The sequence below is a fragment of the Psychrobacter pulmonis genome (assembly GCF_904846465.1).
Lineage (GTDB): Bacteria > Pseudomonadota > Gammaproteobacteria > Pseudomonadales > Moraxellaceae > Psychrobacter > Psychrobacter faecalis.
Genome location: NZ_CAJHAT010000005.1, coordinates 115,343 through 173,013 on the forward strand (window position 1 = coordinate 115,343; position 57,671 = coordinate 173,013).

General features: G+C 44.1%; 39 protein-coding genes (2 of these 39 running past the window's edge). 11 read left to right on the forward strand and 28 right to left on the reverse strand.

Features of this window, described 5'->3' with window-relative positions; genetic code table 11:
• The 18 genes from JMX70_RS09715 to JMX70_RS09800 form a co-directional block, all read right to left on the reverse strand.
• Positions 1–176, reverse strand: the start of a protein-coding gene (locus JMX70_RS09715; protein WP_201591641.1) for a metallophosphoesterase. The gene continues 622 nt to the left of window position 1, outside the view; only the first 176 of its 798 coding nucleotides appear in the window; it begins with the start codon at positions 174–176; the stop codon falls past the left edge of the window.
• Between the two features lie 164 nt (positions 177–340).
• Positions 341–1,039 (reverse strand): orotidine-5'-phosphate decarboxylase, encoded by a 699-nt coding sequence (pyrF, locus tag JMX70_RS09720; RefSeq protein ID WP_201591642.1) that lies wholly within the window; start codon positions 1,037–1,039, stop codon positions 341–343.
• A 72-nt stretch (positions 1,040–1,111) separates the two neighbouring features.
• On the reverse strand, positions 1,112–1,522 hold the full coding sequence (locus JMX70_RS09725) for a lipopolysaccharide assembly protein LapA domain-containing protein (RefSeq protein WP_201591644.1): 411 nt from the start codon (positions 1,520–1,522) through the stop codon (positions 1,112–1,114).
• A gap of 73 nt (positions 1,523–1,595) precedes the next feature.
• Positions 1,596–1,901 carry an integration host factor subunit beta gene (locus JMX70_RS09730; protein WP_068404507.1) on the reverse strand — a complete coding sequence of 102 codons (306 nt, stop codon included), beginning with the start codon at positions 1,899–1,901 and terminating at the stop codon, positions 1,596–1,598.
• 255 nt (positions 1,902–2,156) lie between these two features.
• Positions 2,157–3,845 carry a 30S ribosomal protein S1 gene (gene rpsA / locus JMX70_RS09735; protein WP_068404509.1) on the reverse strand — a complete coding sequence of 563 codons (1,689 nt, stop codon included), beginning with the start codon at positions 3,843–3,845 and terminating at the stop codon, positions 2,157–2,159.
• Positions 3,846–4,080: 235 nt separating this feature from the next.
• Complete coding sequence (gene cmk, locus JMX70_RS09740) at positions 4,081–4,836, reverse strand: (d)CMP kinase (protein WP_201591646.1); 756 nt, start codon at positions 4,834–4,836, stop codon at positions 4,081–4,083.
• Positions 4,837–5,016: 180 nt separating this feature from the next.
• Positions 5,017–5,568 (reverse strand): tRNA adenosine(34) deaminase TadA, encoded by a 552-nt coding sequence (gene tadA / locus JMX70_RS09745; RefSeq protein WP_201591648.1) that lies wholly within the window; start codon positions 5,566–5,568, stop codon positions 5,017–5,019.
• Positions 5,569–6,306: a uracil-DNA glycosylase gene (locus JMX70_RS09750; RefSeq protein WP_201591650.1), complete on the reverse strand. Its 738-nt coding sequence runs from the start codon at positions 6,304–6,306 to the stop codon at positions 5,569–5,571.
• A gap of 135 nt (positions 6,307–6,441) precedes the next feature.
• Positions 6,442–9,015, reverse strand: a complete 2,574-nt coding sequence (gene clpA / locus JMX70_RS09755; protein WP_201591653.1) for an ATP-dependent Clp protease ATP-binding subunit ClpA — start codon at positions 9,013–9,015, stop codon at positions 6,442–6,444.
• 669 nt (positions 9,016–9,684) lie between these two features.
• A complete protein-coding gene (locus JMX70_RS09760; protein ID WP_068404516.1) occupies positions 9,685–10,092 on the reverse strand; it encodes an ATP-dependent Clp protease adaptor ClpS in 408 nt (135 codons plus the stop codon).
• Between the two features lie 158 nt (positions 10,093–10,250).
• The gene (locus JMX70_RS09765; RefSeq protein WP_201591656.1) at positions 10,251–11,135 is read right to left on the reverse strand and encodes a hypothetical protein; all 885 of its coding nucleotides are present in this window, start codon (positions 11,133–11,135) and stop codon (positions 10,251–10,253) included.
• Positions 11,136–11,238: 103 nt separating this feature from the next.
• Positions 11,239–12,306, reverse strand: coding sequence for an N-acetyl-gamma-glutamyl-phosphate reductase (argC, locus tag JMX70_RS09770; RefSeq protein WP_201591658.1), 1,068 nt, complete (start codon positions 12,304–12,306; stop codon positions 11,239–11,241).
• Positions 12,307–12,404: 98 nt separating this feature from the next.
• The gene (gene hemE, locus JMX70_RS09775) at positions 12,405–13,541 is read right to left on the reverse strand and encodes a uroporphyrinogen decarboxylase (RefSeq protein ID WP_201591660.1); all 1,137 of its coding nucleotides are present in this window, start codon (positions 13,539–13,541) and stop codon (positions 12,405–12,407) included.
• A 209-nt stretch (positions 13,542–13,750) separates the two neighbouring features.
• Positions 13,751–14,923 (reverse strand): glutamate 5-kinase, encoded by a 1,173-nt coding sequence (gene proB / locus JMX70_RS09780; RefSeq protein ID WP_201591662.1) that lies wholly within the window; start codon positions 14,921–14,923, stop codon positions 13,751–13,753.
• 141 nt (positions 14,924–15,064) lie between these two features.
• Positions 15,065–16,267, reverse strand: a complete 1,203-nt coding sequence (gene cgtA, locus JMX70_RS09785; protein ID WP_068404524.1) for an Obg family GTPase CgtA — start codon at positions 16,265–16,267, stop codon at positions 15,065–15,067.
• A gap of 321 nt (positions 16,268–16,588) precedes the next feature.
• Entirely contained in the window at positions 16,589–18,034 is a 1,446-nt protein-coding gene (locus JMX70_RS09790; protein WP_201591664.1) for a glyceraldehyde-3-phosphate dehydrogenase, read from the reverse strand.
• Positions 18,035–18,412: 378 nt separating this feature from the next.
• Positions 18,413–19,696, reverse strand: coding sequence for a lipocalin family protein (locus tag JMX70_RS09795; protein ID WP_201591666.1), 1,284 nt, complete (start codon positions 19,694–19,696; stop codon positions 18,413–18,415).
• Positions 19,697–20,258: 562 nt separating this feature from the next.
• Positions 20,259–21,398, reverse strand: coding sequence for an NUDIX domain-containing protein (locus tag JMX70_RS09800; protein WP_201591668.1), 1,140 nt, complete (start codon positions 21,396–21,398; stop codon positions 20,259–20,261).
• Positions 21,399–21,603: 205 nt separating this feature from the next.
• Between JMX70_RS09800 and hemP the strand changes: the two genes are divergently transcribed.
• Positions 21,604–21,762 (forward strand): hemin uptake protein HemP, encoded by a 159-nt coding sequence (hemP, locus tag JMX70_RS09805; RefSeq protein WP_227672156.1) that lies wholly within the window; start codon positions 21,604–21,606, stop codon positions 21,760–21,762.
• 109 nt (positions 21,763–21,871) lie between these two features.
• Here hemP and JMX70_RS09810 read toward each other — a convergent pair whose 3' ends face one another.
• Both JMX70_RS09810 and JMX70_RS09815 read right to left on the reverse strand, forming a co-directional pair.
• On the reverse strand, positions 21,872–26,893 hold the full coding sequence (locus JMX70_RS09810) for a translocation/assembly module TamB domain-containing protein (RefSeq protein ID WP_201591670.1): 5,022 nt from the start codon (positions 26,891–26,893) through the stop codon (positions 21,872–21,874).
• Between the two features lie 120 nt (positions 26,894–27,013).
• The gene (locus tag JMX70_RS09815) at positions 27,014–30,580 is read right to left on the reverse strand and encodes an autotransporter assembly complex protein TamA (protein ID WP_201591672.1); all 3,567 of its coding nucleotides are present in this window, start codon (positions 30,578–30,580) and stop codon (positions 27,014–27,016) included.
• 324 nt (positions 30,581–30,904) lie between these two features.
• Between JMX70_RS09815 and JMX70_RS09820 the strand changes: the two genes are divergently transcribed.
• From JMX70_RS09820 to cydB, 6 genes are all read left to right on the forward strand, one after another.
• Positions 30,905–32,245: an MFS transporter gene (locus JMX70_RS09820; protein WP_201591675.1), complete on the forward strand. Its 1,341-nt coding sequence runs from the start codon at positions 30,905–30,907 to the stop codon at positions 32,243–32,245.
• Positions 32,246–32,416: 171 nt separating this feature from the next.
• A complete protein-coding gene (coq7, locus tag JMX70_RS09825) occupies positions 32,417–33,061 on the forward strand; it encodes a 2-polyprenyl-3-methyl-6-methoxy-1,4-benzoquinone monooxygenase (RefSeq protein WP_201591678.1) in 645 nt (214 codons plus the stop codon).
• A gap of 247 nt (positions 33,062–33,308) precedes the next feature.
• Positions 33,309–34,544, forward strand: coding sequence for a tetratricopeptide repeat protein (locus JMX70_RS09830; RefSeq protein ID WP_201591681.1), 1,236 nt, complete (start codon positions 33,309–33,311; stop codon positions 34,542–34,544).
• A gap of 336 nt (positions 34,545–34,880) precedes the next feature.
• Complete coding sequence (locus tag JMX70_RS09835; protein WP_201591684.1) at positions 34,881–37,475, forward strand: esterase/lipase family protein; 2,595 nt, start codon at positions 34,881–34,883, stop codon at positions 37,473–37,475.
• 513 nt (positions 37,476–37,988) lie between these two features.
• Positions 37,989–39,494, forward strand: coding sequence for a cytochrome ubiquinol oxidase subunit I (locus JMX70_RS09840; RefSeq protein ID WP_144296531.1), 1,506 nt, complete (start codon positions 37,989–37,991; stop codon positions 39,492–39,494).
• Positions 39,494–40,510: a cytochrome d ubiquinol oxidase subunit II gene (gene cydB, locus JMX70_RS09845; RefSeq protein ID WP_144296532.1), complete on the forward strand. Its 1,017-nt coding sequence runs from the start codon at positions 39,494–39,496 to the stop codon at positions 40,508–40,510. The genes JMX70_RS09840 and cydB overlap by 1 nt, the downstream gene beginning before the upstream one ends.
• 376 nt (positions 40,511–40,886) lie before the next feature.
• Here cydB and murU read toward each other — a convergent pair whose 3' ends face one another.
• On the reverse strand, positions 40,887–41,615 hold the full coding sequence (gene murU / locus JMX70_RS09850) for an N-acetylmuramate alpha-1-phosphate uridylyltransferase MurU (RefSeq protein ID WP_201591687.1): 729 nt from the start codon (positions 41,613–41,615) through the stop codon (positions 40,887–40,889).
• Between the two features lie 108 nt (positions 41,616–41,723).
• Positions 41,724–42,833 (reverse strand): aminoglycoside phosphotransferase family protein, encoded by a 1,110-nt coding sequence (locus tag JMX70_RS09855; RefSeq protein WP_201591690.1) that lies wholly within the window; start codon positions 42,831–42,833, stop codon positions 41,724–41,726.
• A 339-nt stretch (positions 42,834–43,172) separates the two neighbouring features.
• Between JMX70_RS09855 and JMX70_RS09860 the strand changes: the two genes are divergently transcribed.
• A complete protein-coding gene (locus tag JMX70_RS09860) occupies positions 43,173–46,259 on the forward strand; it encodes an LPS-assembly protein LptD (protein ID WP_201591693.1) in 3,087 nt (1,028 codons plus the stop codon).
• Between the two features lie 187 nt (positions 46,260–46,446).
• Positions 46,447–47,856: a peptidylprolyl isomerase gene (locus JMX70_RS09865; protein ID WP_201591696.1), complete on the forward strand. Its 1,410-nt coding sequence runs from the start codon at positions 46,447–46,449 to the stop codon at positions 47,854–47,856.
• A 619-nt stretch (positions 47,857–48,475) separates the two neighbouring features.
• Here JMX70_RS09865 and JMX70_RS09870 read toward each other — a convergent pair.
• Positions 48,476–49,609, reverse strand: coding sequence for an endonuclease/exonuclease/phosphatase family protein (locus tag JMX70_RS09870; RefSeq protein ID WP_201591699.1), 1,134 nt, complete (start codon positions 49,607–49,609; stop codon positions 48,476–48,478).
• 453 nt (positions 49,610–50,062) lie between these two features.
• Here JMX70_RS09870 and asd point away from each other — a divergent pair, with 453 nt between their 5' ends.
• Positions 50,063–51,196, forward strand: a complete 1,134-nt coding sequence (gene asd, locus JMX70_RS09875) for an aspartate-semialdehyde dehydrogenase (protein WP_201591702.1) — start codon at positions 50,063–50,065, stop codon at positions 51,194–51,196.
• An 82-nt stretch (positions 51,197–51,278) separates the two neighbouring features.
• On the opposite strand, the gene JMX70_RS09880 is transcribed toward asd, so the two are convergent.
• Positions 51,279–51,989: an SOUL family heme-binding protein gene (locus tag JMX70_RS09880; RefSeq protein WP_201591705.1), complete on the reverse strand. Its 711-nt coding sequence runs from the start codon at positions 51,987–51,989 to the stop codon at positions 51,279–51,281.
• Between the two features lie 284 nt (positions 51,990–52,273).
• Between JMX70_RS09880 and tgt the strand changes: the two genes are divergently transcribed.
• Complete coding sequence (tgt, locus tag JMX70_RS09885) at positions 52,274–53,425, forward strand: tRNA guanosine(34) transglycosylase Tgt (protein ID WP_102076366.1); 1,152 nt, start codon at positions 52,274–52,276, stop codon at positions 53,423–53,425.
• Positions 53,426–53,587: 162 nt separating this feature from the next.
• Here tgt and JMX70_RS09890 read toward each other — a convergent pair whose 3' ends face one another.
• The 4 genes from JMX70_RS09890 to lpxD all read right to left on the reverse strand — a co-directional run.
• Positions 53,588–54,940, reverse strand: coding sequence for a sodium-dependent transporter (locus tag JMX70_RS09890; RefSeq protein ID WP_201591708.1), 1,353 nt, complete (start codon positions 54,938–54,940; stop codon positions 53,588–53,590).
• Positions 54,941–55,247: 307 nt separating this feature from the next.
• On the reverse strand, positions 55,248–56,027 hold the full coding sequence (lpxA, locus tag JMX70_RS09895) for an acyl-ACP--UDP-N-acetylglucosamine O-acyltransferase (RefSeq protein ID WP_068404561.1): 780 nt from the start codon (positions 56,025–56,027) through the stop codon (positions 55,248–55,250).
• A 257-nt stretch (positions 56,028–56,284) separates the two neighbouring features.
• Complete coding sequence (gene fabZ / locus JMX70_RS09900) at positions 56,285–56,794, reverse strand: 3-hydroxyacyl-ACP dehydratase FabZ (RefSeq protein WP_102076364.1); 510 nt, start codon at positions 56,792–56,794, stop codon at positions 56,285–56,287.
• Between the two features lie 114 nt (positions 56,795–56,908).
• Positions 56,909–57,671, reverse strand: the 3' portion of a protein-coding gene (gene lpxD / locus JMX70_RS09905) for a UDP-3-O-(3-hydroxymyristoyl)glucosamine N-acyltransferase (RefSeq protein ID WP_201591710.1). It continues 254 nt past the right edge of the window; only the last 763 of its 1,017 coding nucleotides appear in the window; the start codon falls outside the window, past its right edge; it ends in the stop codon at positions 56,909–56,911.

Below are 57,671 nucleotides of genomic sequence, written 5' to 3' on the forward strand. Positions count from 1 at the left end.
AAAGGTACTTGCAAATGCGCTGCCTGCTCTTGTAGCCATGGCATACCATCATCGCTATTGGCAGTATCTCCCGCTACCAATACCACGTCTGCGTCCGTTTTAGGGATACTCCCTAGTGGATACGACTGCCGCGCATAACTGTCAATATGTAAGTCACTTAAAATCTGTAATTTCATAGGTTTTACTATTATCCAATCAGACTATTTGCGAACGTTAGCTTTTTCCTCAGCTTACGAGTAGCGTGAATTTAACCAGTGTAGCAGCTTTTCGTTAACGAGCAAAAAGTAAAAAAGACAGCGGATTAGGCTGTCTTTTTTTATTATACCGTCGATCTATAGCGCTAGATACTATTCAATATCAATTGTAATTTGGCCAAAGGATCTACTGCTTGGGTGATTGAGCGACCAATCACCAAATAATCAGAACCATCTGCTAATGCTTGCTTCGGTGTACAGATACGTTTTTGATCATCAGCATTGTCGTCTGGCAAGCGAATGCCCGGAGTGACAAGTTTAAAATCTTGCCCACATAACGCTTTAAGCGTTTTGGCCTCTTGTGCTGAGCATACTACCCCATCAAGACCCGCTTGCTTAGTCAGTTGTGCCAAACGGCTCACTTGGGCATCTAGACCATCAGTGATACCGGTTTGCGTCAGTGCCTGATTGTCCATAGAAGTCAGCACAGTAACAGCTATTAGCAGGGTTTCAAAATTACCGTCTGACAAGCGCTGCTTGGCTAACGACATGGCCTCAAGGCCCGCGCTTGCATGCACATTGACCATCCATACACCAAGCTCGGCTGCTGCGAGTACCGCTTGGGCGGTGGTATTAGGAATGTCGTGAAATTTTAAGTCCAAAAACACGTCAAAATCACGCTGATGTAGCGCTTTAACAATGTCAGGACCACAGCGGGTAAACAGCTCTTTGCCTACTTTTAAGCGACATAACGCTGGGTCTAATTGGTCAGCTAGCGCTAAAGAGGCATTTTTAGTCATATTATCCAGTGCAACGACGACTGGAGAATGGATGATGTTATTCATAGTTGTGCCACGTTATATCAGTTTATTAAATGATTATATAAACGTCTCAATATAAGAATGCTTAGTTAGCACTCAATGCTCACGCTTTTGCTTGGTTAAAGTAGCACCATCGTCTACATCGATAACGCTGTCATCTTGTACATTGGTCGCTGTCGCGCCGTAAACCGCTTCTTGTACTGATGGTGCGTTTGCCTGACGGTCAATGACGATATTAGCCTGCGTCACTTGCTCTTGCAAATTGGCATTTAGCTTTTGTAGCCGTGAGATTTCCCATTTATTTTGTAGCACACGGAAGATAAGCAGCGCGAGTAGCATGCCAATCACAATGCCTAGTATTAAGCACAGAATCAGTAATAAGCCCAAATTCATCGTCGGCGCTTGGGAAAAAAGTAGGTTCACCCCAACTTCGGTATTATTGGCCAATACCAAACCGAGCGAATAAGCGAAGCTTAAAAACAGTAATACCAGCAGTAAAATACGCATCAGAGATATCCTTTTATGTTGAATCGTATGAACCGTTTAACAAAGAACGCGACATTCTGACGGCTCTGCTTACCTAACCGTTTGCTACCTTGGCATTGACAGCTTCACGTAGCGCTTTGCCCGGCTTAAAGTGTGGAATGGCTTTTGCAGGTACGGGTACGCTTTCGCCTGTTTTAGGATTGCGTCCCATACGGGCACGGCGATGATGAAGACAAAAACTACCAAAGCCCCGCACCTCTACTCGACCATCATTGGCTAAGGTATCGGTCATCAAATTTAATATTTCGCGTACTGCATCATCGACGACAGTATCTGTCATGTTGTCACAATTCGCACTCAGATTACTAATAAATTCGGACTTGTTAATTGCTTGCTGCATTATCACATGGACCTTATTGATTAATGGATAAGATAATAATGAAGTAAATTGAACAATTAAAAACTGTTTAATTTTACGTTCATATCTCGTTACTCAATGTTGCAAATGATAGCGGATATTGGCATAAATAGGAATAAGAGTTTCCTTTTTTACCATAAAACCTTACTAACTTGCCCCATACTCAAATTTAATCACAAAAAAAAGCGACCGGAGTCGCTTTCTTTTTATAGTATAACTATATCAACAAACTACCGCTTACTGCATTTGTTCTTTGATTAAGTCACCAATGGTTTTTGGCTGTGCATCAGAACCGGCAGCAGCAGTCGTACCAGTGCTTCCCAATTCTTTAATCGCTTGACGCTCTTCAGCTTCGTCTTTTGCTTTGATTGACAAGTTGATGTTACGAGTTTTGCGATCAACACTGATGATTTTCGCTTCAACATCATCACCAACAGATAGATGCTTGGTTGCATCTTCAACGCGATCACGTTGAATCTCAGAAGCACGTAAATAAGCTTCTACTTCGTCAGCAAGTTCGATAGTCGCACCTTTCGCGTCTACTTCTTTTACTTTACCATTAACGATAGCACCGCGGTCATTGTTGACCAGGTATTCGTTAAATGGATCAGAGCTTAATTGTTTGATGCCTAAGCTGATACGGTTGGCTTCTGAATCTACAGACAATACCATTGCTTCAACGGTGTCGCCTTTGTTGTAGTTACGGATAGCTTCTTCGCCAGTTTCGTTCCAAGAGATATCAGACAGATGAACAAGACCATCGATACCACCGTCTAGACCGATAAATATACCGAAATCAGTGATAGATTTGATCGTACCAGTGATTTTATCACCGCGCTCGTGTTTCTTATCAAACTCATCCCATGGGTTAGCAAGAGTTTGTTTAATACCTAAGCTGATACGGCGACGCTCTTCGTCGATATCAAGGATCATTACTTCAACTTCATCGCCCACTTGAACAACTTTTGATGGGTGGATGTTTTTGTTGGTATGATCCATCTCTGATACGTGTACTAGACCTTCGATACCTTCAGAAATCTCAGCGAAGCAACCATAATCAGTTAGGTTGGTGACGCGTGCTTTAACCACGCTACCTACTGGGTAAGTGCCGCCAACGTTATCCCAAGGATCCGTACCAAGTTGTTTTAGACCCAAGCTTACGCGATTGCGCTCACGGTCAAACTTCAATACTTTAACTTTTAGATCTTGACCAACTTCAACCACCTCAGATGGGTGCTTGATACGGCGCCACGCCATGTCAGTGATGTGTAGTAGACCATCAATACCACCAAGATCAACGAATGCACCGTAATCAGTTAGGTTTTTAACGATACCTTCGATCTCGATACCTTCTTCAAGCTTGTTCAATAGCTCTTCACGCTCAGCTGAGTTTTCAGCTTCCATAACAGCGCGGCGACTTACCACGACGTTGTTACGTTTTTGATCAAGTTTGATAACTTTAAATTCTAGCTCTTTGCCTTCTAGATGCGTGGTATCACGGATCGGACGGACGTCTACCAATGAACCTGGTAGGAACGCGCGAACTGAACCTATATCAACGGTAAAGCCGCCTTTTACTTTGCTAGAAATAATACCTTTAACGATCTCATCGTTATCAGAGATTTTCTCAAGGAAATTCCAAGTCTCAACGCGTTTGGCTTTTTCGCGTGACAGTAAGGTTTGACCCATACCGTTATCAACCGCTTCAACCACGACGTCGACTGTGTCGCCAACTTCAACTTCAAGTTCGCCTTCTTCGCTTAAAAACTCTTCACGAGCGACGATACCTTCAGATTTAAGACCAGTATCTACTGTGATCCAATCGCTATCGATGGCTACAACAGTACCAGTGATAACCGAGCCACGCTCGATATCAAGACCTGTTTCTTCGATGCTCGCTTCAAATAGTTCAGCAAATGATTCCATTATGTCTACCTTTGTATAGCCGTATCCTGTCCAGCACAGTACGGATCAAATGTATGACTGTATAAAACGAGAATACTGGTTTTATATCTTATGCAGTCATATAAAAAAACAGTTGTTGCTAATAAGCGATTTTGCAGCGAACTCACTAGCAACTACTGTCTTACTTATATTTATACAATTTTATACTAAAACGGAAGCCATAGGAAACCTTTTAGTACTTAAAATGTTGTTTTTATTAACGATTAAAACAAACACCCTTATCTTGACAATGTTTTTTTACTAACTCATAAACCGCGTCAGCGTCTAGGTTTGAGCTATCTAAAACCAGTGCATCTTCAGCCGGTTTTGACGGTGCCGTTGCTCGGTTTTCATCACGCTCATCTCGCGCTTTAATCGTTGCCAGAATCGCATCGAAATCAGCCGCCTGCCCAGCTTTTAATAGCTGTGCCACGCGGCGCTCTGCGCGAGCGGTAGCGCTTGCGGTCAGATAGACCTTTACATCGGCATCGGGGAAAACTACCGTACCCATGTCGCGACCATCAGCGACCAATCCTGATTGGGTTGCCATGTCTTGCTGCAATTTAAGCAATGCTTGACGCACCTTTGGATAAACTGCAACTTGTGAAGCATAACCGCCAACGGTTTCATTGCGTACTTGCTCACCAATCTTAGCGCCATTGACAATGATATCCACGCGCCCTGAATCGCTATTAGGCTCAAAAACGATCTGTAAGCTTTGGGTCAACTCTAATAACGCAGTCTCATTAATCGCTTGGCTGGCATCTGCTGTAATCAGACCTGCTTCAAATGCTTTTAGACCAACAATGCGATATAACGCCCCTGAATCAAGCAGCTGATAGCCCAAGGTTTGCGCTAAACGCCACGTAACCGTGCCTTTACCTGCCCCACTTGGACCATCAATACAGATAACCGGATAGCGCAATGACGGCGTCTCACTATTGTCATTAGTATCAGGTATAAAAGCGGACATAACACTCACTTAATCGTCGGCAAAGCTGACATCGTGGTAAACAAAGAATTTCCCTGCGCTATCAAACGCTTGCACGGTAATAGACAGATTCGTAAGCAAATAGGGCGATAGTATAGCAAACAAACTTCTCCATCACTAGCAGTGTGAACAATATCTTGTTAATGGTTTGGGCTGACTTTTTTATCTTTTATTCTGTTTGGACGCTTGCCGGCGCTGCCGAAAAAAATCCTTTAGCATTTGACTACTATGCTCACGGCACAAGCCTTTATGTACTTGAATACGATGATTATAAAAAGACTCGGCAGCCAAGTTCATTTGACTACCAACCATACCAGCCCTCGGCTCGCTTGCTGCATAGATAAGCCTATCGACGCGAGCATGAATCAGCGCGCCAATACACATAGTGCACGGCTCTAAAGTCACATATAACGTTGTCTGAAGCGGCAAGCGATAATTGTTTAAACGCCTGCAGGCATCCCTTAACGCGATAATCTCTGCATGCGCGGTTGCGTCATGGCGTCCAATCGGCTCATTAAAACCCTGACCTATAATCTGCTGATTGTGTACCAGTATTGCTCCTACTGGCACCTCGCCATGCTCAGCACCTTGTTTAGCCAAATTTAATGCTTCATGCATCCATTTAACATCTTCAACTGACCAAAATTCATCTGTAGCAAGTTGGTAGTTAACTGCCTGAAATGGCTGCAAACTTATATTTTGTATATTTTTCATTTACTGCGGTAACTGCCAATCGATGGGCGTTTGTCCATGCTGTACCAGATAATCATTGGTTTTTGAGAAAGGCTTCGAACCGAAAAACCCCCCGCGGTTGGCAGCTAATGGAGATGGATGGACAGCGGTCAAAATCAAATGTTTGTCTGTATTGATATATTTACCTTTTTTCTGCGCTTTACTGCCCCATAAAATAAATACTGTATTCTCAGTTCTCTCATTTACCACATCAATTACGGCATCAGTAAACTGCTCCCAGCCTTGATTTTGATGGCTATTAGGCTCGCTTTCTTTAACCGTCAAAGAACTATTGAGCAATAACACCCCTTGCTGCGCCCAATAAGTCAGATCGCCATGTTTTGAAGGAGCGATTCCGATGTCACTCGCCATCTCTTTTAGCACATTATTTAAAGACGGCGGTTTCGGCATCGCTTTTGGTACTGAAAATGACAAACCCATCGCTTGCCCCGGTCCATGATAAGGGTCTTGACCCAGTATCACCACCTTCACCTGTGATAACGGCGTTAGATTTAACGCATTAAACATCAACGGCGCTGGCGGATAAATACTATCATCTGATTGATAGGCTTCTTTTAAAAAAGCGCGCAAATTATCCATATTATCAGAGGTCAATTCTTCTGCTAAAGCTTGTTTCCAGTCGTCCGGTAAGCGCACATTATCCAAAATGGCTTGCTTTTGGGCATCGCTCTTCGTAGATTTTTCATCAAACAATTCCATGATAGGTCCTTTTTTATTTTTTATAGGAGTATAAGAAATACGGTCATTCAATAAATTATAGCAATAAAAAAACGGCTACCATTGTAACCGTTTTTATAACACCGTAACCGTTGTTATTATATCAATAGTAAAAACTTAGCTAGCTAGTGACTCAGAATCTGGATGGGGCTCATGGGTTTCAACGACCGTTAAGATAATACGACTGTCGGCTGACCCTTTATCCGAAGATTTACCGCCATTTTTATCAAGCTTAACAGTATCACCGTCTTGCTCATTGGCTTCTTTGGGCTCTAAGCTTAAATGTACAATCCCGCCGTTTACCAAGTCGCCAAACAGAATCATACTTGCGAGTGGTTTTTTAATCTCGTCTTGAATAAGGCGCTGCATAGGACGCGCACCCATGAGGCGATCATAGCCTTTTTCCGCCAAGTAATCACGGACTTCATCGTCAATCTCGAGCGTGACTTGCTTGTCATCGAGCTGTACTTGTAGCTCAACCAAGAACTTATCGACCACAGAAACCACAACCGACGTATCTAACGCGTTGAACTGAATAATCGCATCCAAACGGTTACGGAACTCAGGCGTAAAGACACGTTTGAGCGCTTCGGTATTGTCACGGCTGTGGTCTTGTTGGGTAAAGCCCATCGAAGAGCGGCTGATACTTTCAGCGCCGACGTTGGTCGTCATAATGACGATCACTTGCTTAAAGATAGCCACGCGGCCGTTGTTGTCAGTCAACGTACCATGATCCATCACTTGTAATAACAAGTTAAAGACATCAGGGTGTGCTTTTTCGATTTCATCAAGTAATAACACGCAATGCGGATGCTGATTGATTTTTTCAGTCAGCAAACCGCCTTGGTCATAACCAACATAACCAGGAGGCGCACCAATCAGACGTGAAGCAGTATGCGCTTCCATGTACTCTGACATATCAAAGCGAACCAACTCAACACCCAATAAGTTTGCTAATTGACGCGAGACCTCCGTTTTACCAACCCCAGTAGGGCCAGCAAACATAAACGAGCCAATTGGTTTATCCGGCGCTTTTAGACCGGCACGCGACAGTTTAATGGCATCTGCCAAGGTTTCAATCGCTTCATCTTGACCAAATACTAAGTGTTTAAGATCACGATCTAAATGCTCAAGAATGCTCTTATCATCACTGGATACGGATTTGGGCGGAATACGCGCAAGCTTAGCAATGATGGCTTCGATATCAGCAACATCGATTTTTATCGGTGCGCGTTTGCCTTTAGATCTCTTAGACCCATTGGCTTTATCATCGGCTTTTGCCGTATTTGCTTCTTCTTGCATTTCGTTAGCAGTCCTTGTTTCATCAAAGCTGTCATCGTCAGCATCACCCCCAAGACCTTCTTCATCGGCATCGATTTGCGCATCAAAGTCTTGTTCTAAATTGGCAATAAAGCTTTCTTCAGCATCAATATCGTCCAAATCCGCGACGATGCCCAAGCGCTTATAAGCACCCGCTTCATCGATAACATCGATGGCTTTATCTGGTAAAAAGCGCTCATGAATGTGTTTCGCCGATAATTGCACAGCAGTGACCAAGGCTTCGTCGGTATATTCGACGTTATGGAACTCTTCATAACGCGGTTTCAACCCACGTAAAATATCGATACTGTCATCGACACTTGGCTCTTTCACATCAATCTTTTGGAAACGGCGTGACAATGCATGATCTTTTTCAAACACCTGACGATACTCAGTAAAGGTTGTCGAACCAATACAGCGCAGCTCACCATTGGCAAGCGCTGGTTTGATTAAGTTTGAGACGTCCATATTGCTACTCATTGACGAGCCTGCGCCAATAATCATATGAATCTCATCGATAAACAAAATCGCATTGGGCTTTTTCTTTAACGCATCAAGTAGTGATTTCATCCGTTTTTCAAAATCACCGCGGTACTTAGTACCAGCGATTAATGAGCCGATATCTAGGCTATAAATCACGCAGCCATTAAGCGGTTTTGGCGCTTTATCATTGATAATCAACCACGCCAAACCTTCAGCAATTGAAGTCTTACCCACGCCCGGCTCACCCACCAGTAGCGGGTTATTTTTACGACGGCGACATAGCACTTGTGCAGCACGCTCAATCTCAGGGCCACGACCAATTAGTGGGTCGGTTTTACCTTCAGCGGCGCGTTGGTTTAAGTTGGTTGCAAATTCAACCAAAGGATCTTTACTAGTTTTTTCTGACGCACTACGGCGCTCACCTGTCATCGACGCACGTGGCTCAGATGGCTCGTCTTTGTCTTGACCATGTGATAAATACTGGGTCAGCTCAAGGCGGCTGATTCCCTGTTTTTTAAGCAAATAAACGGCATAGGTATCATGCTCTGAGAACATCGATACCAAAATATCAGAACCTTCCACTAAACGCCCGCCACCAATAGACTGCACGTGGAAAATAGCACGCTGTAAAATGCGGTCAAAGCTTTGGGTTGGCTGTGGTGATTGTTCAGAATCTGCGTCCACGGTTGGCGTATGCTTATTAACATAAGCTTCTAGCTCACTACGCAACGTTGAGACATTGGCATTGCAAGCAGTCAACGTATTGGCAGCATTGGTATTTTCCAATAACGCCAATAGCAGATGTTCAACAGTGAGATACTCATGCGATTTTTGGCGCGCAAGTGTCATTGCTAAACGCAAAGAAACTTCAAGATGACGACTTAACATAAGGACTTCCTACGGTTGTACCTATCTTATTATTGATAGCTTTATGAATGAGTTAGTAACTAAATCAGGGCGATAGATGGATTGTTCAAGGGCAATGTTGGGATTATTAACAGACATTACTGCATATTATTGAATGATGTCTTCCATGGCTTGAGTACTATTTGCGTCTTACCTTTATCTCAACATGATACTTAACCATAGTCAATCTTTTAACGCTGACTAAAATGTATCGAAGTGTCCACTAGACCTTAATTGCGCAGTATTTATTGTGCAGTATTAAAGCGAAAAATAGGCGATAAAGTACTTCGAGCGGCTATTTTTAAAATTCACGGTTGAATATAACAGAGATAAAAGGTGCTAAAACGACATAGAAAAATGTGGGGTTTAATCCGATTAAGTGTACAAGGGTATACTTTAATATATGGGTGATATGAAAGAAAAATCAAGCAGGAAATACAAAGCTAGGAAGATTAATAAAAGAGAATTAAAGGAATGACAATAAATTTAAAAAGGCAGGAATCAAGTAGACAAATAGATTAGAGCAAACCATTGGCGAATACAGCAGGTTTGCTCTAGCCTGTTCTTGTAATAAATAAAAAGGTAAGAAATAGAGAAGTGATTAGAATCAACAGCACCTAGAGAAAACTTAAGACACAATAGGCTAAAAAATTATTCGCCCTGATGGGGCTCGATTTGAGTTAATAAAGGATAACCTTCGCGGTGCGCCAAGCTGTTGACTTTTTTGGCTTTGGTTTCAGCAATGTCTTTTGGATAAATACCGGCAATACCCTTGCTACTATTATGAATGGTCAGCATAATTTCAACCGCTGTATCCATACTATGACGAAACTCTGATTGCAGCACATAGACAACAAACTCCATCGGCGTGTAGTTATCGTTATACATGACCACTGCATACATCGGCGGTTTTGCCACTTCTGGCTCAGCGACCAATACATCGGCTTGCGGTGAAGTTTCGCCCTCGGTATCACCATCTTGCGCCAGACGCAGCGGCGTATTTGGGAAATGCCAATCAGCAACGGTTGGCGTTGAATGTAATATCGGTTGTTTTATCATAATTAGCGTACAAATTAATAGCGATGCTGTATCAGCATAAAGAGGATTAAAAAAGAGTAGCAGACCTGTCTAGCTATCACTTAGCATAAGACACGAAAGTATTAATACATTAAAAATCTAAAATTTAATAAAATAAAGTTCAATAAAATATCAAAAACTTAAGGCTCGATAGGGCTTTGATCGACTTCTGGCAAATCTAAAAGTGACAACGGCATGCTATCAACCTTATCACCAAGCTTCCAGTCGTATAATTGCTCCAATTCTTGTCCGCCAGCATTTAAGCTTAGTTTAACCTGCAAAGGTTTAAAGCCTGTTGGCATCATAAAGCGGCCACGAATACGCGTTATCCCATCGATGGTATAACTTGCCGGCTCAAGCGGCACTTCTACAAAGTCATTATCATTCAGTAAGGTTAAAGTAGGTTTTAAGCGCTTAGCTTTGCCGTCGCTGGCCAGCATAGCCACATCAAAGCCGTACTCAAAAGCGTTTTCAGGCAAAGGTTTGATTTTCGCCCCAAATATTTGTAAAGGCATACCGCCATTTTCGCTAACAAGCTCGGCATATACCTCATTAAGCTGGGCTAGTTGTTTATTTTCAACCGTCAATTCCTGTTGGTTTTCACGTAGCTCTTTTAAATTTGCCAAACTTATTTCTAACTCTTGCTTAGCAGTAGCTGCTTCATTGGTCGCAATTTTGCTACTAAGGCGTAAATCTTTTAGTTCTTGCGTGGCTTCTTTACTGGTAATTACCGCTTGCTGAGTTTCTGCCTGCATAGAATAATAGCCGCGCTGATAGCCAAGTTTATGGCCAAATGCGAGTCCAACTCCAGCGGTCACCAATACCGTCACCACGAATAATGCCAATACTAAGGTGGAAGCGCCGCGTTGCTTATTACTAATAAGCGGGCTATTTATCAGCGCATTACTCTGTTGGTAATGAGAATAAGAGAGATGCGCATCGTGCCCCACATCATAGGAAACAGAGTCTTGGCACAATACTCGTGCAGGCTGTTGGCAAAGGCGTGGTGCACTCTTCAAACGCATTTAGACGATATCTCTTAACAATAAAGGCAGGTTATTATAGCGGAATTTATAATCAATACCTAGCACCATAAATATGTGGGATTTGTTAATGGCTAGACATCTGTTAAGGAACGATAGGGGCAAAGTCTAAGCCCATCGATTCATCGAAACCAAACATCACATTCATATTTTGCACGGCCTGCCCAGCAGCACCTTTCACCAAATTGTCTTGCACAACAATCACCGTCAGCTCAGCACGCGCATTGTCTTGGTGAATACCAATACGCAAACGATTACTGGCTCGCACGCTGCGCGTATCGGGATAAAGCCCCTTTGGCATCACATCGACAAACGGCTCTGCCGCATAGCTTCTCTCAAATACTTGCTGCCAATCGATAGCAGTGCCTGCTTCGGTAAGCTCTAAATGAATAGAACTCAGCATGCCGCGTATCATTGGCACCAGATGCGGTAAAAAACGGATACGATGGTCAAACTGGCTCTCTAACAATTGAGCAACGCCCTGCTCAATCTCTGGTAAATGCCGATGACCCTCGACGCTATACGCTTTAAAATTATCGGTGGTTTCCGCATAGTTAAGCGCAAGCTTCGCTTGCCGACCAGCACCGGAAACGCCAGATTTTGCATCGATAACGATACGCGACTCAACCAGCCTTTCGGCTTGCTGATTTTGCGCATCGATAATAGGTTTTAAGCCCAAAATAGCGGTGGTTGGATAGCAGCCAGGGTTACCGACAACTAACGCATTGGCCAATTTTTCTCGATTGATTTCAGGTAAGCCATAAACGGCTGTCTTTAACAATTCAGGACAGGCATGCGCTTGCTGATACCAATGCTCAAAATCTGCTAATGACTGCAAGCGAAAATCCGCCGCCAAATCAATGACCTTGACGCCCGCTGCCGTTAACGCCTCAGCTTGCTTCATTGCCACGCCATGCGGGGTGGCAAAAAATACTACGTCGCATTTTTGTAAGGTAGCAAGTGTTTCATCGCCCAAGTCACTAAAGACGATATCTGAGATACCGCGTAAACTTGGAAATATCTCATCAGCGCGGGTGCCAGCTTCGCTACGCGAGGTTAGCAAATCAATAGACACTTCAGAATGGGCAGACAATAAGCGAATCAGCTCAATACCTGTATAGCCTGTGCCGCCGACAATCGCTGCTGAAATCATAAGATATTCCTTTTTCTTTTAATGCGTAAATATAAGCGCTATTACTAGCGCTTTTAAACGTTCATTTTTTAATAATTAACGATATTAAATTTTATAACTTAAATTTTATAATCATGTACCGCATCGATAAAGACTTTGGCATTATCAGGATTGACCCACTGGGTAATACCGTGACCTAAGTTTGCCACATAGCCGGTTTTTTCGCCACTGGCGTAAGCGCTATCGAGCATCGCGTTGACTTCAGCACGGATGGTTGCAGGCGAACCGTACAAGGTTGCGGGGTCTAAATTACCCTGAATGGCTTTGCTGCTTTGTAGCTTTTTATGTTGCTTGGTCAATTGGCGCTGACTTTCTGTCAATACTTGACGGGCGCGATCAATAGGCATCGTCCAGTCTAGACCTAGCACATCGGCTTCACTATCCGCTTGCACATCAAGCCACAATCCACCGCCTTTGGTAAATAGCACGACTGGGATTTCTGGATGACGTACCTTTAGCTCAGCGACAATACGCTTATTATAGGCATGCGAGAAATTCACAAACTGACGATGACCAAGCGCCCCGCCCCAGCTGTCAAATATCTGCAAAATTTGTGCGCCAGCAACCACTTGCGCATCCAAATAATCAATCACTGACGTTGCCAATTTATCTAATAATTGATGTAAAAACTCCGGATTGCTATATAAGAAACCTTTGGTATAGCGGTAATCTTTTGAGCTGCCGCCTTCAATCATGTAAGTCGCTAGCGTCCAAGGACTACCAGAAAAGCCGAATAACGGCACTTGTCCGTTTAGTGCTTTACGAATGCTCGTCACCGCGCGCATGACATAATCAAGCGAGTCATTCATATCGAGCACAGGTAATCTGTCTAAATCCGCTTGCGTACGAATCGGATGCTTAAACTTCGGACCCTCGCCTGTTTCAAAATATAGTCCTAGCCCCATGGCATCAGGAATGGTCAAAATATCACTGAATAAAATCGCGGCATCTAAGTCATAACGGCGCAGCGGCTGCAAAGTGACTTCGGTCGCACGCGCCGTATCTTTACATAGGCTCATAAAGTCACCGGCTTCAGCGCGAGTGGCTTTATATTCTGGTAAATAACGACCGGCTTGACGCATCATCCATACTGGCGTGGTATCTATGGGCTCAAAGCGGAGTGCTCGTAGCAATCTATCGTTTTTTAAAGGCGCAAAGTTCTGCTCAAGCGCATGGTTACTGTCTGAAGCACTCATGTACAACTCTCCAAAACAGCCCTATATTCAATAAAATAAATAACAGGGCAAGATAAAATAAGTGAAAGAAAAGATTAATAAACGCTTATAACGCATAGATAGCGGCATTTAATTCTAAAAAGCTTCATAATCATTTGATATCAGCTTCTTTATATTAAATGCCATTTACTATTAAGCTTTGACAACACCTACCGATTAAAGGGGTATAACTACACGGTTAACGCTAAATTGTCGCGATGTACCATGACCACGCGCTCTTCTTTGTTACCAAGAATTCTATCGAACTGCTCTGTACGCTCACGAGCCACACGGCAGGCGTCACGCGATGAGAAGTTTACTTGACCAACAGCGATACGCTCGCCCGTGTCTTGATTGACAATCTCAACCACATCACCTTCATCAAAATCACCGCGGACTTCGACGACGCCAACTGGCAATAAGCTCTTGTGATGTTCGACAACCGCTTTTGCAGCCCCAGCGTCTACAATGAGCGTGCCTGACATGCGCAAATGCGCCGCTAACCACTGTTTACGAGCAATGATTTTATCTTCGTCATTAGTGGTCAATAACGTACCAACGGCTTCGCCAGAAACCACGCGCGTGATGACATCGTCGATAGCGCCGCTCACGATAACCGTTGGACAACCACCCATGGCAGCCAAGCGTCCAGCACGAATTTTAGTCAGCATACCGCCACGACCAAGTTTACCGCCATCGCCAGCGATATCAAATAAATAATCGGCCATCGCGCGCTCTTGGCGAATCATCTTGGCATTCGGATTGTTACGCGGATTATCAGTAAAGACGCCTTCTTGATCGGTCAAAATAATATATAAATCGGCATTGACCATCGCCGCTGCCATCGCGCCTAAAGTGTCATTATCGCCGAACTTAATCTCGTCGATGGTGATGGTATCGTTTTCATTAATCACGGGCAGTACGCGCCATTCTAATAACTGCGTCAATGCTCCCGTGGTATTTAAATAGCGGCTACGATTAGACAAATCATCATGAGTTAATAATAGTTGCGAGCTTTGAATACCATGCTGAATTAGTGCCGACCACCAGGTTTCAATCAAGCCCATCTGACCGATGGACGCACAGGCTTGTAGCGCCGCCAGTTTTCTTGGGCGCTCGTCCAGATTCATCCGTACCACGCCTTCAGCGACAGCACCTGATGACACAAGCAATACTTCCACACCTTGCTTATGCAGTTTGGCAATCTGCTTTGCCCATTCGTAAATGGCAGTTCGATCAAGCCCTCGTCCATTATTGGTTAATAGCGATGAGCCAATCTTGACAATAACGCGCCGAATATCAAAGTTGCGAGCTTGCTTAACAAACCTTGCTTCTTCTGTCGTGTTCTGTATGTCAACTGCCATATAAACTCCTGTTGCTAGGGTAAATGAATTACGTGGATAATATTAAAACTGTACGCACACCTATTTAAAAAACGAAACATTAATTTTTGTCAATTTAACCCTAAATATATTTAAAGTCAGATACATTTAAGCGCAGATATATTAAGGAACGTATACCACTTCGACGCCATCATCGAAATCGTCATCGTCGTCTAAATTGGTACCTTCACGCGCTGCTTTACGAGCCGCACGATAGGCTTCACGCTGCGCTTCGGTATTCAAACGAACTTCTGCTTCTAAGCGCTCAAAACGCTCTTTTTGGGCTTCTGCAAAAATAGGATCTTCGAGTTCACGCTCACGCTCGCGCTCGATCTCATTCATCAAATGATACTTAATCGCATCAACGCCTTCACCGGTCAAGGTTGCGGTACGAAATACCATACCTGTCCAACCAAGCTCAGCCACGATATGGGTACAAAGCTCATTTAAGTCTTCTTCGGCAACCTGATCAATTTTATTTAGCACCAAAATCTGTGGCAAATTGGCCAATTCAGGTGAAAAACGCTCAAGCTCATTTAAAATTACGCGCGCGTTTTCTACTGGGTCGCTGCCATCGATCGGTTTTACATCAACCAAGTGTAACAGACGGCGTGTACGAGCGACATGCTTTAAAAAACGAATGCCAAGTCCTGCGCCTTCTGACGCGCCTTCGATTAAACCCGGAATATCTGCCATCACAAATGAGCGGTGACGACCGATATCAACCACGCCTAAGTTTGGCACTAATGTGGTAAAGGGATAATCGGCAACCTTAGGTTTGGCAGCAGATACCTGACGGATAAAGGTTGATTTACCCGCGTTAGGTAAACCAATCAGACCAACGTCAGCGACTACTTTTAGCTCAAACTTCAGCACCTTTAACTCGCCTTCAAAACCTGAAGTGGCTTTGCGCGGTGCTTGGTTGGTCGAGCTTTTAAAATGGGTATTACCCAGACCGCCGTCGCCGCCTTTGGCAATCAGTAGCGTTTGACCAATTTCAATCAAATCGCCTAATACTTCGTCGGTTTCGGTATCAACCACGGTCGTACCAATAGGAACCGGCAAATAAATATCGTCAGAGCCTTTACCCGAACAGTTCTTACTATGACCGTTTTCACCGCGCATGGCGTCATAACGACGGGTATAACGGTAGTCAACTAAGGTGTTGGTATTGTCATCGGCAATGACATAGACATCGCCGCCCTTACCGCCATCACCACCGTCAGGGCCACCACGTGGGACATACTTTTCTCGGCGAAAACTGGCGATTCCGTTACCACCGTCACCTGCTTTTACCGTTACGACGGCTTCATCAATAAATCGCATCTTTCGTTCCTTTATTTACCATCTCGTTTATCAACTTACAGTCAGCGACTGTATTTTAGGTGGTAGCTATATGTTTGGTAGTTATGAATAACTTAAAAAAATATAAAATCTTCTTTAAAACGGCATTTACTAAAATGTCATACCACGCTTAGCATTTAGCATGACAACAACACCCGATAACCATTCGGACTATCGGGTGTTTGAGTACTGCCGTTAATAATTTACACCGATTTATCTAGGATAAAACTTACTTTCGTCGCGCTATTTTGCCTTAGCATTTTATCTAAATACAAACGGCTAAGATAGCATCTGTGCAAATTTTTACGCTGGAATTTGCGCATAGCTGATGCCAGCCATTTGCGTAGCCAAACGTAATACCTGCGTGCTATAGCCAACTTCGTTATCGTACCAAATATAAACGATAGCATGATTGTCTGTCAAAATAGTCGCTTGCGCATCAACGATACCGACATGCGTATCACCGACAAAATCAGTCGATACTGCTTCGGTAGAATCTGTATAAGCAATCTGAGTTTGCCACTGACTGCTATTAGACACTTTACGCATGAACTCATTCAACGCATCGGCACTGGCTGGCGCCGTTTTAAGGTTTAAGTTCAAAATCGCTAAGCTGACGTTTGGCGTTGGTACACGAATCGCATTACCCGTCAATTTACCGCTAAGCTCTGGTAGGGCTTTACCAACTGCTTTTGCCGCGCCAGTACTGGTGATAACCATATTCAATACTGCACTGCGCCCGCGGCGATCGGCTTTATGATAATTATCAATTAAGTTTTGATCGTTGGTGAACGAGTGAATGGTTTCTACGTGTCCATTCTCGATACCGTACTCATCATTTAAAACTTTGAGCGTTGGGGTAATCGCGTTGGTCGTACAGCTCGCTGCACTGACGATAGTGTCATCGCCGACCGTATCGTTATTGACGCCATAAACGACGTTTTTAATCTCACCGCCAGCAGGAGCCGTTAGCAATACTTTTTTCACGCCAGTCGATTGCAAATGCTTGCCAAGACCGTCTTCATCTTTCCAGATGCCAGTATTATCGATGACCAATGCATCGTTGATACCATAAGCCGTATAGTCAATCTCGCTTGGGTCTTTGGCATAAATGACTTGTACAAAGCGGCCATTGATAATCAAACCATTGTTTTCATCATCGACAACGACGCCACCAGCGAAGCTACCATGGATTGAATCACGCTCAAGCAATGAAGCACGCTTAGCCAGATCGCCCGCTGCTGCTGGACGCACCACAATGGCTTTTAGCTGTAAGCCTTTAGCGCTTGACGCTTGTGACAATAAAAGACGCGTTAAGATACGACCAATACGGCCAAAACCGTATAGCACCACATCCGTTGCGCCATTGCTTGCAGCGTTATTGTTGTTAACAGACTCTAATGCCGCTTGTAAATCACTGTCATTAGCAATCAATTGACCAACATCGATACGCGCCGCTTGGATGTCTTTATTCTCTGCAAGCGTTTTAACCATCGCTAAAGTATCCGCGACAGCGATAGGTTTAGCACCTTTATCACGCAGCGCGACTTTTTGATGCAATGCCAGTATTTGACCCACAGAGGTTGTATCTAGCGTATCACCAAACAATGTCACTTGCACATCTTGCTCATTATAAAGCTTATTTAATAAGCCCATAAGCTCGATGGCTTGTTGCTCTTGTTGGTTATAATTGCTCAAATGGTCTTGATGTAATTGGCGTAAGGTATCAGCGTTGCTCACGAGAAACATCCTTTTGGTCAGTAATTAGGTAGCAGAAAAGTAGGAAGAAATATAAATAGATAGGTCATCATTACTTAAATAACGATATTAAAACGGTCATGCTCGACTTTGGCGGTAGTGATTGGCAATAGTAACTATCACTAACTAGCGTCACAGTCTTTATCGTCACCGTCTTTAGATAAGGTAGATTTTAGCCTAAAACGCCCTATTTTGCTAGTGATAACCGAATTTGACGTACTTATCGCGTTTTTCATAGCTTTATAAGTTGCTTGTTAAAAATAAAGGCAGCTTGCACTGCTGCTCTATTGTCAATTAATAATAACCTATGCAAAAATAGGACAATTATAAAATACTTATATGGTTATGCCATGTATGGTGATAAAAAGCTTAAGGAACCAACTTTACTGTCTGATTAGTCTGCGGGGTAAGTTTAAACTCTTTTAAATCGTAGCCCTGCTTTTGGGCAATTTGGCGATATTTTGCATAAGTTTCTTGGCTAACATTTGGCGAACGAGCCAGTAACCATAAATATTCTTTATCTGGCGTGCCAACCAATGCCGTTTTGTAATCTGTATCACGAGCAAGCACCCAATAATCAGCGCGGCCAACAGGCAACCAGCGAATCCACGACGGTAAAAAAGTAACCTTTAATTTACTACCCGAAGCATCAGCAGGTTTAGCTAAACCTTCTGCAGTAATGGCTGAACCATCTTGTGCTTTGCATTGATTAATCACCTTAATGCCTGAACCGTCAGTTTTTTCAATATAAGTCGCCGTCACATCACTGGCACAGTTGCGCTGAAAATACATCGGCAAGCGCCCTATCTCGTACCAAGTACCAGCGTATTTTTTTAGATCAACGCTATCAACTGTGGTTGGTACGCTAGCAGATTTATGGATAATTGCATTTGGCTTAATGGATAACGTCTCTGTGCTGGTTTTATCCGTCGTTGCATTAGCCGTCACATTAGCTTTAGCCGCGCTATTGACGGGTGGCGTCGCCGCATACGCTGAAAACGCCGCCAGCGGTATGATAATTGCTAAAGCAATACCTGTGTGTTTAATAAGTCCATTCATAAATATACGCTCCGGTATTGTTGGTAAACCCATATCTTCATTGACGTCGTCTATATCAACAGTTTCAGCAGTAATTGACTTATTGAAGTTATTACTTTCAATTAAGCTTTTCGCTGAGCTGTTAATTTCACTGTCAATATTGATATCGGAAGTATTGAGGTCAGTAGTTTTTTGTACTTTTTTATAAGCAAGCGCTTTTTTGTATCCGCCGCCATCTTGAAAACTGCGGCTTTGCAAATCTTGAGTGCTTTTAAAACTTGTATTATCTTTATCTTGGCGGTGATTGCTTTTCTGAATCAATGCAGGCGTGGCGGCTATAGGCGCGTTTTGTCCACTCTTTTTATAGCCAAATTCATTATCTGTTGCCAAGGTATTTAGAGCGACATCGTCTACTGACATGTCGTTGGCGCTATCGTTGTGATAGCTGGCGTCGTTGCTGGCATTACTCGATTGTGACGTATTATCTGTCTTGCGATAACCTTTTTTTAAATAGTTTTTATCAAGATAATGCTGACTTGATTTAGTCTGCTGTGATTGAGAACCAGCTGCCTGCGAATCAGGCCATGCTGACTTAGGTAACTTATTGGTTTTCATAGGAGTACCATTTATTAATAGTGTTAGTTAAAATTTTTCATTTATCAAATTTTATAGCGATTAACTCAGTATAAATAATGCTCAACAATCACTTTAAATACAAAAGACAGATGAGTGAAAATTAAATACTGGATTACTTATATTTACTATACCTTCTAGTGGCGCTGCCATGAATAAAATTACGATAGATAAGAAGTGGTTGGATAGCAATTGGTTAAATAGCAAGTGATTGGATAAAAAGTTGCTAGATGAATCGCCCTTAACAAACTGATTCTGCGCCCTTTGGTAATTTTCAGGTTTATAGTAATGGCAAAGGGCTAAGCAAAACAGTGTAGCAATGTAGGAAAACGCAACGGTTTGTAAGTAATTCTGTATTTACGCCATACAAGCAATACATAGTTACCTTGTGTAAAAATAGATTTAAAATCAGTGGCTTGCCCCCCATTAAACCCTACTCTTGTATGGCCTTACATTTGCTTTCAGTTTTTGATTTACCTTTCATATTTTGGTTAATTATTGGCCTAAAATATACTCTCAAATAGTATAAATACCATCTTAAAAATTACCGCAAAAACTGACGAATGCCAGCAATAGCAATACCACCATACTGCTCTGCTTGTGTGCTCATTTTCGGCGATAAACCACCGAGTCCAATCACTGGCATATCGGCTAATTCCGCTAATTTTGACCATGCTTGCCAGCCAAATGGCTCGACATCAGGATGAGTTTGGGTTGCTAAAACTGGCGATAGAAAAATACCGATAACGGGTGGTAATTGTTGCTCTAAACGTCTATGAGCCAACTTATTAGCGGCAGCGATACTTTGGGCGTCGTGGCAGCTAATGATTAATGGATAGTTTAATAAATGGTTTGTAGACAAATCGTCGTGAATTGCATTTTTGCTTTGGTGAACATCGTTATTAATATCGCTTAAGCCGCGTATAAGTTGTATTTGGGTTAACTGCTTTGCGACGATTTGATGGTTTACAGCTTGCTTATGTGCTTGGTCGCTTTCAAATTCAGCTGGTACAATCGCCTGTATATCTGCACGCAAGCGTAATAACTGCGCTATATTATTATCTGCATCCATGGCTTTTGGACGGACATAAACCCAAGCATCATGCGCCAAATGCGCTGCATGAAACTGTAGCCAAGCTGCTGCTGGATCAGCCGCGTCGTTAAAGTGTGCCAATGGATAAGTAATTGCTATCTGTTGTGGTAAGCGCAACCATGCAAGAATGGTTTTATTAGCGGCTGGCAGATGGTAATCTTCTGCCAATAACTTCGATTTATCTACCCAAGTTAATGCTTGACCCTCCAATCCCTGCTGGCAATGTTTATGCTGTTCATACTGCTGCGCACTTAGTGCTACCTTGTAAACCTGCAAACATACCTGCTTATCGCCATAGTCATGATGCAGCCGACCGAGTTTCACTGCAGTATTATTTGCGATATCAATGCCCGTCTCTTCAGCGACTTCGCGTATCAGCGCTTGTTGAGCGGTTTCATTAGTATCTATCTTGCCGCCTACAAACTCATAACGATTACCTTGATGCTGCGATGCATTTCTAAAACCGAGCAAATACTGATGCTGATAATAAATGACCGCCACCGCAACATTGACGATTTTTAGCGGTTTATGGGCACTTGCCTCATTTTTAGCGAACAAATTTTTGCTTGAAGCCTCTACATGACTGCGCATTCTATTGCCCTTTATAATGGTACGATTGTTTTGACTTATAGCGTTTGTAAATGCTGCTTTATATAAGTTTACATAATAACTGTGATTTATTTTATCAAATAGCTTGCAAAAGCTTTCAATGTAAATGATAATTATTATCGTTAATAACTTACTTTACCCACTGCCTTATCTTTAATTATTTTATCAAAAGGAATTTACTATGAGCATGGTCATCTCTCGTTATTTAAACTGCCGTGAAAACCGCTTGCCTACTCTGCAATCACAGCACCTATTTGCGCTAACCAAAGAAGTGCGTATCGAGCACGAAGGCGAAGAATATCGCTTACGCTTAACGCGCAATAACCGCTTAATTTTAACCAAATAAATCAACTGCTCACCGCATAAAAAAACGCCTTTTGATAAAGGCGTTTTTTATTGCATTAAATGAACTACTAACAAGCGACAGTATAGTAAGGCTATTAAAACTTAAGTGCTTAGAACTGCCAACTATAAACCACATCGACCGCGTTTTCCGCCGCTGAAGTTGCTTCGACATAAATGCGGCGCGTTAGCTGATAACGGATAGATAGGCTATTTTGTGCATTAAACACCCCGACTCCGTAGCGAATATACAAATCAGGGGTCACATAACCAGTAACGTTGACGTTGGTGTCATCGCTACTGCCTGACGCATCAACGGTTAGGCTTTGGAAGCCAAACGCTTGGCCTATCTGGTTGGTTAGATTGCGCGTGCCACTCAGTCCAAAGCTTAGTCCCGCCGCTGCAAGGTTATTAGTCACTTGAGATTTAAAGCCTTGCTCACTGATTTGTGTCGCGCTCTTATTATTAATACGGCCCGTTATCAAGGTATTCATCGCTTGCTGCTGGGTTAAGCCAGCATTGTTAAAGACGATAATATTTGGATTTTCCGTATTGCCTTTAACGCGTACGCCGACGGTCTTACCGCTGATGGTTTTCACCGCCTCAATGCTCAGATTTGGTTTCATCACGTCGCCATTAAAACGCACCTGACCGTAATTCAGCTCTAAGCTCTGACCAAAAATATTGACATTGGTACGGCGAGAAACCTGCACGACGCCTTTGGCGCGCATAACGCCTGTGCCATTTTGGGTGACATTAATCGCCCCTGCTAACGGAATCACCGCACCAAAACCGCGGAAATTGATGTCATCGCCCAAGTCGATACCGATGTCGGCATTGATTGACCAAGGTTTTGAAATCGCTAAAACCTCATCAATATTACCAATCAAACGGCGATCAAGAACCACCGCATCTTCGGTTTGAGTAATGATATCTTCACTGGCTTCTGGTGGACGAATGGTCGCTGACGGCACACTGACCGCGCCAGTAATATTGACATAACGGTCACCCGGACGCACGATAATGTCGATATCAGGGTTAATCTCAGCCAACAATAATGGCGGCTGGGTCAATACCAAACGCTCGCCAATGATGCTGAGCTTAGCTTGCAGTTTTTGTTGCCAATTTACCGTACCAGTCAGCTTGCCCGTACCGGTACCACTATTAAAAGTGCCGTCGATATTCGCCTGCGTACCACGAATTTTGGCATCGACATTGACTTTTCTTAAGTTGATAGGTAAATCAAGCATCGCAATACGGCCATCTGCCAATTTCACATCGCCATAAAACTGCGGTTTATCGAGCGTCCCACCCAAACCACCTGCCATAGTGATATTGCCTTCGAGCACGCGCATACCGGGGAAGAAAGGCTTAAACACTGCCAAATTCAGCTCATTGAGCACCAGCGCACCCGAGATAGGTTTCGGTGTTTTATAAGGGTCAACGATAACCTCAGCATAGCCACGCGCTCCGCGACCAGTATTAATGTCCGTGCGCAGTTTGATGCCTTCAGGGACCGACAAAGCAATGACTGACACGCGCTTATAAGGTAAGGTAACCGGCTGACTATCGCCATCTTGCATCAAGCCGATTTTGCCGTTGTCAGAATACAGCGTGGTATTGATCGTCGGCGGACGACCATGTTGCCAACCGACAATGGCTTTACCATTAATTTTCGCTTGCCAATCAATATCCTTGGGTAAGAATACGGAAAACAGCGAAGTATCCAAGTTTTGTACCGCTAAATTGACTTGACCTGCCGCTGGTGAAGCAATGAGATTCTCGCGTAAACACAGCTTGCCCGTTTGGTCGGTCGCCTGCCAACAGTGGGCGGCAAGCTGCACTTTTAAGTCAGTAGAATTATTACCCTGCTTTTTGGGTAAATTGACAATCAACTGCGCAGGTTGTAGTTGGTTTAACGTCGCATATTTTGATTTGATACGCCCTTTACCAATCACCCCTGACCAACTGAGCTTATCGCGATTAAAGCCACCCTTGAGCCGAGCGGCGATAGCAAGTTCATCATTTGCCACTTCAAGATTGACCACATGCGCCTGCTCAGTGCCATTAAAAGTCGCATTGACCTTTTTAAAGCTCTGACCTGCCGCATCCAAACCTTCGGCGCTAATAATAAGCTGGCTTGGGCTATTGGCCAAATTGACCAGCTTACCGCGGATACGACCTTGACGCAAAATAAAGCCCGGTAGCGCCAGTCGCTCACCAACCAAGTCAATATAAATCGTGGGCAGCGCCTGTCCTGCGGGCTGCGACAAGGTTGCGCCGCCCGTCACTTTACCAGCAAGCTTATCTGATAGCTGGTCAAGACTGGTGATATTAATCTTAGCTTGTAGCTGCTTAGCATTGCCATTGGCAGTAAGATAATTATCGCCCCAACGTAGCACCAAATTATTGGCATTTAAGCTATCGATTAGCGCATTAACTTGCTGATACTGTGCTTGTGCATCCTGTGCTTGTAAGCGTTTAAAATAACTGCCCAAGTCTTTTGGTAGGCGCAGCTTCGCCGCCAAACTACCTTTGGCACTGAGCGGCTGGCCTTTTAGCACGCCACTTAGGTTAACTTGTTTGATATTAACGATTTGCTGATTGTCACCCCAGCGCCCATCGGTATCAATAGTGCCAGTGATGGTACTTGGGATATCTTTAAAGAAATAACCCAAGTTAAAGCGATTCATCACCGCCTTAACATTCCAAGCGATACCTTTACGCACATCGACCGTACCATTGGCATCGATACTACCTGCGGCGCCGACATGGCGGAAACGCTTGATACGAATCAGCTGTGCGTCACCATTGGCGTCAATGCTAAGTTTACCGGCTGGCAGTTGCTCAGCATCTAATACACCATCAAATTTCACCGCAAAGTTTTTCAGCTTACCCTTTGCGTTAGAATTAGTATTGGCTTGGTTCTTTGGCGGCGTTTGCCACACACCGCTGGTTTTTAAATCACCAGTGATAATGGCGGCATTATTGGGTAAAAAATAGCCAAGGTTAAATTTGTCAAAGCGGCCATCGACTGTCCAGCCAATGTTTTGACGTAAGTCAATGACACCGTTCGCTTTTACTGCGCCGGCTTCACCGTTGTAGTTGAGTTTACGAATACGAATCAGCTTTGGCGTACCAGCAGCATCAATCGACAAGCTGCCCTTTGGTACGTCAGCGGTATCAATATGACCATCAAAACGAGCATCAAAAACAGACAGCTCGCCGCCGATAATATCGACGCTGGCATCACCGCTGCCTGTGATACCAATAGCGCGGCTATCTTGACTGGCATCAAGGTTTGCTTTTAAATCGGTATTAGTAAAGCTAATAATATGGCGCTGACCTTTGACGCGGTTTTTACTGATATTGAGCATACGCCCGCGCGCATTGATATGCCCTGTTAAGCGCTCAAGCGGTAAGTCACTACGATATTTTTTAGGTAACAAACCCGTGGTACGCGCGTCAATTTGCCACGTTAGCGGGTGTTTTTTACTGGCCAGTTGAATCTGCCCTGTACCAGATAGGTCGCCTACTATACCTTTGTAATTAAGACGGTTGATATTAATCACGTCGCCGGCTTTACGCACGCGCACATCGTAGTTGCCTTTAGGGGCGACATTTAACTCGTTGATGACCGCATTTGCGTCGACCGATAAATTCGAGCCGCGGATAATAACATTGGCTTGTCCGCTTGGACTGTCGACATTACCGATATTTGGCAGATTGCGGCGTACCAGATTTTGCCACTTGGCATCGATATACCAAGGCGTGACTTGCTTAGCATTGGCGCTGCGACCACGAGCAGGCGTTTTGCCACGCACGATATTGGCATTGAGATGCTCACCATCGCGCTGACGCAAATCTGCATCCATCTCTAGATTGCCATTTTTATTTTTATGCTGATAACGTACCGATAAACGACCATTGAGCTTTTGCGGCGCATAGGGTTTAAAGTCGGCATATTCAGCTGGAATCGCCTGTCGAATATCAAAATTACTGCCTGTGGCGCGGACTACCGCATCAAAACTCTCTTTCCAGTCCAAAATACCTTGCAATGTCAAATTGCCTGCTGGTACTTGCGCATCCAAACGATCAACGCGCAGCTGACTGTTGGCGATAATACCGCGACCTTGATAGTGACCCGATGGGATATCTTTAGCGGTCAGCTCGGTATTGATACGCAGACGTATCTCCGAGATGACGCCCGACGCGGTCGCCATGCCGCTTTTTAGGTGGATATTTTGGCTATCGGCATAAGGAATTAAAATATCGTCCCATTTAAGTTTCGCTTGAAACGGCGAACCTTCATCTAAGCCTTGCACCACAAAATCACCGCTGACATCGCTATCGTTATAACGGCTACGGACTTTACCAACGGTACGTTTTAGCGTACCGGTTGCGGTGATATTTAACGGGTCGATGTAGGCTTTTTCTAACGCACTTACCTCGACAATTCCGCTCAAATCTAAAGGATAGTTGCCTTGTAAATCTGCCTGACCTTTTAAAGCGCTGACTTTTACAATATCCGCATACTGCAATTTGCCGCGCCCAACGTTCACCACGCTACCAACCCAAGTCAAATCTCGCGCTTCGATATCATGCACAACGATAGGGTCTTTGGTGACTTGTTTATAAATAATGGTTTTTATTTTTGCTTGATCAAAGCGCAAATTGACTGGCAAGCTAAGCGTTCGATAATCAAACGGCTCGCCCGTTGGTGGCTTATTATTGATAATCTCAATGGTTTGAATGTCGGCATCACGCAGATGCACTTCTTTGGCAAATACCGCGCGCCAGCCTATTTTGACATAAGCTTTATCGACCAATATCTCAAGGTCTTCGGTGGCGTTGATATCGATATCGCTGACCCAAATACCATCGCGCAGATTACCCCGACCGTATTTAAACTTAACCCCCGTCTCGGCACTGATTTTTTCTAAAATGAATTTTGTGCCTGACTCAGTACCGACCGCATATAAAAATATGGCGAACATAATCGCCAGTACAATCAAAATAAGGACCGTTAATTTGAGCAAAAAAGACAGGGGAAACCAACGTCTAACAGCGCGGGCATCGCGCTGTGCTGGATCTTCATCCGAGGGCTTATTTGGCGGGGTATTTTTGGTCAACATGACACTCAGCTATGTTAAAGAAGGATTACCAGCAAGCGCTAGAATGAAAAATAAGTCTGTTTTTAGTTTCTATTAGGGCTGGTTATAAGCACTGGTGTTAGGCGTACTTATAGCAGCCATTTATAAAGGTGACCCGATAAACAGATGCAGTCTAACAGGGATGCTATCTTCCGTCACGCCAGCAGCAACATCGACACGTACCACACCAACCGGCGACGCCCAGCGGATACCGACGCCGACGCCAACTTTGGTGTCGGTTTCAAAATCTTTGTCATAGGCATTACCGATATCGGTAAAGACTGCGCCGCGGAAACCTGGTCTAAACTCATAGTTATATTCCGCGCTGCCGACTGCCAGGATTTGTCCTCCGGTGAGATAGCCCTTCTCAATCGGTGATAGGCTTTCGTAATCATAACCTCGAATACTTTGATCGCCGCCAGCAAAGAAGCGCAGTTTATAAGGCACTTCATAAAAATCATCCGCCCAGATATAACCGGTATTTAAACTGCCCAGCACTTGGTGTTTATCGTCAGCCCCGAAGCTATAAAGACCGCTCACACCCGCGCGTAAAATTGCCATATCGGTATCGCTTAGCAGACTTTCTGAGCCTGCTTCAAGCGCATAATACTGACGGAACCCGCGGGTAGGATTGGCAGCATTATCGACGTCTGTTTTGCTCATGCCATAACCAAATAACAAAGCGTGCTGCGTCGGTTTCGAGGAAGTAAAGCGCACTGGCAGATTGTCTAATTCTTCCTCATCGACGCCAGTTTCTAACTCATCTAAACGGTAGCGTACAGAGTAGCTACGATCCCAGCCATTTTCACGGCGGATATTACGCGCCAATGCTGCTTTTAAGGTTTTGGTAGATAAGTCAAAATTACCTTCACCTTGGTCGATGACCTCTTCTTCATAGGTCAAACGGGCATCCAACTTATCGTTTAGCGGATGCTTCCATGGTCGACTGCCATACACGGCAACATTTTTGGTAATACGCGATACTTCGGTTTCTGCCCCTGCTTGATAGCCTTTACGATTGATCAGATTATAATCTATCTTAGCAGTGGCGCGCACTCCAGTATCGGTACCATAACCGAGACCAACTTGGGCATCACGTGGTTTGTTTGCCGAAACAAAGACGTACAGCGGCACTTTTTTGTTTTCTAACACGTCCTGCGGGGTTTTGCGTCCAGCAAGCGTTGGCGGCACGAAGTTTTCATCGGCAAGGATATTTTCTTCATCAGGGAAGATTTTTTGTGCGACATTACTGATAGAGTCGCTGATTTTACCCAAAATACTAGTGGCTTTTTGGCCTTTTTCATCCAAGACACGATCATCCGGCAGACGGCTTAAACGTTCAGCTTTTTGTCTAATGGCTTGCAGCTTACCCAAGGTTTCTTCATCGGCTTCAAACTCGATGGCAGCGATATCGGCTGGATTGACTGTCTCACTGCTGGTAGCGTAACGCTCAGCGTCACTTTCGGCTTTGACTGCCTCATCTTGCTCGATATTATTGCTATCGAAGTCATCATCGGTAGTCTCAGCACTACTGCTATTAGGCGTATTATCAAAGGCTAAAGTACTGCTTTCTGTACGCTCGTCTGGCGGCAAAATCGTCTCGACGTTGACAGTATTAAAATAACGGGTCGCCGATAAATCGTTACTAAACTTGGTCACGGCCGGACGATAAAATGGCTCGCCTTCTTCAAAGTCGACCAGCTGCTTTAATAACGACAATTCAACCGGTAGCTTTTCAGGATCGCGGGTCAGCGTACCCGACTCTTGATCATAAGTAAAAAACACCACTTCATCAAACTTGTAACGATCGCCCGTATTGTAAACCAGCGACACATCGGCGGTATTGTCGGGCAAGATAATATCGACCGATTTGTTGAGCCAGTATTGATCAAAGTAACCATAGGTATCACTGAGCGATTCAAGCGCCGCCTTACTGTCTTTATAAACGCGGTGATTAAAAATATCGCCCTCTTGTGGCGGTAGGTCTTTTTCCAGCTTGGCAAACTCTTCTTGCTCGCTGCCCTCGCCGCGAATGTCAACAATGCGGCTATCCACGCGTACCGGCTCACCTAACTTTTCAATAATGACATCAATGGTATCGGTAGTTGGTTGGCGCAAACGTAGGGTCACATCATAGTAGCCGACGGCTTTGGCGGCATCTAAGGCGCTTTGTCGTAGACGTGGCAACGCAGCAGTGAAATCAACCACAGACTGCACAGTGGTATCATCAATAGCGGCTTTGATATTCTTAAAGGGCTGAATATCATCATCGGCTTTGGTTAATGTTGGTTTAGCATTCCTTGTACTGTTTTGAGCGTTGTTTTTGCTATTATCGTTTAAATTATCTGCTGCGGCTTGTTGCAAATAAATGGTCGTCTCAACATGCGGTAGGGTGACAACGCCACCATTAAAAAAGCGATTATAAAGGCGCTTAACAATATTGCCTTTTTTGTTACGTGCTATCGGTTTGGGTTTCGCCGCTTGTTCGATACTTTCTTTTACCGCATTGACATCGTTTTCATAGTTAGGCAAATAATCATCAGGATTGATGCTGTCCGACTGGGCATTTTCTATCCCACTATCCATGTCCACACTAGTCGCGCTATCGCCAGTGCCACTACCAACCGAGTCGCTGACATCAATAGGACGCGACATCACATCATCTGTCTCCGCCTGCTTAGCAGCGGCCTCATTTCTACCCAAGGTTTCAAGATTGCTTGGTGCTGGTAAATTGGTAGCATCTAAACTCACATCGAGCCCAATTGGCGGCGTGCTATCGTCTAACCTTGCAACAGGCGCATCAAATGCGCCATCTAAAGCTTGAAAGTCATTGTCGTCATAACGCATGCCATCGATATTATTAACGGCATTACTTTGAGTGATATTGCCGATATCTTGAGCGTTTTGCTTATCCATCGCCGCCAGCTCGCGATCAATCTCGTCAGGCGTCATCATCTGATAGCCTTGTTGCTGCACGCTATTAACTTGCTGCTCTAAGTTTTCATTGCTGTCAAATGCTTGGTTGTTGCCTATACTATCTATGCCATTACCGATAGCACTAGCAAAGTCATTAATACTATCGATATCATTATTTGATAACTGGGACTTATCCGTGTTATTTGCTTGCGCGGTGGCGTTTTTGTTAGGATTTTTAATACCTAAGTTCTGCTCGCTATAATCATCCAATACCGATTGATCGATAATACCTTCTTCAACGGCTTTTTTTAGACGCAAGGCGTCCAAAGCAATATCAAGCTGGCTGTCTTCATAGGCATCTTTAGAAAGTGCTCGTTTAGACGAGGACTGAGCCGAAGAATTGGAAGGCGGTTTTGGCGTTGGTGGCTGCGATTGTCGTTGCGGCTGTGCAGTGGTCGCATCATTGCCACTATTTTTGATAAGTTGGCTGCTGCTTGCATTATTGGCCGTATTATTATTTAAATCAGTGGCGGCAAGAGCACTAGGCGCGATAGCAACACTGACCCCAAAACCAACCAAACTGGTGGTCAATGCCCGAAATAGCGCCGTACGCGTAAAACAAACACGAGGGTTATCCATAGGATTTATATGAGTAGGATGAGCAAATTTAGCCGAACACAGCGGCGCATTTGACGCAGCAACAGGCGGTATCCCCGATGAGTGGCGCGCTAGAGTTGAAGGCTGGTGTTTCATATTGATTTCCTATCACCTCACGCGGCACAAGTGACGGTCGATGGCAATCGCCTCGTCTTACCGGTGAATAAACGTAGAACAGTTCGCTGAAATTAAAGGTTTGGACGGCTAAAATTTACAAATCATAACTTAGTTAATTCTCAAATCATAGCACTGTGCGCATGTATTTTTACCAAAGCCTTGCTATTATACGGCGTAACATAGATAAAACCTATGCTATATTTCGATAAGTTTTTGATAGTATTGATAATTGTTTATCTGCCAATCACTGCGTAAAAGTTTGTTTTCTCCTTTATTAGCCGCGCCCCACCTGTAGGAATTTTCATGGCCAATCAGTTTCAACTCTTTAAGCATCGCCGGTTTAATGCCATGTTTTTTACCCAATTTTTGGGTGCTTTTAATGACAATATTTTTAAGCAAGCGCTGATACTGGTGCTAACCTATACTGCTGCCAGCCAATTGGGTATGGAAGTCAGTATTTTAAATAACTTGGCGGCGATGTTGTTTATTTTGCCGTACTTTTTATTTTCGGCATTGGCAGGGCAAATTGCTGATAAGTTTGAAAAATCAAAACTGACGCGCTTAATCAAATTGCTTGAGATAGGCATTATGATTATCGCTGCTGTTGGCTTTGTCTTTGAATGGTACGCGCTGTTATTTGTGGCGCTGTTTTTGATGGGGACGCAGTCGACGTTTTTTGGGCCGATTAAGTATGCGTACTTGCCGCAAGCGATGAGGAAAAATGAGCTGGTCGGTGCCAATGGTCTGTTTCAAATGGGCACCTCGCTTGCCATTTTGCTTGGTATGATTATCGCTGGGGTATTGACCCAAATTACCCAGCCGCTATTTTGGATAAGTGTGACGGTGCTTTTTGTTGCGGCGATAGGCTATTTTGCCGCCCGTTTTATTCCTACCATGTCAGCGATGCAGCCTGATTTGAAGATTAATTGGAATATCTTTACCACCAGTATGACGACGGTGCGTTATTTATACTCGTTGCCTTTTTTATTCTTTGTCATTCTTGGTAATAGCTGGTTTTGGTTTTATGGCGCGACGTTTTTGACCCAAACACCAGAATTCAGCAAAGTCATTTTGCATGGCGATGAATCCGTGGTGATTTTCTTATTAACGCTATTTTCAGTTGGGGTGTCGATTGGCTCGCTACTGTGCAAATCTTTGACCAAAAACCAAGTCAGCTTGCGCTTACTGCCCTTTGGTATTGCAGGTTTGAGTATTTTTGCCATTGATTTATATTTTTCTTTGTCAGGGCTCAAACTCAGTGTCAGCTCGGCTACCCTATTTGGTATCAGTGATTTATGGGATATGAGCGGTAGCTGGCGCGTGTTTGCCGACTTGTTCTTTTTGGGCTTTAGCGGCGGTTTATATATCGTGCCTTTATACGCCTCTATGCAGGCTTATGCGCCAAAAAGCCATCGCGCGCGTATCGTCGGTGCCAATAATATCTTTAATGCCATTTTTATGGTGTGTTCGGCGATTTTCTCGATTGTGGTATTAAATGCACTGGGTCTAAATTTGCCGCAACTGTTTTTAGTTACCGGCTTATTAAATATTATCTTTGGTATATTTTTATATCTTAAGCTTAATAAACACATCAAACACGCCGTTATCCAAACTCATGATGACGAGAAAAATCGATACGACTAGCGTCAAACGCAATATGAATCGGCAAGCCAATAATTTCGCTGCCGAGATTGTCTATTGTTTGTTATAGTGGTTTGATAAGTGTTGTCTGATAGGCTTAGTGGCCTATTAAATAGCTTAAACCTATTCATCATAAGTTCTATTTATAATTCATACAGCCATCAGGAGTGAATCATGGCGCAGCGTTCCTTATCAAAAATTGACCAGCTATTACTTGGCGTAGATAAAGCATTGCGAGCGGTTGTACCGCATTCAAATCCTAGCACTCGCCCGCTGCCTGTTAGCAGTGATGAGATTCCTGAGCTAAGTATCAACGAAGCCCGTCATGTCGCAGGCTTGATGCGTATCAATCATACGGGCGAAGTCTGCGCCCAAGGGCTGTATCACGGGCAAGCGTTTGCCGCAAAAAACGATGACGTCAAGCAAGCCATGCAACAGTCGGCTGAAGAAGAAGTCGATCACTTGGTGTGGTGCGAGGTTCGCTTAGATGAGCTTGGTAGCCATCCTAGTATTTTTACGCCTTTATGGTATGGCATGTCATTTGGGCTTGGCGCGGTAGCAGGGGCGATTTCTAATGAGTTCAGCTTGGGCTTTGTCGCCGAAACCGAAGCGCAAGTTAGTGAGCATCTACAAGACCATATCGGTCAATTGCCACCGCAAGATCAACGCTCAAGAGAAATACTAGCGCAAATGGATATTGAAGAATTACATCATCGCGAGTTGGCGCTGGCAAATGGCGGCGCGGCATTGTCGCCACTGGTGCGCCACACGATGCGCTGGATGGCCAATCGCATGAAGGCCACGGCTTATCATTTATAAGCGTTTATCATCTATAATACGCAAAGCACTACTAATCTGCATCTTTTTTTAGTGGCTACAGACGGCATTATTCTGTGCTTTTAACAATCCTACTACTGTTAGCAGTCAGATTAATTTGCTAGGGTATGAAAAATTTGTACGATTTTACGGAATACCAAAACCTAACGATCAATCAATGGATGAATAGATAACAAGTCAGTAACTACAATAACTGATAAACGACAACGATTAAAAGGTAATTATTTTTATGAAAGCCATCAGCCAAACCCCTATTTCTAATAAAGCATCGCACTCTAGTAAAGCGCCCCACTCTAGTAAAGCGCCTAGGCTTGCGACCCTAACGGCACTCGCTGCCGCTTGTGCCATGCTGCTATCAGCGCCGGCAAATGCAGCTGAAGAAGCGAATACCGCCGCAGCGTCCGCTACGAGTAGCACAGCCGTACCTAGCGCTATCGATTCTAGTAAACGTATCATTCGCCTAGCCAAGCCAAATGCAACGATCAGCACGGCGCAAGCTGATGCCCAAGCCAATGTTGGAGTTGAGACTGGCGCTCAAAACAATGTTGAGCAGAATACCGTCCAACCAACTAACATAGCGCAATCAGCTAATAATCAAGCCCCTAATACGCAGCAAGGCAATGTCCAGCAGGCTATTGTCCAACCAAACCGTGCGCCTTTAAATACTGCGCAAAATGCTGCCCAACCACCAGCCGTACCAACACCAGACACGTCCGAGTTGACCGGTACGACGCGCGTTTATGAGCGTGGTCCTATCCCTGCGACGGGGATTGATTTACGCAGTGGTCAGCTGCCAAATATCCCAACCCCGCAAGTGAATATTTCAGATATCAGCTTTGTCCCTACCGTGCTCATACCGCAGCAGCAAGGACTTGGCACTGATAAACTGGACGTCAGCTTACTCGATGACTTCATTAAAGAAGTCTCACCAAATGCGCGCCATTATCCACCAAACTTCCCGAACCGCACCCAGCGCCACAACGCCCGCGAAAAAATCAAAGTCTTGACTGAATGGATTGAGCCGTATGCCAAAGCACCAAATGCCTCGTACGATGTCTTAGTTCGCGCCGCCAAACTCAATGGCATGGGACGCAACTTAGATTTAGGCTCAGAATACACGGTACGTGGCGGACAATATATTGATCGCGCCATCAAACTGAAACCAAATAGCGGCGAGGCCAACTTTATCTATGGCATGATGCTCTCAGAAGGTGGCGGTTTTAAAGAAGGTCAAAAATATCTTGATAAAGCCGTCACTCTTGGTTATACCGAAGCTGAGCAGAGTCTTGCGCAATCTGACTTGTTAAGTGATCGCCGTGATAAGGCACTAGAGCGTTTACGCCGCTTGGCGCAACAAAACCCTGACAACGCTATTATTCGTCAACAAATTAAGCTGATCGAGGACGGTAAATTCTATATTTGGGATATCCCTGCCCCAGATATTAATATCAAACCAAGCACTTAATTCTTTGTGATAGAAACGTAAAGTGTTAGCTATTTGGTAAAATGATAGCTCACACCGATTTCTAAAGAGCTGTAAAAAGCGCGCTGCAATTATGATTAATAATGTGAGCGCGCTTTTTTGTGCTTAATTTAGAAATATCTAAGTGGGTTTTGTTAAGCATTGCCTATCCATCTTTTCGATAGTATTTCATGCTATATGAATATAAGATAGCTGACTATAAGATAACAAATACAATAGTCGAATAGCTCGACTTACGTTACACTCATGCTGCTATATAAATGTGACATTTATCACTTATTTATGATGCGTTGCTGATACATATTACTGGAATGACCTATGATATTTGCTGACCCTGCCAACGATATGCCGTCGCTAGAGCATAAGTATAAGTATAAGTATAAGTATAAGTATAAGCATAAAAACAAGACGCCTTTTGCTCTACTCGCAGTGGTCGCCGCCATGGCAATATTGCCTGCCTGTAGCACCGTCTCCGTCAATAAACAGCCCTCAGCAAAGACCATCGCCGCCCAGCGCGGCAATATTGTCACCGATAACAAACTGAGTAGCGATACCGCCTCAGTCCTATTGTCAGCCGGGCTTAATGAGCAAGCGTGTATGCAGCAGTTTAACCTCTGCCTAACGCAGCTTACCGACAGCATGCTAAATGAACATTACCGCCCAGCTTTGGCAGTATTTGCTGAATTACACTACGCCAAAGCGCGCCAGCTTGGCGAATCTAAAGACTGCCGCAATGCCCTCGCCCGCCCGCCAATTGACCCTTATTATGCCAACGCGCCTTTAAGCGACACTGATGCCAAGGCACAGCAAAAAAGAACCGATAGCTGCTTGATTGGCTATCAAGAACGTTTATTTGATGCCATTAAAACCAGTTATACCTATTTATTTTATGACAGCTTAGAGCATGATTTTGAAGGTGCGGATAAAGAAACCAGACGCTCACACGCGCAAAGTCGTATTCCAAGTGAGATGGATATCCAAACCCAAGACATCTATAACGCCGCCAGTAACGATGTGATTACCCAGCTCTATCAAACGGCTGATGGTGGCGGTAAAATGATGGGTAATACCAAGGTAGAATACTTGCCAACGTCCGCAAGTACTGCCACTAGCAGCGAGCAAGCAGTAATTGCCAATCTTACGGCTGTCAAGGGACAACCAACTGACCAAATTAAAGTCATGAAAATGCACATAGACGACTACAATCTCAATGTCTATTTGCCCAACGAAAATAACTACCTCAAAAATGCCAACCAACAAACCGCTGCCCTAACCGATTTGGTCTCGACCTATGAGCTACGCCTCTCTGGACTAAATTCTATTAGTAAGCGCCCAGGTCTGGGTATCAGCTTGGTAGCTTCATTGGACGACCGCTATACCACTACCATTCGTCAATTACTAATCTCGTCGTTAGCAGATAGGACGGGCAGACTGCATCAAGAAAGCCCTCGTCGAACAGCCCACGATATAAACGAAAGCTCGAAAGAGCGCTCAAAGGATAGCTTGGACAGTGATGATGCCAGTACGCGTATTTATCCGACCGGACATTTACTGATGACCGGGCTGATTAAGCCGATGGGCAATAGCGTGCTTGATACCCTGAGCAGCAAACAGCTTGATATTCATTTATACAACCCTTACCGCAGCGAGAGCGCCAATATCTTAGGTGACGATTATCCACTGGCGGCAAACTTTTCAGCAGGTTACGGCTTATGGTTGGCAGAAAACCAGCTCGATGGCGTCGGTTATCTAAACCTGATTACCCGTAAAAAAGAAACCAGTTTACCCAAGCTCTTTATGCTCGAACCTTATGATGCTGATAAGCGCGTCATCATCATGCTGCACGGTTTGGCCTCAAGCCCAGCGACGTGGGTCAATTTAACCAACGATATTTTTAATGATGACAAACTGCGTAATAACTATCAAGTTTGGCAGATTTTTTATCCGACCAACTTGCCTATTTTAGAAAATCGCTATCAAATCCAAAAGCTCATCAATACCGCTTATGAGAAAACCGACCCTACGGGGCAAAATATCGCCAGTAAAAACAGCGTCATTATCAGCCATAGTATGGGTGGCATCATTGCGCGTATGATGCTGTCTGACGAAAACTTGCTCGATGATTTGGACCGACTTGACGACCAGAATGCGCTGTCGATGAATGAGAAACGTCAAATACGTGAGGCGATCAAGCAGTCTGCGGGCAAAGAGCAGCTAAAAGAGCGCTTTGAGCTTAAAACTTTACCACAAGTAGATACGGCGGTATTTTTATCGTCGCCGTTTCGCGGTACCGATTATGCCGACCGCTGGTTTACGCGCGCGCTACGCCGCATCGTGTATCTGCCCGTTGGTTTGGTAAAAACGGTGACCGATAACTTAGCAGCCTTGGCTATCCAAGGCGATTTGGCCCAAAACCCGCTCGGCGCGCTATATTTACAAAATGGCGCCAGTCAATTAAGTGACAAATCGTCTTTTATTCAATTAACCAAAGACATCCGTATCAACGACCGTATCACCTATCATTCAATCATCGCCAATAACGATGCCGATATCACCCGAGGTTTGGCAGAAATGCAGCCTGCTGGAGCAAAGCTCGACTTGTCCGAAGAGATAACAGAAAATGACCATGCAGAGGACGTTATCGACGTTGATGACAGCAATGCGCTGTTAACGGATAGTGATGAGTTGCCAGGTCAACCGCTGGTCGCCGCCGTGACAGTCGATGGCGAGATTGGGCAAGCACTCACCGAGCAGCTGTCAGATGGTATAGTGCCCTACACCAGCGCTCACCTCGATGGTGCAGCGTCAGAAACGGTTATTAACGGCGGTCATAGCATCCAAGAAAACCCGCAAACCATTTTGACCTTACGCCGTATTTTGCATCAACAATTACAGCAGCAAGATACAAACTAAATTTCACCTATATAAAAAGCTTTGAATTCTTATTATTAAAATTTGTTTTTTTATATTACTGTTTGGTATCTATTGATAACAATAGTTAAACAATGACTATTATTTCAAAGATTATTGGCTAATATTGTAAGTGGTTTATGAACGCATAGGTGTGTAATAGCACACTTGTGCAACTTGCGTGTGCGTAAGGTGAAGAGCATAATACTAAAACGTTTAATATGAATAAAACGATCATTTGATGAATATTTAATAGTTTATAAGGATATGAATTATTTACTTTGGCTAAATAGTCAGCCCTAAAGTTTTTGAGTCTTACCCTACGGTAATGAATAAAACATAAGGGTAATGAACGCTATTTTAGTTAAATTTTTATCTTAATTACATTTGCCGCTAACTAATATTTAGCGATTGCCCGTAATAATAAGCGCCCTGATTGATGGACGGTTACGGACAGTTACTTGCGCGTATCATGGAAGCCAACGCTATTCAGCTAACAGATAAGGGTAACCGTTTATGTTCGCTACATTTATGATTGATCAAATGGATGCGTTGATGCTCGCGCGCATTCAGTTTGCCTTCGTTATTTCCTGGCATATTATCTTCCCCGCTTTTTCTATCGGTCTTGCCAGCTGGTTGACCGTGCTTGAATTTCGCTGGCTGAGAACTGGCGAGCCCATTTATGTTGAAGTATACAAACATTGGGTCAAGATTTTCGCCGTCGTCTTCGGACTGGGCGTGGTATCGGGTGTGGTCATGTCCTATCAGTTCGGAACTAACTGGGCCGTGTTCTCCGACAGAGCTGGTAATATCTTAGGCCCATTATTGGCGTTTGAAGTCTTAACGGCGTTTTTCTTAGAAGCGTCCTTCTTAGGGATTATGCTCTTTGGTTGGGGACGGGTGAGCAAACGCATGCATTTTGCCTCCACCGCTATCGTTGCCATTGGTACGATGATTTCAGGATTTTGGATTTTGGCCGCCAACAGCTTTATGCAAACGCCGCAAGGTTTTATGCTGGGCGCTGATGGTCTGTTATACCCCACCAACTGGATTGAAATTATCTTTAATCCTTCGTTTCCTTATCGCTATGCCCATATGATGACGGCAGCCTTTTTAACCACCGCCTTTGTGGTTGGCGGTATTGGCGCTTATTATTTACAGTCTAAAAAGCACGTTGAGCATCGGCAGCATGGTCGAGTCATGCTCGGCATGGCGATGATTATGGCGATATTTGTGGCGCCAGCGCAGGTCCTCATCGGTGATGAGCATGGCTTAAACACTCTTGAGCATCAGCCAGCTAAAGTCGCAGCGATGGAAGGGATTTGGGAAGATGAGCGCGGTGCGGCATTGCGGCTATTTGCCATACCGGACCAAAAGAACCAAACCAATAACTATGAGCTTAGCATTCCTTATGTCTCCGGTTTGATTCTCACCCATTCACTAGATGGCGAAGTCAAAGGTCTTAAAAATTGGGCACCAGAAGATCAGCCGCCCGTTATGATTGTATTTTGGGCATTTCGTATCATGGTTGGTATTGGTATGTTAATGGTGCTCATCGGTTTATTTAGTCTTTATAAGTACTTTAAAAAGCAGCAGTTCGATCCTGAGAGTAAGCTCTTCCACCGTGCGTGGATGATGATGACGCCGCTTGGCTTTATAGCGTTACTTGCCGGCTGGTTTGTGACCGAAACAGGTCGTCAACCTTATACAATATATGGGGTTATTCGTACTGCTGAGAGTATGTCACCTATCGCAGCGCAGCAAGTGGCAACAACCTTGATTGGCTTTATTGTGCTATATGCCTTTGTATTTGGCGCGGGCAGCTTTTATATTTTGCGCCTCATCGCACAAGGACCCAAACCGTACGAGGATCCGTCGGATGATCATTTCTATGATCACTCTGTCACCGAAGCCCAAGGTCGCACGCTAAGCGGTGATAAACGCGCTGCTGATAAAACCAAAGGGCCTGAAGAAGGTTCGGACGAACCTGCTGACGACGTCGATGATGGAGGGTTACGCTAATGTTTAACTATGGTGATGTATTAGATTTACCCTTAATCTGGGGCGGCTTGATTGCGTTATCGGTCTTTATTTACGTCTTACTGGATGGTTTTGATTTGGGCTGCGGCATTCTATTTCCGTTTGCAGGCTCTGATAAAAACCGTAGCCGCATGATGAACTCTATCGCGCCTTTTTGGGATGGTAACGAGACTTGGCTGGTACTGGGCGGCGGTGGTTTATTCGCCGCCTTCCCTGTCGCTTACGGCATCATTATGAGCGGTCTTTATCTGCCAGTTATCTTTATGCTGTTTGGCTTAATTATGCGTGGCGTGGCATTTGAATTCCGTTTTAAAGCCACCGCCCATCGCTACGTTTGGGATGGTTTCTTTTTTATCGGCTCTGTCGTTGCGACGTTTGCCCAAGGTATTATGCTTGGGGCGCTGGTTCAAGGCTTAGAGGCCAGCAATCGTCTGTATACAGGCGGCCCTTTTGATTGGTTCTCGCCCTTTTCTATCATGTGCGGTTTTGCGCTATTGATTGGTTATGCGCTACTGGGCTCTACTTGGCTGATTATCAAAACCGAACATACGCTGCAAGTCTGGGCACGCAAAGTATCAGGTTGGCTGCTCACCGCCTTAATCGTCGCGATGATTGCGGTGACGATATTTATGTATTTTTCAGATATCGAAGCGCTGGAAGGCTGGTTTAGTTTACCAGGGCTGTTATATCTAGCGCCGATGCCAATTATCGTCTTGCTCTTATTCTTCTTTATGCGTAAAGATTTAACCACTGAGCGCGAGTATCGTCCATTTTTATTGACCGTTGCGTTATTTTTGATGGGTTATATCGGGGTTTGTATAGCGATATTCCCATATATCGTACCGTATCAAATGACAATTTATGAAGCAGCAGCGGCTGATACTTCGCTCTCCTTTATGCTCATCGGCGCCGGTATTATGTTACCTATTATCTTAAGCTACACGGCTTTCGCGTATTATACTTTTAAAGGTAAAACCGACCACGAGCACATGTATTAAATAAGCTGCGGCTATTATCTATCTAGTAAGGATAGTAGCCGCGCTTAGCTTAATCCGCTCATGAATATGTGATGACTGATTATTAAAAAATGGCTTAGATTAGAAAGGTAGTTTGAAGTTAGAAAATAGCTTGGAGTTAAAAGGCAGTTTGGAGATAGTGATGAAAAAACTCAGTAAAAAACAGTCGCAATGGGCTTGGTTTATAGGCTTATATTTGGCGGGTTTTTTGGTTGTTTTTACCATTGCCCGATTAATAAAATTGGCAATGGGTGTATAAAATCTCTTTTATCAAAACCTAGCGCCATAAAAAAGCAGCGCTGAATAGTAAATATTCAGCGCTGCTTTTTTGCTTTAACTTTGACTGTCGTAAAACCGTTTATGCGCCGCGATGATTATCGACACCACTATTTTCTATATAGTCATTAATTTGTGTTAAGCGCTCGGGCGTACCGACGTCTATCCAATTGTCTTTAATCACCTCAGCGGTAATTTGGAACTTTAGCATTGCTTGTTTTAACAAGGGCGCAAGGGCTGCCGGTTGTCCTGTTACCAGCCCATCAACCAGTCTTGGTGAGATGACACTGATGCCAGCAAAGGTATATTTGTCCGCATCGGCAATCGGCTGCTCGCTTGCCAAGCCGTTATTGATAGCAAAGTCGCCGCCATTATTATGGTCAGGATTGTCAATCAATAATAAGTGGGCTCGTTGGTCAGCGCCTAACGGGTAATCTCGCAACGGCGCAAAATCATAGGTCGTCCAAATATCAGAGTTGACTAAGATAAAAGGCTCATCGCGCAGCTTATGGTTTTGCAGCGCGTTAAAAATGCCACCAGCGGTCTCAAGCGGCTCATCACCTTCATCCGACCAATGCAGCGTCACGCCATACTCTGCACCATCACCCAATGTCTGCATCAGCTTGTCTGCAAGCCATGAAGCATTGATAGTGATATCAGTAATACCAGCAGCTTGTAGCGCCTTGATATGCCAGACAATAAGTGGCTGCCCGCCTACTTCCACCAAAGGCTTTGGCGTCTCGAGTGTGAGCGGACGCAGGCGCGTACCCTTGCCAGCCGCCAAAATCATCGCTTGCGTTATTACCGACATACACGCTCCTTGTTGTTGGCTGTATGATTGCCTATTATTCATTATTGACTGTTTTAAACAAAGTAAAAGCGATGAATACTGTCATCGCTTTTATTTTGCTCATGCTGTTTAGATATACTGTTGCACAAATTTATGTTGATAAGCAGGCAAGATAGACTCTCGCAGCCATTCATTAAAAGGAGTAACCGCTTGCTGCATATTGGAATTACCGTGTTCTGCCAGCCATTCTAGCTCAAAAATCAGGTCACGCATGACTTTTGGAATATCGGCCAAATAGCGGCTTTTGCCATCACGCTCAAACAGGCGGATAAAAATACCCAGCACTTTTAAATGCCGTTGCACGCCCATGACATTGACATCATTTTCAAACTGCGCTGCATTATCAGCTGTCGCAAGCCCTGCCTGTTTTTTCAATTGCCAGCAGTCCTGTATCCAGCTTGATACCTGAGTCTCTGGCCATTCTACATAAGCATCGCGTACTAAAGACACCAAATCATAGCTATACGCGCCTATCACCGCATCTTGAAAATCAATCACGCCCAAGCGCGTATGATCTGCTTGGTCTTGCATAAGGTTGCGACTGTGATAATCACGATGGACGATGACCTGCGGCTGCGCCAAAATCTCAGCGATTAAAGCTGTTTTAAGATTTTCCCAAAGCGTTTGCGCAAGCTCTATACCAATATAAGGAATAAACCACTCGCTAAACAAATCCATCTCACGGTTTAGTAGGGCAGCATCATAATCTGGTAATTGATGATCCGTCTTTGCGGTCGCCACTGGCACTGCTTGCAAAGCAACCAAAGTGCGCAGCGCTAATTGATAGTAATCATTCACCTGAGCGGCTGGCGCATCAACCAGCAGATGAGCAAATTCTACCGTACCAAAATCTTGCAATACCAAAAAGCCTTTTGCCATGTCTTGAGCGACGAGTGTCGGGACATTGATTGCTGGCGCCATCAGTTTTGCGACATTGATAAACTGCTGCAACGCGTCTTGTTCATCGGCTGAATCCATGACAATATAGCGCCCTGTTTCGACAGCATCATTATCAAGTAATTGAATACGGTGATATTGGCGCGCGCTGGCATCGCCCGGCAGACTATCAAGAATAAATTTTTGATTGGCAAACACGTCTTGCAGCCATTGCTCTAACTGCTGCTGGCGCGTACCAGTCACGCTAGGTACTGTCATGGTTTTATCCGTCATAAAAAGCATCGCAAATTAAATATCAGTCATAAATAAGTGATATGTGGGGCAAATAGTTGTTAAAATAATGAGCGTGCGCCTAACCAATGCAGCCGCTTTAAGCAGACAAACTCTACTGGCTATGCCGCCGTAAAAAGGTCTGTATCATCCGCTATATTATAAATTTTGGTAAATAGTGTAGCTGATTTGGTTTTTTTTGACTATGATTAGTCGTCATTATATGTAAAACGTTCCGATTTTCGAGATTATCGTCTTAATGACAGGTTTATTCGTCGTTAAATACCGTTAAAATACAGCCTGTCATTTAACGATCGCAATCCAATAGGCTCTACAATCATAGGTGTGCCCTTGTTATATTCTCCGCTTTACCAAAGCATCCGTTTGATTTTATTTGGCGCCTTGGGCTTAACCAGCTTGACGGTCAGTGCGGCTCTTAATCCTGTCGATAACAATGTTGATGCACAGACGACTGAGCCACTAATCACTGAAAATAGTAGTGACGCCGCCATGTCTACCCTCTCTACTGAAAAGGGCAATCAAACCCAAAATGGCGCTGCTGATGCTAATAATAAAGCGTTAAACAGTCAATTAGCAACTGCGCCTGTTTTCAACACTGATGACGTATTTACCAGTGACAACGTAAATATAACGGCAATTAATGACAGCAGTGACAGTATTGATATTAATAATAATGCCGTCAACAACGCTACTAAAACAAACAATACCACTGCGCCCGTCAATAATAATAACAGCAACACAGCCAAATCCAATAAGCGCAGCATTGATGTCAATGACGAAAGTATTCAAGACAGCCTGATACGTTTAGCAGAATTTTATGAATTAACGCCTGATACAGATCCCGCTACGTTACATAATAATAGCAATGATGACGTAGCAGATAGCAATGACAGCGATACTCAAAACTCTTTTGCCGCGCAAACCATTGAACCTGTAGGCAACGACTTAAAACTGCTACCAAATAGCGTCGATAGCGCCCAGCGCTGTGAAGGTCAATGGGTTTATCCTAAGAAAAATCCTAATTACCAACGTGCGATCAATGAAACGGGCGCACCTAACGGCCAGCCAGCGCCCAACTTAAACGGCATTCCTAATAATCAAGCGCCACTGTTTGCAGAGTCGGATTATGGCTATTACGACAATGTCGACTACGCCGAGCTTTCTGGTAATGTCATCGTTGACCAAGGTACGCAGCATATCGAAGCGGAAAAAATCGTACTCGATTTGAACAACAATGTGGCGGCCGCACAGGGTAAAGTGATGTTTACCGACCAAGCGACTGGGCAAAACAAAAACGCTGCTGGTTCAGCCCCAGCTAGCCGTGTGCAAAATAACGGATTTCAAAACGGCAACGGACAAAATATTAATGGTCAAAACGGTAAATCCAGCCTCACTGATAAAGCCTCCACTGGCGGTCTTATCGGTGTCGCCGACAGCTTAAACTACAATACTGAAACCGGACAATCAACAGCTAAGGACGTGGCTTTTGCTAGCGTAGAGCTGCAAGCGCACGGCTATGCCAAGCGCTTAAACCGCCCTAACGAGACGCAGTATGAGCTTGATGAAGTGATGTTTAGCACCTGCCCGCCGACCAACCGTAAATGGCAGTTTGATGCTAAAAGCATCGATTTAGATACCGAAACAGGCCGCGGCGAAGCTTACAACACAACGTTTAAAATTGCTGATGTACCGGTATTTTATTTACCCTATTTTAATTTCCCTATAGACAATAGACGCAGCAGCGGCTTTTTATTACCGAGCGCGAGTGTCGGTAGTGAAAGCGGACTTGAAGTTGACGTACCTTATTATTTTAATTTAGCGCCATACTACGACGCCACCCTTAATACTCGCGTTTATACCAACCGTAACCCCATGCTCTCCGGTGAGTTTCGTTATCTAACTGAGGAGTACGGCGAAGGGATTTTTAACGGCTCTTATTTGCCCAACGATAAAAAATATGACGGCGAAGATCGCAGCAGCTTTTTTTACGATCATTACTGGTCATCTACCAGTATTCCACGCTTAAGTGGCGACGCAAAATATAGCTATGTGTCAGATGCCGATTATCTCAATGACTTCGATACCTTGGGTTTGTCAGACAATACCTTAAACCTACCACGCCGTGCGCGGGTGAATTATTATAACGATTATGTCAATGGTGAATTAAAAGTCGAGACTTTCCAAACGCTCGATGCATTTAACAATAATGGACAGCCATTACAAGATAAAGACAAGCCGTACTCGCGCTTGCCACAGCTTAAACTTGACTATCGTCTACCATGGGCAAAAAGCTTTGATATCACAGGCGTAAGTGACTCGGCTTATTTTAAAAAATCCATCGATGATGGCTCTGAAAATGAAAAAAGTGGCACGCGTTTTTATAATAAATTAAGCGCCGTTTATCCGATGGAAAAATCTTGGGGCTATATCAAACCTAAACTTAGCTTACAGCATTTATATACTTCTTATGATGAAGACAGCTTGGCGGACAATGATTTGAGCAAAGATGACGGCAACCAATCGGTATTTGTGCCTCAAGTCAGTGTCGATGCTGGCCTGCACTTTTCTCAAGCGGGCTCACCCTTTGGCGCCTTTGACGATACTTTAGGCGGTTATCGCTTGCTCAGTCCGCGCTTAAAATATACCTACTCGCCCTATAAAGACCAAAACGATATTCCTAACTTTAATACCCGTATTGCCTCTATCAACTACGAGCAACTGTTTTCGGACAGCTGGTTTTTAGGTCATGACCGCTTGCAAGATTTGCATGCCTTTACACCCGGTATTAATTATCGTTACATCGATGCAACGGGTGTGACACGTTTTGATGGTAGTATCGCAGAGCAGTTTTATATCGATGATGGGCGCGTGACCCTTGAAGGCCAAAAACCTGTGCTGACGAATTCTTCCTCAGGATTGGTGTGGGATACCAGTACCCAGCCTTATAATAACGTCTGGGTCGATGTAAGCGGCGCGCTTACTCATAGCTATGATTTAAACTATATCACCACTGAGCTGCGTTATCAGCCATCTGACAACAGTTTATTTAACGTCGGCTTTGTGAAGCGTATGCGCGATGAAAACACCGACCAGTTACCTTTATCGGCGTTTACCGCATCAGCGGTTTTCCCAATTAATAATAACTGGCGCGTATTGGCGCAAGGTCAATACGATTATAATCGTGATAAGATGCTCGACTCGTTAGTCGGTGTTGATTATGAGGATTGCTGTTTTGGTTTTGCAGTTTATGGTCGTCGTTACTATAATGACTTAAACATCAAAGACAAACCTACACAAGCGATTATGGCAGAAATCAGACTCAACGGTCTTGGTAGCGGTAGCAGCCGCTTAACACGCTTACTTTCTGATAAAGTGTTGGGCTTTGAGCCGGTTCAAAGCGCCTGGAAAGATGAATAAAACGTCGTCTATATCCTTAGACTCACGTATGATTGATGGTTTATGTATCAAGTAACATTTGTGCTATAACAGCATATAGCAGTGTTTACACCCTATTATAAACAGCCTTAGCCGCTACTTAAATGAAGAGTAACGGCTAGGGCTTAACCGATTACCATCCGATGCAATGACATTGATGAGGAGCATCATGAGATTTTTTTCTTTACGTCAGACAAGCCGAGTTGTATTGCTTTCTATGGGTATGACGGGCGCTATTGCTCTGAGCCTAAGTGCGCAAGCAGCCACCGTTAAGCCTGCAAAAACTTCAGCTGCAAACGTTGATGCTGGCACTCAGAAAAATAGCGCCGCACGTTTGACACCCGCCAATAGTACGGACGGTATCATTGCCTTAGTCAATGAAAACGCTATCTTAAAAAGCGATCTGATCGCTGCTATGGCGCAAACCCAAGCACGAGCGCAGGCGGCTGGTGAACCCATTCCCAATTCAGCCCAGCTACAGTCTGAAGTACTAAACGCCCTCATTATGCGTGAATTACAACTCTCGATGGTCAAACGAGTTGGTCTCAATCCTGATGAAGCTGCCATCAATCAGCGGCTGGCTCAAATCGCCCAAGCAGAAGGACTCAGCAGCCTTGGCGAGTTACAACAACGTTTGGACGCCGCAAAACCAGGCAGTTATGCTACCCTACGCGCGCAATTGATTGAAGATGCCGCGATTCAAGCCTTGCAGCAGCGCCAAATCGCAAGCCGCGTGCGCATCAGCGAACAAGATATCGATGCCTTTTTGGCCTCTCCTGAAGCCAAGCGTTTGAGTCAAAGCGAATATCAAACTATTCACGTACGTATCCCCTATATGGACGATTACAGCCGTCTGTCGGACGCCCAGCGTGAAGAAGCATTAAAAGTCGCGCAGCGTCTACGCACACGACTGCAAGCGCCAAATGTCGATGTCACAGAAGCCATTACCGCAAGTCAAGGCAGCTACCCTATTCAGCTGCAAGGGGGCGATATGGGCTTTCATAAAGCGGCTGCACTACCAACCGAGCTTGCTAGCGAAATCACCAAACTTGAAGTTGGCGCCGTCAGTGCGCCGTTAGTGACCCCAGAAGGTATTGATATCATCAAACTGGCTGATAAAAAATCCAGTGATACCATGCTAGTGCCGCAGTGGCATACGCGTCACATTTTAGTCAAAGTCGATGAGCTACAAACCGATGCTTTGGCTGAGCAAAAAATCAATGACCTCTACGAGCAATTACGTAAAGGAGCCGACTTTGCGAGCCTAGCCTCAACTTATTCAGATGATCCCGGTTCAGCAGGACGCGGTGGCGATTTGGATTGGGTTGGTGAAGAGCAAATGATTGGTCCGTTTGAAACAACGATGAAGAATACCGCCGTCGGTGATTACTCTGCACCATTCAAAACGCAATTTGGCTGGCACATTCTAAAAGTTGAAGGCAAACGCGAGCAAGATGTCAGCGATGAATACCGTCGCAATATGGCACGTCAAGCGCTATATCAGCGCCTTGCTCCGCAAGCCAAAGAAGACTGGCTACAAGAACTACAAGCCGGCGCTTATATTCAGATACTCGGCTAATTAGTATTTAATAATATCGAAAACATTTTAAAAAAGGGTATGTGCCAATGCATATACCCTTTTTTAATTTAAGTCATTTATTAAAAACTCCATAAATGATGGGATAAGCTTTAGCTTAGAGCTCTATAGTGAGTGAAAAGTAATATTGTTACATCACGCACTGCTGATATCAATTTTTCTTGCTAGCTGTGCCTGCGCAGACAGAGGCTACAAAAAATTGATATCAGCAATACCGTCGCGTTTTTAGGATATTTTAACTATACATTCATTAACGCTTTTATTAACGGTCGAAAATATTTTTCAAATAAAAATAATGCACAAAGAAAAGCCCCGAACCTAGGGCGTTGGGTTCAGGGCTATGGCGTTTCATATTGTTGTTATTATCTCTTCCGTGTTGACTCGTCCTAAGTCATAAACAGTAACCTATAAGACAGCGGGCTGACCTGTGCTTTTATTGTTACTGCCTCAACACTGCATCCTTACGTATCCTTGTGTTGATGGTTGTATTCTAGGTGAATTGACGCGGAACGACTAGAGGCTAAAGACCTTATTTAGCGTAAGCATTTGCTTACGTCGCCATTGTTTGTGGCGAGGGTTTTATACAGATGATAAAACCTTTTTAGCAATCACTTTCCTTTTCAGCCTCTGCATGTTCTTTTGATACTTTACAGCCCTCTTCCTTACCCGCTTCAATGGTATTTTTTGCCTCTTTGACATCTTCTGCCTTCTCAGTTGGCGCATTAGTTTCTTGGGTGCTGACTTTTTCGGGCTCGTATTGTAGCGTTGTCAGCACCGGAAAATGGTCGGAGCCGATAGACGGCATGCGCTGAATATCGACTAAGGTGAAGCAGGCACTATGGAAAATATGATCTAACGCCCAACGTAAAAACGGATATTTAACATGAAAGGTATTGATAAAATGGCGCCCGATACGAGGATCTAGCAAGCCTGAGATACGTTGAAAGCGGCGGGTAGTCTTTGACCAAGCGACATCGTTTAAATCTCCTGCCAATATCGCCGTTTGCTTATTTTCTTTGATATGTTTTCCAACCATCAGCAGCTCAGCATCGCGGGTCGTAGACTTATCTGCCTCTGTCGGACTGGGCGGCATCGGGTGCAAACAATAGAGCCAAATCACTTGTCCACCCTGCAAACGTAGCTGCGTATGGATAGATGGAATATCATCAATCATCAAATACTTAACTTCAGGGTCTATGAGCTCAAGCTTAGAATACAGATGCATACCGTATAGATTATCCAAAGGCACTTTGACAGTATAAGGATAATTTGCTTCTATTTGATTAAGGGCTTTCTCCCATTTTTTATCAGTCTCTAAAGTAATTAAAATATCGGGGCGCTTATCTTTTACCAGTTCAACCAGTTTTTGCGTCTCATCATTGGGCGTCAATACGTTTGAAACCATGATTTTAAGCTGGTGCGCATGTCCATTTGGCATATCCTTGGCAGTGAGCACTTCTTTTTTCCAAAGTATGGTATAGGGCAACACCATACGCAATTGAAAGGCGAGCGCGCTACTTAAAACGATAAATAACAGCCACTGACCAAACTGCCAGTCCGACCAAAATATAACCATGCCAAGCCAAGCGGCGAGCCCGAGGAACATAATTTGAATACGGGGAAACTCAACACCTCGCACCCACCAATTATCAAGAGGCAACAAGCCCCAAATAGTGACAAAGGCGATGAATCCTGCCAACCACTGAGCGCCATAATATAAGAGGGAGAGATCCATAATGTGTGTCGACCGTTTATTAAATGAATGGCAAAGCCAATAATAGTGAATATTCTTTATATAATAATTGTTTGGGCTAAATTTATTTAAGCTAAAAATGATTGAGCGGCTAAACTCTAAACCTTTGTCACAAGATAAATAGCCTGCTTACTTTAGCACCTCATCACGCCTGCGCCTACTATTGAACATTCATTAGACGTTAGCGGCTATAAAAAATTACAATTTAAGCCTTATTTAGAGGGGCTTGAATTTAAGAGAAGTTGACACGATAAATAATCAGCAAGCTTAATAAATAGCAGGCTTTATGGGTAGTAGCATTGATAAGTAGAAAAGTGAATAAGTCATATCTAAAAAATGCGGTATATTCTCTAAAAAACCTTGCTTTTTGCTGCTATTCACGGCATTGTTATCGGTTGGCAGTGCAACAATTTATGGTGAAAAGGATTGAGTTTTATGAGTAATTTAACAGTAGGCTTGGTAGGCTGGCGCGGTATGGTCGGGTCAGTATTGATAGAGCGTATGCGTGAAGAAAAAGACTTCGATGGTATCACACCAGTGTTTTTTTCGACCAGTAACGCTGGCGGCGACGCCCCAAGCTTTGACGGTATCAAGACCAGCAAACTAAAAGATGCTCATGATATTGAAGCACTTGCTGCCTGTGACGTAATTATCACCTGCCAAGGCGGCGATTATACCTCAAAGGTACATCAGCCCCTACGTGATAGCGGTTGGACTGGCTACTGGATTGATGCAGCAAGCACCTTACGTATGGAAGACGACAGCATCATCATTCTTGATCCTGTTAACCGCAGTGTGATTGATAAAGCACTGGCAAATGGCAAAAAAGACTTCATCGGTGGTAACTGTACCGTGTCACTGATGCTGATGGCAATCGGTGAGCTGTTTAATAAAGGCTGGGTTGAATGGGTCAGCGCCATGACTTATCAAGCAGCGAGTGGCTCTGGCGCCAACAACATGCGCGAGCTAATCGAAGGTATGGGCGTACTCCATGACGCTGTTAAAGACGAGCTTGCCGACCCTGCCAGCGCCATCCTTGAGATTGATAAAAAAATCGCTCAGACACAGCGCTCAGACGACTTTCCAAAGCAATACTTTGGCGTACCACTAGCAGGCAGTTTGATTCCTTATATCGATTCGCAGTTAGAAAACAAACAATCGCGCGAAGAATGGAAAGGTGGCGTTGAAACCAATAAAATCCTTGGCAATTCTGAAGCCGATAAAATTGCCATTGACGGTATGTGTGTCCGCGTTGGCGCCATGCGTTGTCACGCTCAAGGCTTAACGATTAAACTTAAAAAAGACATCCCGCTAGAAGAAATCGAAGCGGCATTGAAAAATAGCGATAATCAGTGGTTAGATGTGGTTGAAGATACCAAAGAAGCTGCTATAAATCGCTTAACACCGGTAGCAGTAACTGGCACTTTAACAGTGGCGCTAGGACGCCTACGCAAGCTCAATATGGGCCCTGAATATTTGGGTGCGTTCACTGTCGGCGACCAGCTATTATGGGGCGCAGCAGAGCCATTACGCCGTATGCTGAATATCATCCGTGAGCAAAACAGCTAATCTTATTTAATCGCCAATAAAAAAGACAGCGCTTGCTGTCTTTTTTTAGCATCATTTTTGGCGTTATTTTTTTAATAATGAATCATTTAGGCTGATAAGCAATCATTATTTCATTGCGGCGCATAAATGGCAGCGTCCAAGGTGGGTTATAACGCGCCAGCTCAGGCTTACCTGTGATGGTTAAATTTTGCGCTTGCATCCAAGATTGTAGCTCTTTAGTTTTCGCCGCGACTTTTTCAGTACCCGCCAATCCTGAAAATTTAATAACGCCATAAGTTTGCGCTGGAACTTCTACAATTTCGATATTCGGATTATTAGGTTTTGGCAGCGTTTGCAGCGTATATCGGCTTGGCATGGTAAATTGCACGCGCCATTTATCTTTAGTTTGTTGAATGCTGACTGGCGCAGTCATGGCAATTTTCTGTGACTTACCGCTCCCTTTTTTAGTTTCAGATTGCATTGTTACTGGCGCAGTCATACTAATTTTACGACTCTCGCCATTTGCGGCGCTATTATTGCCAAAGATATAATCTGCTAGAATCTTAAATCCTGCACGGCTGGCGGCATCTTGGTCGCCCGTTACCCAAGTCTGTGCCACTAACTGCTCATCGTAACGACGCAGCTCAAAGTCTTCAGTCTGTTTTAGTACAGTATATTTTGGCTCTTCGGTTGCCATAGCTGCTCCTGATAGTAATAATGCGCTCGTTAAAAACAGTCCATCTAATAGGGCTTTATTTGATAAGTCATTATTCAATAGCAAGCGAATCGATGACAAATAGCGTGTTTTAGCCATATTATCTCTCCGCTATATACATTTAGACCTTAACATTTATTTGATTTATAGTAGCCACTCTTCTACTTTAGCAATGACTTGGCAAGTATGTCTGTATTTTTCGGTTATAGCATGCCAATTAATAAGCGATTAATGTCCCGTTTAATTGTTAGCATGCTTAGGCTATTTTATAAACGCTCTCCTTCTCTAAACCAATTGTCAGCCGCTTAAATATCCATGTCCAAAAAAATGCTTAACAATGTTATAATTAGCGCCATTTTCATAGCTTAAATAGCGGTTATCTTATGCAATTTGTTTTACACAAAACGGCCAGCGGTATCACGCGCGCACGCCGTGGTACGGTTCATCTCAATCATGGCGATGTGCAAACGCCTGCTTTTATGCCAGTGGGTACTTATGGTACCGTAAAAGGCATGCTGCCACGGGATATCGAAGCGATTGGCGCCGATATTATCTTGGGCAATACTTTCCATTTATGGCTGCGTCCGGGCACTGATATCATTGATAAATTTGGTGGTCTGCATAAATTCATGCATTGGGATAAGCCAATCCTTACCGATTCGGGTGGTTTCCAAGTATTCAGTCTTGGGGCCATGCGTAAAATCACCGAAGAAGGCGTGACTTTTAAATCGCCTATCGATGGCGCAAAAGTATTTTTATCGCCAGAAAAATCGATGCAAATTCAATATAGCTTAAACTCAGACATCGTGATGCAGTTCGATGAGTGCACGCCCTATCCTGCCACTCATGAAGAAGCCAAAAAATCTTTAGAGTTGTCACTACGCTGGGGCCAGCGCTGTGTCGATGAGCATAAGAAGCTTGGCAGCACCAATGCCTTATTTGGCATTATCCAAGGCAGTATGTATGCCGATTTGCGTCAGCAATCACTCGAAGGTCTGCTTGAGATTGGCTTTGATGGTTATGCCATCGGCGGTTTGTCGGTTGGCGAACCAAAAGAAGAGATGATAGACGTCCTAGATTATATCGCCGACGATATGCCCGCTGACAAGCCGCGCTATTTGATGGGCGTTGGTAAGCCTGAAGACCTCGTTGAAGGGGTACGCCGCGGCGTCGATATGTTTGACTGCGTGATGCCGACTCGCAACGCCCGTAATGGTCATTACTTTGTCACCGGTGACGCTGAGAATGCCGGCATTATACGCATACGTAATAGCCAGTATCGCACTGATGAAGGGCCATTAGACCCTGAATGTGACTGCTATACCTGCCAAAACTTTAGCCGTGCTTACTTATCACATCTAAATAAATGTAAAGAGATGCTAGGGGCGCAGCTAGCGACTATTCATAACCTGCGTTACTATCAGCGTTTGATGCAAGGTATCAGAGACGCGATTGAACAAGATAAGTTTGATGAGTTTGTAAATGAGTTTTATAGTAAACGCGGACAAAGCGTTCCTGAACTCAATTTACGTTAACCATTTCTAGAGTTATTTTATCTGCGTAAGATGCTTGAAGCTGCTTTAAGCGAGAGACATTAAAATGGAAAAGGGCTTAAGATTAATCTTAAGCCCTTTTTGTTTAGCTAGAGTCTTTATTACCTAAAATATTAATACTATTAATAGGTAATAGGCAATCTATTAGCTCATTAATGTGGTCACAAAAACAATCAGTACAGCAATCGGCGCGACGAATTTAGCAATGATTTGCCATAATTGCCAGGTACCATTAGACAATCCAAGCTCTTGCTGAATGCTACGTTGATCCATTTTCCAACCGACAAAGATAATCGCGGCAAGACCGGTTAAAGGTAACATGAATTTACTAGTTAATTTGTCCAGAGCATCAAAAATACCATTACCCATGATGGTAAAGTCGCTCCATAGATTGAATGACAACAAAGCTGCGATACCTAATAACCAAACCGCGATACTAGCGACGATGGTCGATACCGTACGGTTCATTGGCGTACGCTCTTCTAACAGCTCAACCGTTGGCTCAAGTAATGAGATTGAAGAAGTCACAGCGGCAAAGGTAATCAATAAGAAGAACAACGTACCAATGATGGCACCGGCGCCCATGCTACCAAAAGCAATTGGCAAACTGACAAAGATAAGACCAGGACCTGAAGCAGGATCAAGACCGTTGTTAAAGATAATTGGGAAAATAGCCAAACCAGCCGCTAAAGCAATGACAGTGTCTAGAATAACAACGGTACGCGCCGTGCTTAATAGATTGACATCACGACCCAAATAAGAGCCATAAGCAACCATGATGCCCATACCGATAGATAAGGTAAAGAAAGCATGACCAAGCGCCGCTAGCATCACATCGCCATTTAACTTACTAAGGTCTGGCGCAAACAGGTAGTTCACCGCTTGGCCAAAACCGCCATTCATGACGTTGTAACCAACAATCACGAATAAAATCACACCCAGTAAAGGCATAAGCACTTTGGCAGTGTTTTCAATACCTTTCGTGACACCAACACCGACGATTAAAGCGGTGATTGCCATGAAAACCGTATGCCAAATTGTCAAGGTGCCAGCTGACGCCAACATCGCATCAAAGGTTGCCGCTACAGAGTCACTGTCTTGTCCGGCAAAGCTGCCTGAGCCAACTTTGGTGATGTAATTAAGCGCCCAACCACCGATGACACTATAAAACGATAAGATTAAAAAGCCACCTAAAATACCAGTCGCACCGACAATACCCCAACTGCGTGATTTACCTTCGCTTGCGGCGACATCAGAAAACGTATTGATAGGGTTTTTTTGCCCACGGCGACCAATCAGCCATTCTGCAACCAAAATTGGAAAACCAATCAGAGCAAGACAAAATAAATAGGCGATAACAAAAGCGGAACCACCACTCTCCCCAACCATATAAGGGAACTTCCAAATATTTCCTAAACCAACTGCCGATCCTACTGCTGCTAGTACGAAGCCAAAACTTGAGCTCCACTGAGCATGTTCTTGTTTATTAATAGCCATTTTGCCTTCCTCGTGCTTCAATTACTGTTGCTTATAATCTTCCTTGATTATCATAAATCGCTCTTAATGACTGAGACTCATTTAACCAGCTTGTCAATGTGACGCACTTAGCAACATTATGAAAGAATTGTTTACAATATCGTAAACGCCCAGTTTCTGCTAAGCGACCAAAAAAGTCAAGTAGCGATAAATATAAAAAGCCATAACTAATAGTTATGGCTTTTTATATTTATCGAGATAATTTGTCAAAGTATATTATTTTGAAAATCGAGCTATCACAGTATTTTTATAATTAGTAAAACTATGTTTAGCGAACCACACCGCGGCGGCTTTTTTGTAGCGAATCTATTAGCAGGGCGATTTTTGGCTCTGTTGGTAATAGCTCTGTTTTTAAAATCTCAAGCGCTTGAGCCGTTGTTAGACCTGATCGGTAGATAACACGATACGCTTGGCGCAATACATCAATCGTCTCTTTAGACCAGTCTTTACGGCGCATACCTTCGACATTTAGCCCGTGGGCTTTAGCAGGATTACCTGAAACCATGGTAAAAGCAGCGACGTCTTTTAAAATTAGGCTGGCGCCGCCAACCAAACTGTAATCATCAATGGTACAAAACTGATGAATACCTGAGTTGCCGCCAATAATCGTATGATTACCGATAGTCACATGCCCTGCCACCCCGACATTATTAGCCAGTACATTATGGTCGCCGATTAAACAATCATGGGCCACATGGGTATTGACCATCAAAAGATTGTGACTGCCAATCTTCGTCAAGCCGCCGTCTTGCTCAGTGCCACGGTGCAAGCTACACGCCTCGCGAATGGTATTATGATCGCCAATTTCAAGCCACGTACGTTCACCCGCGTATTTCAAATCCTGCGGGTCTTCGCCGATACTGGCGAACTGATAAAACTGGTTGTATTGCCCGATACGCGTCAGTCTTGCTACGACCACGTGCCGATGCAATACCGTATGGGCGCCAATAGAAACTTCATCACCGACAATACAATAAGGACCAATGATGGCAGTCTCATCAATGTTAGCGGACGGTGAGATGAGTGCTGTTGGATGAATCTGACTCATAATATGGACCTTTGTATCATCTGATGCGAATAAATGGTAAAACAAGTAAAGCAAGCTTAGCGTAAATAATCAACCTGATACTGGTTTTGGTTAAAACTGGTTAAAAAGACAACGACGCCCAAAAGCATAACGATTTTTAAAAGTGGCAATCTAGGTAAAATACCGAGATAAATTTCTAGATTCCTATTAACAATTATCTAAAGGCGGAAGATTTAGCCAATCTTATAAACTTGTCATACGTTAGCGTTCATCGTATTTTATTGTCCCTGACGGGCAATCATAATTTGGGCACTAGCAGCAAGCTCATCTTCGACATGGACGGTACAATCAAACTTATAGATACCCTGCTTTTGCATCACGGTTTTTGCACGGATAATCAGCTGGTCACCAGGGATAACACGGCGTTTAAAGCGCACTTTATCCACCCCTGCAAACAAATACAAATAACCATCTTCTGCCGTCAATCCGGCACTGATAAACCCAAGGACGCCCGATACTTGCGCCATCGACTCCACCATCAATACACCCGGCATGATGGGCTGATCGGGAAAGTGTCCATTGAAAAACTCTTCATTAATGGTCACGTTTTTGATCGCTGTAATGCATTCGCCAGGGCTGCACGATATGACTTTATCTACCAGCAAAAACGGATAACGATGCGGCAGATAATGCTTCAATGTATGATAGGTTAATGGCAGTGTTAAGCCTTGTTCTGCTAAGCTTTTGATGTCTTCATCACTTGGTCTATCAATATCAATTGTGCTCATAATCGCGCTTCCTTGCTATATACTAAGCAGTGCTTTGTGTTTAAGCATTGCTGTGTTTTTAAATTTTATAAATAAATTGGATATGTTGTTGAGTTATGTATTAACCGCGCTAGACTAATCGCGACCAAGCTGACGAAAGCGTACCGCCGCACGGCGCCAATTGGCGGTTGGCATGGCCGCTGTACCAGAGGAGTATGAACCAGCCTTGGTAATGGATTTGGTCACCATAGTCATGCCAGATAAGGTAACATCATCCGCAATCTCAATATGACCAGTAATGCCAACAGCACCGCCGATAATGCAACGCTTACCGATAGTGGTACTACCCGCGATACCAGTTTGCGCCGCGATGGCAGTACCATCGCCAATACGGACGTTATGGGCAACTTGTACAAGATTGTCAATAATAACATGATTGCCAATCACCGTATCGTCAATTGCACCACGATCGATACAGGTTTGGCTACCTATACGTACATCATCGCCAATTACCACGCGTCCTAATTGAGCAATACGCTCCCAGCCGGTAACACTAGGATTACTCGTAGGTGCAAAGCCGAAGCCTTCTGACCCTATGCTAACGCCAGCATGCAATCTTACACGATTACCAAGCACACAATCATGCCCGATGACCACTTGTGATTTGAGCACACAATCGGTACCAATACTGCTGTTCGCCTCAATGACCACGTGCGCATCGAGCACACTGCGATCACCAATTTGTACCCCTTCGCCAATCATACAAAAAGGCCCAACAGTCACTTGGTTGCCAATAACTACATTTTCCGCTATCACAGCACTCGGATGAATACCTTTAAACAAGGACGTACAGGCAAATAGTTGACTGGCACTGGCATAAGCCAAATAAGGCGCCGCA

Excerpts from the sequence above, each read along its gene's own strand:
- pyrF (WP_201591642.1), bottom strand. The coding sequence starts at position 1,039 with ATGAATAACATCATCCATTCTCCAGTCGTCGTTGCACTGGATAATATG.
- JMX70_RS09725 (WP_201591644.1), bottom strand. The coding sequence starts at position 1,522 with ATGCGTATTTTACTGCTGGTATTACTGTTTTTAAGCTTCGCTTATTCG.
- JMX70_RS09730 (WP_068404507.1), bottom strand. The coding sequence starts at position 1,901 with ATGCAGCAAGCAATTAACAAGTCCGAATTTATTAGTAATCTGAGTGCG.
- rpsA (WP_068404509.1), bottom strand. The coding sequence starts at position 3,845 with ATGGAATCATTTGCTGAACTATTTGAAGCGAGCATCGAAGAAACAGGT.
- cmk (WP_201591646.1), bottom strand. The coding sequence starts at position 4,836 with ATGTCCGCTTTTATACCTGATACTAATGACAATAGTGAGACGCCGTCA.
- tadA (WP_201591648.1), bottom strand. The coding sequence starts at position 5,568 with ATGAAAAATATACAAAATATAAGTTTGCAGCCATTTCAGGCAGTTAAC.
- JMX70_RS09750 (WP_201591650.1), bottom strand. The coding sequence starts at position 6,306 with ATGGAATTGTTTGATGAAAAATCTACGAAGAGCGATGCCCAAAAGCAA.
- clpA (WP_201591653.1), bottom strand. The coding sequence starts at position 9,015 with ATGTTAAGTCGTCATCTTGAAGTTTCTTTGCGTTTAGCAATGACACTT.
- JMX70_RS09760 (WP_068404516.1), bottom strand. The coding sequence starts at position 10,092 with ATGATAAAACAACCGATATTACATTCAACGCCAACCGTTGCTGATTGG.
- JMX70_RS09765 (WP_201591656.1), bottom strand. The coding sequence starts at position 11,135 with ATGCGTTTGAAGAGTGCACCACGCCTTTGCCAACAGCCTGCACGAGTA.
- argC (WP_201591658.1), bottom strand. The coding sequence starts at position 12,306 with ATGATTTCAGCAGCGATTGTCGGCGGCACAGGCTATACAGGTATTGAG.
- hemE (WP_201591660.1), bottom strand. The coding sequence starts at position 13,541 with ATGAGTGCTTCAGACAGTAACCATGCGCTTGAGCAGAACTTTGCGCCT.
- proB (WP_201591662.1), bottom strand. The coding sequence starts at position 14,923 with ATGGCAGTTGACATACAGAACACGACAGAAGAAGCAAGGTTTGTTAAG.
- cgtA (WP_068404524.1), bottom strand. The coding sequence starts at position 16,267 with ATGCGATTTATTGATGAAGCCGTCGTAACGGTAAAAGCAGGTGACGGT.
- JMX70_RS09790 (WP_201591664.1), bottom strand. The coding sequence starts at position 18,034 with ATGTTTCTCGTGAGCAACGCTGATACCTTACGCCAATTACATCAAGAC.
- JMX70_RS09795 (WP_201591666.1), bottom strand. The coding sequence starts at position 19,696 with ATGAAAACCAATAAGTTACCTAAGTCAGCATGGCCTGATTCGCAGGCA.
- JMX70_RS09800 (WP_201591668.1), bottom strand. The coding sequence starts at position 21,398 with ATGCGCAGTCATGTAGAGGCTTCAAGCAAAAATTTGTTCGCTAAAAAT.
- hemP (WP_227672156.1), top strand. The coding sequence starts at position 21,604 with ATGGTCATCTCTCGTTATTTAAACTGCCGTGAAAACCGCTTGCCTACT.
- JMX70_RS09810 (WP_201591670.1), bottom strand. The coding sequence starts at position 26,893 with ATGTTGACCAAAAATACCCCGCCAAATAAGCCCTCGGATGAAGATCCA.
- JMX70_RS09815 (WP_201591672.1), bottom strand. The coding sequence starts at position 30,580 with ATGAAACACCAGCCTTCAACTCTAGCGCGCCACTCATCGGGGATACCG.
- JMX70_RS09820 (WP_201591675.1), top strand. The coding sequence starts at position 30,905 with ATGGCCAATCAGTTTCAACTCTTTAAGCATCGCCGGTTTAATGCCATG.
- coq7 (WP_201591678.1), top strand. The coding sequence starts at position 32,417 with ATGGCGCAGCGTTCCTTATCAAAAATTGACCAGCTATTACTTGGCGTA.
- JMX70_RS09830 (WP_201591681.1), top strand. The coding sequence starts at position 33,309 with ATGAAAGCCATCAGCCAAACCCCTATTTCTAATAAAGCATCGCACTCT.
- JMX70_RS09835 (WP_201591684.1), top strand. The coding sequence starts at position 34,881 with ATGATATTTGCTGACCCTGCCAACGATATGCCGTCGCTAGAGCATAAG.
- JMX70_RS09840 (WP_144296531.1), top strand. The coding sequence starts at position 37,989 with ATGTTCGCTACATTTATGATTGATCAAATGGATGCGTTGATGCTCGCG.
- cydB (WP_144296532.1), top strand. The coding sequence starts at position 39,494 with ATGTTTAACTATGGTGATGTATTAGATTTACCCTTAATCTGGGGCGGC.
- murU (WP_201591687.1), bottom strand. The coding sequence starts at position 41,615 with ATGTCGGTAATAACGCAAGCGATGATTTTGGCGGCTGGCAAGGGTACG.
- JMX70_RS09855 (WP_201591690.1), bottom strand. The coding sequence starts at position 42,833 with ATGCTTTTTATGACGGATAAAACCATGACAGTACCTAGCGTGACTGGT.
- JMX70_RS09865 (WP_201591696.1), top strand. The coding sequence starts at position 46,447 with ATGAGATTTTTTTCTTTACGTCAGACAAGCCGAGTTGTATTGCTTTCT.
- JMX70_RS09870 (WP_201591699.1), bottom strand. The coding sequence starts at position 49,609 with ATGGATCTCTCCCTCTTATATTATGGCGCTCAGTGGTTGGCAGGATTC.
- asd (WP_201591702.1), top strand. The coding sequence starts at position 50,063 with ATGAGTAATTTAACAGTAGGCTTGGTAGGCTGGCGCGGTATGGTCGGG.
- JMX70_RS09880 (WP_201591705.1), bottom strand. The coding sequence starts at position 51,989 with ATGGCTAAAACACGCTATTTGTCATCGATTCGCTTGCTATTGAATAAT.
- tgt (WP_102076366.1), top strand. The coding sequence starts at position 52,274 with ATGCAATTTGTTTTACACAAAACGGCCAGCGGTATCACGCGCGCACGC.
- JMX70_RS09890 (WP_201591708.1), bottom strand. The coding sequence starts at position 54,940 with ATGGCTATTAATAAACAAGAACATGCTCAGTGGAGCTCAAGTTTTGGC.
- lpxA (WP_068404561.1), bottom strand. The coding sequence starts at position 56,027 with ATGAGTCAGATTCATCCAACAGCACTCATCTCACCGTCCGCTAACATT.
- fabZ (WP_102076364.1), bottom strand. The coding sequence starts at position 56,794 with ATGAGCACAATTGATATTGATAGACCAAGTGATGAAGACATCAAAAGC.